Consider the following 57,503-nt stretch of genomic DNA (forward strand, 5'->3'; position numbering starts at 1 on the left):
CTCGATCAGCGGGGTGGGGCTCGATCGGCGGGGTGGGGCTCGATCGGCGGGGTGGGGCTTGATCAGCGCGAGGGCGCGGCGGTGTCTGGCCGTGCGGAAAGTAGGGGAAAGGTCGCTGACGCGAATTTTGCCCCGCATCCGTCTACTTGCGTCCGTGGTTGCTGCGGCGTGACAGCATCGGGCCATGACCTCGCAGGCCCGGCCGACCCGACGCACCCCGCGCGCCGAGTGGCGCAGAATCCTTACCAGGCGTCGAGGAGATCCGCTTCCGCCTCGACGTGCGGCGTCGAGACTGTCGGCGTACGTCTACGGGAACATCATGGTGCTCGCGGCGCTGGTGACGGCGTCGGCTCACGCGGTCGAGAACGGCGAAGCGGTCTGGCTGGTGCTCGGGACCGGTCTGACGACCTACATCGCCCACGTCTTCGCCGACCTGGTCGCGGGCAGCAGCATCCCGGAGGCACACGGTCACGACACACAGGCCGACGAGTCGCAGTCTGATCACCTTGACGCCCCCGACGCCCCGGAACCAGACGCCGCTGAACCCGACGCCCTGGAACCCCGCGACCCCGAACCCAACGCCCACACCCCCAAGCCCGAGCGACCAGGCGACGCCGCGCGGAGGCACGTGCGACACGAGCTGCGCGATGCGACGCCCATCATCTCCTCGGCGATACTTCCCGCAATCGCGCTGGCGCTCGGTTGGGCCGACGTGTTGCCGACGGCGTGGGCGCACGGGATCGCGGGAGCGGTCGTGGTGCTGCGTATCGCGAGCGTGCCGATCGTCGTCGAGCGTGTGCGCGGAAACGAGGTCAGCGTGACGGTGATCGTCGCGGGCATCGTCACGGCTGCACTTGCCGCGATGGTGGTGTTGCTGAAGGTGCTTCTCGCGCACTGATCGTCGGTGCAACCGCACGTATCGGGGTCCTACCAGCGACGATGCGGGGAACAAGACGTCGTCGACTGTCGTTGGGAACCCGTATACGCCACCGCCTGTTCAGCTGCTCGAGAGCTGCAGGTAGGGCTGTGGATCCGTTTTTTGACCTGTGGAAATCAGGTCGGTAGAGTGGATCGTCGGTGCCCGGCTGCCCGGGCAACGTCCGCATGCCCTCGCCGGGTTACCGGTGGCGATCGGATCGAGATCATTCTCTCTCAGAGAAGGCCTCGGCACGCGCCAGGCGCGCCGGACGACACCAAGCCAGTCCGCTGTCGGGTGCTTGACACGCCCGACCTCGGGGTAGAAATAACTGTACTGACCAGCACAGAAGTGCCGGTGGGGCGAGTTGTGGAAGCAACCAGAATCGGATTTATCCGCTCTGAGCGCTTGCCCGGAGCACAAACCACGACACGACGACAACAGAGGAATGAAACTCACAAGTGCCAACGATTAACCAACTGGTCCGCAAGGGCCGTCACGACAAGACCGCCAAGAAGAAGACGGCGGCCCTCAAGGGAAGCCCGCAGCGTCGCGGCGTGTGCACCCGCGTCTACACCACCACCCCGAAGAAGCCGAACTCCGCGCTCCGTAAGGTCGCCCGCGTGCGCCTGACGAGCTCCGTCGAGGTCACCGCTTACATCCCGGGTGAAGGCCACAACCTCCAGGAGCACTCGATGGTGCTCGTGCGCGGCGGTCGTGTGAAGGACCTCCCCGGTGTTCGCTACCGCATCATCCGCGGCTCGCTCGACACCCAGGGTGTCAAGGACCGCAAGCAGGCTCGCAGCCGCTACGGCGCCAAGAAGGGAAGCTGATAAGCGATGCCACGTAAAGGACCCGCACCCAAGCGCCCCCTCGTCAACGACCCGGTCTACGGCTCGACGCTGGTCACCCAGCTCGTGAACAAGATCCTCCTCGACGGCAAGAAGTCGACTGCCGAGCGCATCGTCTACCAGGCCCTCGAGCAGGCTCGTGAGAAGACCGGCACTGATCCGGTCGTCACCCTCAAGCGCGCGCTCGACAACGTCAAGCCGACCCTCGAGGTCAAGAGCCGCCGCGTCGGCGGTGCCACCTACCAGGTGCCCGTCGAGGTCAAGCCGAACCGCGCCAACACCCTCGCACTGCGTTGGCTGGTGACGTTCAGCCGCCAGCGTCGTGAGAAGACCATGGTCGAGCGCCTGGCCAACGAGCTGCTCGATGCCTCCAACGGCCTCGGCGCTTCGGTCAAGCGTCGCGAGGACACCCACAAGATGGCAGAAGCCAACCGGGCGTTCGCGCACTACCGCTGGTGACGTAACCGCCCACGGGCACTGGCCGCTCGGAGCGGAGCGAAGAGCGGCCAGTCCACCCGAGCTTGCGAGGGTGGGCTGCGCAGCCGCGGCTAGAAACAAGACAGCCTTTAGTCCCAAGATTTCCCGAAGGGAACGGAATGGCACAGGAAGTGCTCAGCGACCTGAAAAAGGTTCGCAACATCGGCATCATGGCCCACATCGATGCCGGCAAGACCACCGCGACCGAGCGAATCCTCTTCTACACCGGTGTGAACTACAAGATCGGTGAAACCCACGACGGTGCTTCGACCACCGACTGGATGGAGCAGGAGAAGGAGCGGGGGATCACCATCACCTCCGCCGCCGTGACGTGCTTCTGGAACGGCAACCAGATCAACATCATCGACACCCCCGGCCACGTCGACTTCACGGTCGAGGTCGAGCGCAGCCTGCGCGTGCTCGACGGTGCCGTTGCCGTCTTCGACGGCAAGGAAGGCGTCGAGCCGCAGTCCGAGCAGGTCTGGCGGCAGGCAGAGAAGTACGACGTCCCGCGTATCTGCTTCGTCAACAAGATGGACAAGCTCGGTGCCGACTTCTTCTTCACCGTGCGCACCATCGAGGAGCGCCTCGGCGCGAAGCCGCTGGTTCTGCAGCTTCCGATCGGCGCCGAGGACAACTTCGACGGCGTCGTCGACCTGATCGAGCAGAAGGCGATTACCTGGCGCGGCACCGTCGAGATCGGTGCGGAGCCGACCATCGAGGAGATCCCTGCTGATCTCGTCGATCAGGCTGCCGAGTACCGCGAGAAGCTGCTCGAGATCGTCGCCGAGAGCGACGAGAAGCTGCTGGAGAAGTACTTCGGTGGTGAGGAGCTCTCGGTCGAGGAGATCAAGGGCGCCATCCGCAAGCTGACGATCGCGCGTGAGTACTACCCGGTCATCTGCGGTTCGGCCTTCAAGAACAAGGGCGTCCAGCCGATGCTCGACGCGATCATCGACTACCTGCCGTCCCCGCTGGACGTGCCGAGCGTCGAGGGTCACGCCGTTGGCAACGAAGAGGAGATCCTCTCTCGTAAGCCCAGCGCAGACGAGCCGTTCTCCGCACTGGCGTTCAAGATCGCCGCGCACCCGTTCTTCGGCAAGCTGACCTTCGTCCGCGTGTACTCCGGCCACATCACGGCGGGCACCCAGGTGCTCAACGCGACCAAGGGCAAGAAGGAGCGCATCGGCAAGCTCTTCCAGATGCATGCCAACAAGGAAATGCCGGTCGAGGACGCCACCGCGGGCCACATCTACGCGATGATCGGTCTGAAGGACACCACCACCGGCGACACCCTGTGCGACCCGAGCGCGCCCATCGTCCTCGAGTCGATGAGCTTCCCGGACCCGGTCATCAACGTCTCGATCGAGCCGAAGACCAAGTCCGACCAGGAAAAGCTCGGTACCGCGATCCAGAAGCTCGCCGAAGAGGACCCGACGTTCTCCGTGCAGCTCGACGACGAGACCGGCCAGACCGTCATCGGCGGTATGGGTGAGCTCCACCTTGACATCCTCGTCGACCGTATGAAGCGCGAGTTCAAGGTCGAGGCCAACGTGGGTAAGCCCCAGGTTGCCTACCGCGAGACGATCCGCAAGGCCGTCGACAAGCACGAGTACACGCACAAGAAGCAGACCGGCGGTTCGGGCCAGTTCGCGAAGGTCATCATCAAGCTCGAGCCCCTTGTGGATGCCGAGGATGGTGCGACCTACGAATTCGTGAACGCCGTCACCGGTGGTCGCGTCCCGCGCGAGTACATTCCGTCGGTCGACGCCGGTGCGCAGGATGCCATGCAGTACGGTGTCCTCGCCGGCTACCCGCTGGTCAACTTGAAGGTCACGCTGCTCGACGGTCAGTACCACGACGTCGACTCGTCGGAAATGGCCTTCAAGATCGCCGGTTCGCAGGCCCTCAAGGAAGCTGCGAAGATGGCGAGCCCGGTAATCCTGGAGCCGATCATGGCCGTCGAGGTCACGACTCCTGAGGATTACATGGGCGACGTGATCGGCGACCTGAACTCCCGCCGTGGCCAGATCCAGGCCATGGAGGAGCGCAGTGGTGCACGTGTCGTCAAGGCACAGGTGCCGCTGTCGGAGATGTTCGGCTACATCGGCGACCTCCGGTCGCGGACCCAGGGTCGAGCTAACTACTCCATGGTGTTCGACTCGTACGCCGAGGTTCCGGCGAACGTGTCGAAGGAGATCATCGCCAAGGCCACCGGCGAGTAATTCGCCGGCCGGTCTCCGGCTTTGACCGCGCGCCAACGGCGCACGCGTCGTGCGGGCACGCAGTGTGTTCCGCGCGGGCACGCAATACGGGTGTTCGTACGACGCGGACAACGTAAGAGAAAACCCCTGCTGGGATCCGCCCAGTAGAGCAACACAGTCCAGGAGGACAAACAAGTGGCGAAGGCGAAGTTCGAGCGGACCAAGCCGCACGTGAACATCGGCACCATCGGTCACGTCGACCACGGCAAGACCACCCTGACCGCGGCTATCACCAAGGTCCTGCACGACAAGTATCCGGAGCTCAACAAGGCATCTGCCTTCGACGAGATCGACAAGGCTCCGGAGGAGAAGGCTCGTGGTATCACGATCAACATCTCCCACGTCGAGTACGAGACCGAGAAGCGCCACTACGCGCACGTTGATGCCCCGGGTCACGCCGACTACATCAAGAACATGATCACCGGTGCTGCTCAGATGGACGGCGCGATCCTCGTGGTCGCCGCCACTGACGGCCCGATGCCGCAGACCCGCGAGCACGTGCTGCTGGCCCGCCAGGTCGGTGTGCCTTACATCCTGGTCGCCCTGAACAAGGCCGACATGGTCGACGACGAAGAGATCATCGAGCTCGTCGAGATGGAGGTCCGCGAACTGCTGGCCGCCCAGGACTTCGACGAGGACGCTCCGGTTGTCAAGGTGTCGGCGCTCAAGGCTCTCGAGGGCGACGCCGAGTGGGTCAAGTCCGTCGAGGACCTGATGGACGCTGTCGACGAGTCGATCCCGGATCCGGTTCGCGAGACCGAAAAGCCGTTCCTGATGCCCGTCGAGGACGTCTTCACGATCACCGGCCGCGGCACCGTGGTCACCGGTCGTGTGGAGCGCGGCGAGGTCAAGGTGAACGAGGAAGTCGAGATCGTCGGCATCCGCGAGAAGTCGACCAAGACCACGGTCACCGGTATCGAGATGTTCCACAAGCTGCTCGATTCGGCTCAGGCAGGCGACAACGCCGGTCTGCTGCTCCGCGGCCTCAAGCGTGAGGACGTCGAGCGTGGCCAGGTCATCGTGAAGCCGGGCACCACGACCCCGCACACCGAGTTCGAGGGCCAGGCGTACATCCTGTCCAAGGACGAGGGCGGCCGTCACACCCCGTTCTTCAACAACTACCGTCCGCAGTTCTACTTCCGTACCACGGACGTGACCGGCGTCGTTACCCTCCCCGAGGGCACCGAGATGGTCATGCCGGGCGACAACACCGAGATGAGCGTCAAGCTCATCCAGCCTGTCGCCATGGACGAGGGCCTGCGCTTCGCCATCCGCGAGGGTGGCCGCACCGTCGGTGCGGGTCGAGTCACCAAGATCATCAAGTGATTTCGTTTCACCGATGATCTGACTCACTGAGTCAACGAAGGCGCCCGGTCACGAAAGTGACCGGGCGCCTTTCATTTTCCTCGGCTCCGCCGGAGGATTCGACGCCGCGCTCGGGGTGGCGACCACAGCCCGGTGTCGATCAGGTGCGCGATGAAACCCTGTGCGTCATACGAAGATCCGGCCGGAGCTCGTCCGCGTGCCCAGGCGACGAACGCGTCGTCGAACCGCGTGCCGAGCTGTGCACGAACCTGCGGGAGCCGCCGTGCTGCTTCGCCACATCGCTTGCGCAGCAGGGCATTTTCCGTTGCCTTCAGTCGGTCGACGTCGAATCCCGGGGGAGGTGGCCCGCCCGAGACGAGCGCACTTACGAGAGCGCTCTGGCGTTCGGCCAGCGTCGGCCTTCTGTTGGACCGCGATTCGATCGGGTGACATTCGACGGCGTCGTGCGTGTTCATGATGCGCACTCCCACGGGTGATTCCACATCGGCCGGTCTACGCCCGCGGCGTCGGCGATGGCATGCAGTTCGTCGACGAGTTCGGTTGCCGGCGGATAGTGCCCGTCACGCTCGAGCAGGAACGCGCCGGCCCGACCTGTTGCCGCGAGTTGCGTGACCAACGCGAGCACGTCGTCGGGCACCGGGGCGGTGTGGGTGTCGTGGTAGAGCTCGCCGTCGGATTCGCCGCCCGCCACATGGCAATATGCGATCCGCTCGAGCGGGAGTCGGGCGAGGTCTGAGGAGGGGTCGGAACCCCGATTGGCAGCGCACGCATAGACATTCGCGACGTCGACGAGGAGATACACGCCGGTGCGCTCGGCGAGTTCGGCAAGGAACTCGCCGTCGGTGTACTCGTCGTCGGGCCACTCGACCAGTGATGCAATGTTCTCCACCGCCAACGGCACGGGCAGGCGGTCCTGTGTGCGGCGGATGTTGTCGGTCAGTGCATCGAGGGCCTCGCGGCTACGTGGGACGGGGAGAAGATGTCCCGCCTCCACGCCGCCCGCCCGAACGAATGCGATGTGTTCGCTGACCAATGGTGCGTGGAGCGTTTCCGCGCAGCGAGTGAGTGCTGAGATCCGTTGCGAGGTAACGGGTTCTGCGCCTCCGAGTGAAAGTCCCACTCCATGCGGGATGATCGGGACGTCCAGTGCCATGAGGTCGGGAAGCCAGGAGTGGGGGTCGTCGAGTGCGGGTACCGACTCCGCGATCACCTCACAGAAGCCGAGACCCGAGAGTTGCGCGACGACCCCGGAGATCTCCGGACGCCACCCGATGCCGATCCCGGCGGGCAAGTTGAGTGTCATGGGACTGCTCCTTGTCGTGTCGTGATGGCAGTAGGTAGGTGAGACTCGCTCACCCGCCGCAGCCTCCGCCGCCGCCCCCGCAGCTACTCGACGAACCGCAGCTACTCGACGAACCGCAGCTACTCGACGAACCGAAGCCGCCTCCGAAGTCGCCACCTGCACTCCACGAGCCGCCGAAGTGCCCGGTCGATGCTTTCGCGTTGGCTGCGAAGGGGGGATCGACGAGCTCGACGATGCGGATGCCGAAGAGCGCCACGCCGATCGCTGCGGCCGTCGGACCATATGTGCGTACGGCAGGCCGTAGTTCAGGTCGGAGATGTCGGTTCCTCGATCGTGCGGCGGCCAATGCCGTGTTGCCGCGGATCGTGCGTCGTTCTTGGATGCATGCCACCAGCGGCAGGAACATCAGGTCGGCGAAGAGGAAGGCGAGCAGCAGGCCGGTCGGCTTTCCGTTGCTCAGCCCCGCGATGACCCGGATCACGCCGACGACCATGACGAGCACCAACGCGAGTCGGGCGCCTCGGGCGGAGGGCGTCGTGAGGTAGCCGCGTGCGCGTAGTTCGTTGCGTAGGTCGGTGCGGGCCCACCGGGTTGTTCTGGCCACATTGTTGGGCTTTCCCGACTGGTTGCGGAGTGCCTCGAGGATCGTGCGAGACAGTTGATCGAGTCGGGACTTCGTGCGCGACGGCGTGGGGGTCGGCCGGCCGTCGGAATCAACGTATCCCTGCGTGAGTAGTTGTGTGAGCGCCGCGAGGTGTGCGTTGCGATCGGAGACCAGCATGCCGATCTCCGTGGGTGTCAGTCGTTCGATCGGATCGTCGAGGCGGATGCGTCGTGCGCGGTAGATGTCGCAGATCGCCCAGAGCCAGCATGCAACGGATGTTGTGGCGAAGATGACGAGGAAGACCGGCCCGGAGATTCCCCAGGTGTTCTGACTGTGCATGTGTACCACCACCTTTCGTGAAGGGGTCGACCACAGGTCGCCGGCGGATCAGCAACGCGCCATCGCGTAGATCCTCGGTGCCGGCAGGTCGGCTGGAACGTCGATGTGTGGGTGCCCGACGGACCCCGAGATGGGGTTGGGCGCAGGGGAGTGCGGCGTACCCGGAGGGGGCTATCAGCCTTGTCGGGAGTTGTTGCCGCGCAAGATGACCCGTGGACCAGGAAAGGTCAGAGCTGGGTCACGTCGAGGTGATCGTGTACGTCATCTGTTGTCTCGGTGTCGTTGTTCATGACCACCTCCTTCTTTTTGGTATCGAAGAGCTGTGTGGCGTGGAACGTGCACCGCGCCAGGTCATCTCAGTATCGGGGCGGCGTCGCAAATAGCCACTCCCCGCCGCACTTCGTCACCGATTCGTGACTGACGACCAATGATTCGACGAATCGCTGTCGAGCGCGTGAACGACTTACACGCCCCACCCGTAGACGTAGTCGGCGAGCCCGGTTCCGTGGGCCGGTGACTGTCCCGGCAGATTCGGTGTGCTGTTGAGGACGTAGTACGTGTTGGGCGTGCCGGCGTCGATGACGGCGATCGACTGCGTGTACATCGCCTCGCCCTTGGGGAGTTGCTTGTGGAGAACTCGGAACAGGTTCGGCAGCGAGCCGGTGTACTTCACGACACGGAACTGCGCGCTCGTCTTCGTTTTGTGCGGATCATTCACCGGGAGGTTGACGTTGGTCGTGGTCCACTTATCAAGGTTCCGCTGCGGATTCTTGATCGCCTTGAGCGCCGACACGGTCGCGGGATTGGCCACCGCGAGGTGGATGTGAAGCTGATCCTTCCCTCGTGCCTCGGCTGAATTCACGCCAATGGCAAGGGGTTTCGCGGGAACCTTGGTGACCCACTTCTGGGCCTCCGCCCATGCGGAGTACCAGAGGTTCAACTGCGAGCCGTCCCACAGGTAGGAGCATTCGATGCCCTTGATGCGATTGGTCGGCACCAGCAGGTAATCGTCGCCGTGCCCGGGATGATCGCCGCCGAGGCGTATCGCGTAACGCTTGGGGTGCTTCTTGTCGGGTTGGTACTTCGCCGCGGGCGTCACGACGTCGAGGTTGCCGGGCTTGAACGGCTTGACGCCCGTCTCACCCTTCACGTCGTCCCAGAGTGTGAATCGGGGGTCCGTCTTTCCGGAGTCCGAGTCGAGTCCGCACCCTGCCGGTGGCGGCGCGACCTTGGGTGCGGCTGTGGCGATGCCGCCTCCGAATGCTGTGCTCATGGCGATCGCCGCACCGATGGCGAGTGCGGCCAGTCGTCGACCCCCGCACGCTCGTGGTGTTGTCCGAAACGACGTCGTACGCAGTAGGGGCTTCATCTCTGGCCTCTCGCCGATTCAGGTGGTCTTCGACGTCGATGCTGGTGGCCATCGGCGTCGAGCGCGGCGGCTCGTGCGGGATCATCGTTCCACGTGCGGGCACGGTCACTACGTGAAAGCGGGCAATTCGTGTCCTGCGTTCGGCAGACGTAGACGGCGTGGCGCCCCTCTCGACTCGACCGCGACGGCGGCGTCCGAGCTAAGCAAACGAGTAACTCTAATTAACATGAGTCACATCTGCCACTTTGGTAACTGCCCGGTCTCAATGTCGGAGACCTGTGGTCACGACGTCCGATTGGCCTGGCATGGGTGCGGGCGGCCGCAATACGGTTCACCGGTGCGTAAGAGATCGTGGTGGTCCGTCGTGTCCGTGCGGCGTGTGGTCGTTGTGGTGGTTCTGGTCGCGACGGCGTTGAGCGTCGGGTTGGTCAATGCGGGGTCGGCAAATGCTGCCTACTTCGGCCGCTTCTATGTCGGTGGCTGCGGGATGCCGGCCACCCCTGTCGACATGTGGACGCGCGCGGGCAATTACAAGACGGTCATCGCGCTCGACGGCCTGCGTGCCACCAGCGATATGAGTGGTTGGCGCCACGAGACGCATATCCAGCGGATGGCGGATTCCGGAGTGAACGTCATCCAGCCGGTCGGCGGCCTCGCGAGCTTCTACTCCGACTGGGAGACCAAGAGCCCGGCGAGCAAGATCGCCTACCGGTACCGCTGGACGTGCCGCCTCGACGGGATCATCCGTGCGCTCGACGCACGCGGTCTCGCGGTGGGACCGAAACAGAAGTACGCCATGATGGGCATCTCGATGGGCGGCAACGCCGCGATGATCTACGGCGCCTACCACCGCAACCGCATCTCCGACATCTTCTCGATGTCGGGCTACCTCAACCTCTCCGCGCCGACCATGCGCGAGGCGATTCGCGTCGCCCTCATCGACGCCGGGGTCGAAGCGGGCGTCGGACCGCTGAGCGCGGACGCGATGTGGGGCCCGCCGTGGAATCCGCGCTGGGAGCGCAACGACCCGCTCGTGCAGCTGCCCAGAATGCGAGGGATGAAGATCCGCATCGCCTCGGGTTCGGCAACGTGGGGGCGCTACAACACCGACGCGGTCTCGTCGATCAAGGGAACGCCTCTCGAGGTCGCGGCGCTGGCGCAGACCCGCGCCTTCGAGGTCGCCGCAGCCCTCCAGAAGATCCCCGTCACCACCGACTTCCCGAGTACCGGCACCCACACGTGGGCGTACTGGGAGGACATGGTCTGGCGGGCCAAGAACAGCAGGTGGTTCCACGACAGGTGACCGATGTTTCCGCGCGTTTTCAGGGGATGCGACGCGCGGAACGGTCTGACTGACGTGGACGTCCTCTGCGACGCCGATGTCACGCCCGTGACCGAGGATGGGGAGCGGTTGCCCGTCACACCAACGCGGCCGCGGGCGTGACATCGACGATGTGCGATGTGGACGATATTCAACTTCGACGATCCGCGACATGGACAATTCGCGACACGGACGATTGGCAACCTCGACGATCCGCGTTACCGACGATTGGCAATACCTATGCCCGCGTCACCAATCGGCGAGGTCGACGTAGCCGTCCTGGATGGCTCGGACGAACAGCGCGGCCTTCGACGGCGCGGGCCTGCCGACCGCGCTGTACTTCGCCCGGATTCGGGAGATATGGGTGCTGACGGTCGTCGCACCCAGGAACAGCTGTCGAGCGGCTTCCTCTTTGGACTCCGAGTGCAGCCACGCCACGAGGACCTCGACCTCGCGCGCGGACAGCCGCGCGCGCAACGGCCCCTGGGTGGCGGCATCGATTCGATGGAGGGGAATCGGTCGATTCTGGACTAGCGGTGTCTGGTGCATGGACTCCCTGCGTTCACGCCGAGTGCGGTTGGGGGCCGTGAGGTCGACGGTTGTGATAGTGATCGAACCTGTCGTCCCATCGGTTGAATTATCTTCACCGCAGTGCTTCCGACGCGTCGAATGTGGCGCGTCCGTACAGCAAGTCGATACGACTGTCGATACGCTGACCTGCACAAAAGAGCAGGAGGCTTGATGACGCCGGAGTCGGTGACGACGCGCGAAGAACTCGGTCGCGCACTCACGGAATTGCGTGTCGGTGCAGGGCTGAGTGTGCGGGATGTCGCGGCCGATGCGGACGCATTGCTCGGGACCGTCGCCGGTTGGTTCGCGGGGCAGCACGCACCGACCCGCGCGAGCCGTCAGATGTTCGAGAGGGTTCTCGGAGTCTGCGGTGTCACCGATCCCGAGGATGTTGCCGCCTGGTGGGAGGCCGTCGAACGCAGTGCGCGGAGGACCGGCCGTCGTCGGACTCGGCCCGACTCCCCGTATCGCGGATTCGCGACGTTCGACGCTGCCGACGATCAATACTTCTTCGGACGCGACGAGCTGGTGGCCAGACTCGTCGACCTCATCGTCGCGACACGCAGCGCCGACCGGGAGACCAGCGGTATGGCGCGCGGCGTGATGGTCGTCGGAATGTCGGGTGTCGGAAAGTCGTCGCTCGTCCGTGCGGGCCTCCTTGCGCAGGTCGTCCACGAGGGGCCGCTCGCCGGTTGGCGGTGCGCGGTGATGACGCCGGGCGACGACGCCTTGGCGGCCCTCGACGCGGCGATGGACGAGTTGGCCGCGCACGAAAACACCGATCGGCCCGCGCTGCTCGTGATCGATCAGCTCGAGGAGATGTGGACGCAGAACTCCGACGACGTGCGCAAGCAGGCGATCACGCGGATTCTCGACGCCGCGCAGGCGCCCGGCTCCGACATCGTCCCCGTCGGGGTGTTGCGCGCCGACTTCTACGGACGCGTCGTGCCGTGGGTGCCCAAGACGCTGGAGAACGCCCAGTTGGTGGTTCCGCCGATGCAGCGTGAGCAGTTGCGTGAAGTCATCGTCGGGCCGGCGCGCGTCGCCGACGTCGAGGTCGAGCCCGACCTCGTCGACATGCTCCTCGACGACGCCGTGCCCGCGGCGGGCTCGACGGCAGCCGGTGATCTGCCCCTGCTCTCCTACGCGCTGCTCGCGACCTGGGAACAATCCGACGGTCGGCGGATGACCGTGCGCGACTACCTCGCGACCGGGCGCATCGGCGGTGCGGTCGAGCAGGCAGCGGAGAAGGTGTACGGAGAGCTGTCCGCGGACGAGCAACAGATCGCGCGACGCATGCTGCTCGCGATGGTCAACGTCGACGAGGACGGGGTCACCCGACGTCGGGTTCCGCTCGACGAACTGACCGCCGACGGGGACTCCCGCGCCGCGCACGTGCTGGAGAACTACGCGGCGTCCCGCCTCGTGACGGTGTCGTCGTCGCATGCGCAGGTCACCCACGAGGCATTGCTGACCGCGTGGCCGCGGTTGCGCGGATGGATCGACGACGACCGTGAACAACTCCTGTTGCGTCGGAGATTGCGCGCGTACTCCGAACCGTGGGACGCCGACGGCAGGCCGGACGACATGCTGATCGGTGGGCCGCGATTGGAGGTCTTCGACCAACTGGCGCAGGAGTCGGACGACGACCCGATCGACCCGGTCAGCAGCGAGTTCCTGGCTGCCGCGACCGCTCGACGATCGGCAGAGGCAGACCGCGAGAAGCGTCGATCCGCTCAGTTGCGGCGCGTGGCACTGTTCGCCGCGGTGTTCGGGGTCGTCGCGGTGATCGGTGCTGTCGCCGCCGTCGCCGCGGGTGTGAACGCCGTCCATCAGCGAGAGGCCGCCGAGACTGCGAGAAACGAGGCACTGAGCCGGCAGTTGTCGGTGCAGTCGGCAGAACTCGGTGAGCGTGATCCGTTCATGGCGGCGCAGCTGGCGATGATCGCCTACGAGGCATCACCGACGCTCGAGGCACGTTCGCGTCTGATTGACGCAACGGGCCGCGGCGTGCCGACCCGATATCTCGGCGACCCCGGCTCGGTGCTCATGTCGCGCGTCGGCTCACTGATCGCGGCGGCGGGCGCGGGCGGTCAGGTCCGTCTCTTCAAGGTCGACGATGACGGGGTGCAGTCGAGGGTCGCCGAGTTCCGTGCGCCCGGCGGTGGCGGGCGGTTGGCGGGTGTCGCACTGATGCCCGACGCCCGCACGCTGCTACTCGGCGGACGCGGAACGATCACCGCCTGGGACATCGCCGATCCCGCACATCCGTTGCGGCGCTACGACTTTCCCGATGTCAGTGGCGACATCAACAGACTCACCGTCAGCCCGGACGGCCGGTTTGTCGTGGCGTCTGTTCCGGACAGGGGTGTCGAGGCATGGGTAGCACAGGGGCAGACCTGGCGGTCGGTTCCGTTGCCCGCGAAGGTCGCGGGCGTCGCGGGGGCGGCAGCGTTCAGCTCGGACGGAAAGTCGCTGGCGACCAGCAGCGCGAACCGCCGGGTGGATCTCTGGCGGATCGACGGTGACGCGCTCGTCCCGTCGGGCGAGATACCACTCGACGAATGGCGCGACAACGAACTCGCGCAGGGACTCGTCTACACGCGCGACGGGACGCGACTGCTCGCCGGGCTGCGGAGTCGGGTGATCCAGGAGTTCGACGTCGCGAATCCCGCAGCACCACGCTCGGTGGCGCGTTTCGGTGGTTTCAACAGCTACGTCAATGCGGTGGCGTTGAACGGCGACGACACGAAAGTCGTCGGCGCGGGTGCCGACAACACGATTCGGGTGTTCGACCGCTCGAATCCGGCTGCGGCACCTCGGGTTCTGACCGGGTCGTCGAACTCGGTGTCGGTGGTCTTTGCGGGCGATGACATCGTCTCGTCGAGCGAGGACGGGCGGGTCCAGGACTGGCCTCCGGTTCTCGGCATGACGTCGGTCGGTACCAACAGCGTCTACCAGATACCGGCGAACCGCGACGCGACGACGATCGTCGCCGCGGACACGGGCACCGACGGTCGGATCACGCAGTGGCGCGTCGAGCCGTCAGCGATCGTGCGCGGCGGACCAGACCTGATACCTGCTGCGGGACTTGTGTACTCGGGTGCCGTGGTGATGTCTCCGTCGGGTCGCGTGGTCACCACCGGAACAGTCACCGGGACAGTGCAATTTGCCGACTACTCGAATCCGCAACAGCCACGCGTCGTGGGCAGCGTCGCGGCGCAACCGACACTCAACGAGACTGTCGACTACAGCGAGAAGTCCGGTCTGGCGGTCACCGGCGCCACCGACGGCAACAACCTGACGGTCATCGACGCCACGACGCTGTCGGCCCCTCGTGTCGTCTCCACGTTCGACGCCGGCGGCGGGATCGCGTGGGCGTCTCTGAGTCCCGACGGGCGCACGGCCGCCGTCGCAACGGTGACGGGTCCGGTGCGACTGATCGATCTCTCCAATCCCGCTGCGCCGCAGGCATATCCCGATCCGATCACGTTCAAGGCCTCGGCGCTGTCGGTGCGCTTCGGCGCCAGTGGCACATCGATCGTGTCGACGTCGGAGGAACGCAATGTCGAGGTGGCCGACATCTCCGACAAGCGGCATCCGCGCAGGACGGCCGAACTGTCCGGACCTGCCGGGCAGCTCTACAGCGCTGGATTCTCCGCGGACGGCAAGAGGGTGATCGCGGGTGGGAGCAACTCAGAGGTGTGGGTGTGGAACCTCGCTGATGCTCAGGCAGAGGTGGTGCTGCGGTCGTATCCGGGCCGCGTGTACGACGTCCGCTTCCTCCCCGGCGACCGCATCGTCGCGGCAGGGCAGGGAGGCTTCATGGAGACCTGGACACTGAGCCCGGGACAGATCATCGACGAACAGTGCGCTCACGGCGCCGACCCGATCACGCCGGAGGAGTGGCGCACGTATATCCGCGGTCTCGACTACACCTCGCCGTGTAGGCGGTGACCGGCCCGCCCGCAGGTCTGTGACACGCCGCGTGACTACCCTTGGTAGACGTGCGTACATTCCGTCGGCCCCGCATCGACACCGATACGACGTCCGGAGCTACGACGTCCGGACCCACGACATCCGGAGCGCAATCGCTTGCCGTCGAGGTGTCGGGGTCACTCGACGACGGCGTACCGGTGGTTCTGGTGCACGGCATGGCCTCCGACCACACCACCTGGCGGGCGTTCGCCAAGGCACTACGACGCCGCGGCCGCGCAGTTGTGTCGATGGATCTGCGCGGGCACGGAGTGAGCAGTCGCGAGAAGCGATACGGGCTCAATGATTTTCGGTCCGACGTCGCGTTCGTACTCGACGAACTCGGTCTCGATACCGTCGACCTCGCCGGCCACTCCCTCGGTGCGCACACCGCGCTGCGTGTCGCGATGGATCAACCCGGGCGAGTCCGATGCCTCGTGCTCGAGGAGGTCCCGCCGATGCCCCGCGATGACGCCGATCTCGCCGAGGAGATCGCGGTCGACGCGACACTCGGCGAACGCATACGCGGCCTGGGACAGTTGCTCGCCGATCCGCGGCCGTTCCTGCGTTACGACCGGTCGGTCACCGATCAGGTCAATGCCGAGTTCGCGGTCGCCGCACCGCAGTGGTGGGCCGCACTCGACGACGTGCGTGCGCGCACACTGGTGATCTCCGGCGGTGAACGCAGTTTCCTTCCGCCACGGCATCTTCGGGCGCTGAGCGAGCGACTTCCCGACGGCTCATTCGAGATCATCGACGCCGGCCACTCGGTTCACCGTGATCAGGGCTCTCGGTTCGTGAGTCTGGCGGGCGACTTCCTCTCGGTGGTGACATGAACGACGGGGAAATGAAGGGTGCCGACATGACGGAAACAGATGCCGCCCCGAGCGGGTCATCGCTGCCCCCGGTCGAGGAGATCCTCGAGACCGCGCGGGTCGTCGCGTTGCCGATGCGGACACGGTTCCGCGGTATCACCCGCCGCGAGGCGCTGATCTTTCGTGGTCCGGCGGGATGGGGCGAGTTCGGTCCGTTCGTCGAGTACGACGACGAGGAGTCGGCGGCGTGGTTGGCGGCCGGCATCGAAGCCGCCTACCTCGGACCGCCTGCCGCACAACGTGACTCCGTTCCGCTGAACGCGACGGTGCCTGCCGTCGCCGCCGACCAGGTCGCCGACATCCTGGCTCGTTACCCGGGAGCGACGACAGCCAAGGTGAAGGTGGCCGAGCCCGGGCAGTCGCTGTCCGACGACGTCGACCGTGTTGCGGCAGCTCGCGCCGTGATACCTCGGGTCCGGATCGACGCCAACGGGAAGTGGTCTGTGGCGCAGGCGATCTCGTCGATCCGTGCGATCGGCGACGTCGAGTACGCGGAACAGCCGTGTGCGACCGTCGACGAGTTGGCCCAGGTGCGTCGTGCGGTCGAGGTACCGATTGCCGCCGACGAGTCGATCCGTAAAGTCGCCGACCCGATGCGGGTCGTCGCCGCGGACGCTGCCGACGTCGCGGTGCTCAAGGTGGCACCCCTCGGCGGCATGCGTGCGGTACTGCGGTTGGCCGACGAGATCGGTCTGCCCGTCGTGGTGTCCAGCGCCCTCGACACTGCGGTGGGAATGGCTGCGGGCGTGGCTGCCGCGGCGGCGCTCGACCGTCTCGACCTCGCGTGCGGACTCGGCACCGGCTCGTTGTTCGCCGTCGACGTCGCGGACCCGTTCCTGCCCGAACACGGCGTCGTCGCCCCGAGATGGTTTGGCCCCGACGCCGCACTCGTGTCCGACGACGCCGCCGCCGATCCCGAGCGGACAGCGTGGTGGCACGACCGTGTGCGCCGGTGTCACGACGTGCTGCGTCGACGCGGCGCCGAGCCGGACTTCACGAAACCATAGAGACATTTGCGCCGATCTGTTCCAATGGGGTGAGAGCTGGATCACATCGACAGTGCGCTCACTTCGGGTGCGGGTCGGTTGTGTAGCTGGTCCAGCTGCTCAGATCCACCTGCTCTGATCCACCTGGACGGAAGGCTGCGACATGACGATCATCGCTCCAGCGCCTGCGGGAAGTGGACTGCGCGCGGTCCCGTGTGCCGACCGCAACGGGATGCTCGAGGTGCTGTCGATGCGCCGCGACCCGTTCGGCTACTCGGCTGCGCGCCGCGCTGCGTACGGCCCGATCTACGGAATCAACGCGCTCGGGCTGAGGGTGGTGGTCGCATCCGGAGCCGACGCCGCCGACGAGATCCTGCGCAACCGTGACCGTGCGTTCGCCAACGGGCCCGCCTGGGGTTACTTCATCGGTCCGTTCTTCAATCGCGGTCTGATGCTGCTCGACTTCGACGAGCACCGTCACCACCGGCTGCTCATGCAGCAGGTGTTCTCCAACACGGCACTCAAGGGTTACATGCAGGAGATGTCGCCCATGATTTTCGATCGCATGCAGCGGTTCCCCACGGAAAAGGTGCTGTTGGCCAACGAGTTCAAAGCACTGACGCTCGACGTCGCGCTCGAGGTGTTCCTCGGCGTCGAACTGCCTCGGGACGAGGCAGACCGTCTCAACAAGGCGTTCATCGAGACGGTGCGTGCGGGAGTTGCGTTGGTGCGCAAACCTGTTCCCGGTGGACGTTGGTGGAAGGGTCTGCGATCGCGTCGAGTTCTCGAAGAGTTCTTCTCCTCCGCGATCGCCGACAAACGGGCGCGGGAGACTCCCGATCTGTTCTCGGTGCTCTGCCACGCCGAAACCGAAGAGGGGCAACGCTTCACCGATGACGACGTGGTCAACCACATGATCTTCGTGTTGATGGCCGCACACGACACCTCGACGATCACCATGACTCAGATGGCATACCACCTGGCCCGCCACCCCGAGTGGCAACAGCGTGCGCGCGACGAATCAGATGAGCTGCCAAGCGAACTCGGATACGACGATCTCGGTTCGCTGAGCACTCTCGACCTCGTGATGAAGGAGTCGTTGCGGCTGTGTCCGCCGGTGCCGTCCCAGCCGCGCGCGGCGATCGCCGACACCCGCATCGGCGACTTCTTCATCCCTGAGGGCACGATGGTCTCGATCTCGCAGCTGACCAATCATCGCGACCCTGAGATCTATTCGGAGCCCGACCGATTCGACCCCGAGCGGTTCATGCCCGACCGTGCTGAGGACAAACAGCACCGGATGGCGTGGGCGCCCTTCGGTGGTGGCGTGCACAAGTGCATCGGCCTGTACTTCGGGCAGATGGAGATCAAGACGATCATGCATCAACTGCTGCGCGGCTACGAGTGGTCGGTGCCCGCCGACTATCGAATGCCGATGGATTACAGCGCATTACCGGTTCCCAACGACCGGCTCCCCGTCACGTTGTGGCGGCGATGACCGCTCGACGAGCAGCGGAACGTACTGCTGGCGCCGCACACGCTGGGGAGTCGGGGGAGCCGCCTCGCGACGTCCGACAGCGTAAGCGTCGTAACACCCGCAGTCCCGCGGACCAGGAGACGGCGATCCTCGCCGCTGCGGCCGACGAGTTCACGGTTGCCGGGATAGCGCAGGCGAACGTCGATGCGGTGGCCGCGCGCGCCGGGGTCAGCAGAAGCACGCTGTATCGCCGGTTCCCGAACAAAGACGCTCTGCTGCTCGCGGTCGCGGCCGACCGGTACGAGCGGGGTATGCGCACACTCGGCGCCGCGGTGGCCGGACTCGGGCCGTCGGACGCCGTCGTTGAGGCGTTCTATCGTGGCGCCCAGATGATCTCCGACGATCCGCTGCTCAACCGGTTGATTCTCGCCGATCACGGCGTGAAGCGACTCACCGCCGAACTCGGTGCGCTCTTCGTCGAGGTCGCCACGGCGCGCATCGCCGCAGTGCTGCGTGACGCGGGCGCGCAGATGCCCGCCGACGATCTCACTCAAGCTGTGGAAACTCATGTGCGACTGGTCATCTCGTATCTGGAAATGCCGGCATCGGATGATTCGCGGCGCGAGCCGAGCAGTGTGCGTCACTTCGCGGCGACGTTCCTCGCTCCGATGATCTGGTGAGAGTGCGTTCCCACGCCCTAGGGTGGATGCGAAGTCGCGTCGGTGGGTTCAGTGAACGAGGAAGTGTGCCGGTGGCGTGGCTCCTTACGCGCAGTACAAGACAGGGAGGGCGTGCGTCATGATGCGGCGCGCAGGTTCGGGTTCGTCGACGGGAGGTGTGTCCGTCGACGGGTCCGTGGCGAGCGATCGGACGCTCCTCGAGAACGAGCGCGGTGCGCGGGCGGAATTGCGCAGCGCCCTCGATGACCTGCTCGACGCCGAGGTCGACGCAGGAATACGGCCCGGCGTGCGTCGGATCTGGTGGGTGCTCGTCGGGCTGGTGGTGATCGGTGCCGTCGTCGCGGCGGGCGTCGGAGTGGCCGCGTGGGTGCGGGCGGCGCATGCCTACACCGACGACGACTATCGGCACACCGCCACCGAGGTGGCGTCGCTGCTGCTGTCGGCCGATCCTGCAGACCCCGCCCGTGCACGGCGCATCCTCGACCGGGCCACGGGCGGATTCCACGACGAATTCGCCCAATCGGCGAGCAGCTACACCGAGTACGTGCGACGCACCGGAACCGTCGGAGATGCGACGGTCGACGCGTCGGGGGTCTCGGCGCGCTCCGGCGACGACGCGACGGTCCTCGTCGCGGCTGCAGTCAGCTATCGCGGTCAGCAGCAGACGCCGGTGCGCGAGTTCCGGTTGACGATGCTGGTCGTGCCCGACGACGGGGCGCTCAAAGTGAGCGCCGTCAAGTACCTGCCATGAGTGCTGAGAAAATGAGTGCTGGGGACATGAGCCCAGCAGATTCTCGGGAGCTCACGAGTAAGGCTCGCCGACAACGGATCATCGGAACCCGGATCATCGGAACCCGCCGTGCCGTCGCCCTACTGCTGTGCGCCGCGCTCCTCCTCGCCGCGGTGGCGGCGGGCGTCGTGGTGGCGTCGCGTGCGGTGGCACGCAACGGTGCTGTCGAGCAGGCCCGCACCGAGCTGCGTGAGCAGGCGGGGGCGACGGTCGCCGCGGTCTTCACCGTGCACTCGGCGACGTGGCAGACCGATCGCGCCCGCGCCCGCAGTCTCGTCGCGGGCGACTTCGCGGAAGGCTTTGCCGCGCAACTCGGTCGCGCACCCGACGGCGGTGTTACGGCTGTCGAATGGCGACCCGGCGACGTCGCGGTGTCCAATGCGCAGACAGACAGCGGAACGGTGCTGATGACCGCGACGGTCACCACGACTCGTGCAGACGCCGCTCCGGTCACCGAGAAGCGAACGGTGAGTGCATCATTCACCGAGATCGACGGTCGCTGGCTCGTGACCGGAGTCGAGGTGCTCGCGTGAGTGACATCGGGAAGTCCGAGAAGGCGAGATCGGACGAGTCGGGATCGTCGGAGAACGAGCGTGTTCTGGCGGCTGCCGCTCGGGTCGACGAGGCCACTCGGACGGCGCGACGCGGGCGGATCGACGCGGCAGATGCGCTACGCGCGCGTGCCCGACGCCGGTCTCGCTCGCTGCGTATCGGATTATCCTGTGCCGCAGCCCTTGTCGTCTGCGGGCTGGTGGCGATCACAGTGCTCGCCGTGGTCGATCACAGGCAGGATGAACGCGCAGCCGGGCAACATGCCGCGCTGACCGCAGCACGCGATGCGGTGACGGCGATGCTCACCGCGACGCCGAAGGACGCGACCGGATACGCAGACCGGATCATCGCGAACAGTACTGGCGCAGAGCATGATCGGCTCAGCAAGGCACGTGACGCACTCATCGCCGCGGTCTCCTCCGCGGAGAACGGGATGTCGGGTCGGGTGATCGCGGCCGGACTGATCAGCGACCCGACGTCGACGTCGGACGGGGCGCGTGCCGACGCGCTCGTCACCACGCAGGCCTCCGATCCAGCTCTGCTGGGCGCAGACCCGGACACCGATGTGCTCACGGTGCGCCTGTTGCTTGAACGCGTCGGCAGGACGTGGAAGACCGCCGAGGTGGTGGTGAAATGAGCGCTGGTGCCGGCACGAGACCGCTCGTCGCCCATCACAGGCTGCCGCGTCGTGCGCGCAGAGCGCTACTCGCGGCGTCGCTGATCGTCGTCGTGGCGTTGGTTGTCGCGGCGGTGTCGTGGACCCGTGCGTACACCGACAGACCATCACCGGATGATGCGGCGCGCTCGGCGCTGCTGACGGCCACCGAACGGATCGTCGAACAGACGTTGCGTGTGGCGCCGAATGCGTCGGACAAGCAACGAGACACGGTGGCCGCCGGGCTGACCGATCCGCTCGCAACCCGCTACGCACTCCATGGTCCCGACGCCGTATTGCCCGGCGCGGTTGCGGGCCGACTGACCGTCGGGGCCGACGTCCTCGACGCAGGTGTTGCGTCATACACCACGTCGGCTGCGCGCGTCCTGGTCTTCGTCGACGAGACGCTCGGGAACTCGGCAGGCTCGAGCGACGAGAATTCGCCGACCAGAACCCCTATTGCTCGGTGGGCGCACATGCGTAGTGTCGACGGGAACTGGTTACTGGCCGACCTCACACCCGTCGGGGACATCACGCGCTGATGGAGAGGCATCGCTTGGACGCGAGGCATCATTCGCCGACGGCCGCCTATCGGGGAGTGTGATCGTGCCGAACGAGAGGATCTCATGAGCGCAACATCGGGTGTCGTGATCGTCGGGGCGGGGCTCGGAGCGATCCGCGTGGCCGAAAACCTCCGCGCCGATGGGTACGACAAGCCGATCACGCTGATCGGTGCCGAACCGCATCCGCCGTATGATCGTCCGCCGCTGTCAAAGTCGGTGCTGCTGGGCAAGGACGACCGCGTCGACCTCAAACCGGCTGCCTTCTATACCGATTCGGATATCACGCTGCGTCTCGGTACCACCGTCGGCTCCGTCGAAACCGACGCGAAGACGGTGTCCGTGGTCGACGAGGCGGGCGAGTGCAGCGTCGTCGAATACGACACGTTGGTGCTGGCGACGGGTCTGGCGCCTCGTGCGTTCCCGGGCACCGACGCGATATCGGGTGTGCACACCCTGCGTACGTTCGCGGATGCTCTCGCGGTGCGATCGGCCATCGATGCGGCTCAGAACGCGGTGGTGATCGGCGCCGGATTCATCGGCTGCGAGGTGGCGGCGAGTCTCTCGTCGCAAGGCATCGACGTCACTATCGTCGAGCCGGCACCCACACCGCTCGCGCTCGCGCTGGGGCCACGGATCGGAGCGCTCGTCACGCGGATGCACGAGGCCAACGGGGTCACGGTGCGTACAGGCGTCGGCGTCGCCGAGATCGTGGCGGGCGAGGGCGGCGCAGTCCGCGAGATCACGCTCGACGACGGGTCGGTCCTGCCCGCCGACCTCGTCGTCGCCGGGATCGGATCCACACCGGTGACCGATTACCTCGACGGGTCGAACATCGAGCTCGCGCCCCGCGAGGTCGGCGGCGGAATCGCTTGCGACGCACAGGGACGCACGTCTGTGCCGGGCGTCTACGCCGTCGGCGACGTCGCCAACTGGCTCGACGACGCGGGCGATCCACGCCGCGTCGAGCACTGGAACCACACGGTCGAGCAGGCTGCGGTCGTGGCCGCCGACATCACCGGCGGAGAAGGCGCGACGGCCGCCGTGCCGTACTTCTGGAGCGATCAGTTCGACGTCAAGATCCAGGTGCTCGGCGATCCACGGGCAGACGACGACGTCCACGTCGTCTCCGACGACGGCAAGAAGTTCCTCGCCTACTACAGCAGGGGCGGAATACTCACCGCGGTCGTCGGCGCGGGCAAGGTCGGCGCCGTGATGAAGACACGTCCGAAACTGCTGACACCGACGCCGATCTCGGAGCTGGTGCCCGACGCATGAGGCATGCCGTCGAAGCATTGGGAGGTGCGGATGGCTGATGCGGGAGGGTCCGCCGAGGACGTGATCGCCGCGGTCGACGCACTGGCCGATCCGGAGCGCGCCACGTCGATGGCGTCGTACTTTCAGGCGCATCCGGGTGGCTACGGCGGCGGCGACGAGTTCCTCGGTGTCCGCGTGCCCCAACTGCGCGCGATCGCGAAGCGGTTCCGCGGTATCAGTCGCGGCGAGGTCCGTACTCTGTTCACCTCGCGCTACCACGAGGTGCGACTGGCCGGATTGTTCTGCGCGCGTGACGGATTCGACCGTGCAGATGCCGCGGAGGCCGACCTGTGGGTCGCGGACTACCTTGCGGCGGTGGCAGCGGGGGCGGTGAACAACTGGGACCTCGTCGACTCGTCCGCGGACCCGATACTCGGTGAATGGTCCTGGCAGCGCGGCGATGTCGATGTGCTGGTGGATTTTGCTGCGCGAGATGATCTGTGGGAGAAGCGGATCGGCATCATCGGGACCTTCGCCTGGATCAAACACGCCGACGCACAGGCGTTGGCGGCGGTCGCGCCGCTGGTGATCGACGACCGCCGACCGCTGATCCAGAAGGCATTCGGGTGGATGCTGCGCGAGACGGGCAAGCGCGTCGACGCCACAGCACTCACGTCCTATCTCGACGACCACGCCGCCCACATGGGCCGTACCGCACTGGGATACGCCGTTGAACACCTCGATCCAGAGGCTCGGGCACACTACCGGTCACTGCGCTGAGCGCACTGTTGCTGCTGCGCTGAGCGCACAGGCGGCTCCTGGGCTGAGCTCACTTTTGCTACTGCGCTGAGGGTGGGTGCTCGGCCGCTTTGTCGGCGCGCAGCATGCGTTCACGGAGGTCGTCGTAGATCGCTGGGCTGCGGAGGAGTGAGGCGATCACGACGGCGCCTGCGCCTGCAGCGAGCATCGGGACGGCGGCGCTGGTGACTGTCGTCATCTCGATCACCAGGATGATCCCGGTCAACGGAGCCCTGACGACGGAGGCGAACAGGCTCGACATGCCGACCAGTACCAGGGGTAATGCGAGCTGGGTGGCGAGCGTCGACGAGAAGAGGTTGACGAACCAGGCGAAGAGAAGTCCGGACAGTGCGCCGAGCGCGAGCATCGGCGCGAAGAGTCCTCCTGGTGTGCCTGCCGAGTAGGAGAGCGGTCCCGCGATGAACCGGATGACCAGAAATCCGACAAGTGACATGATCGCGATGCGGTGACCGTCGAGAATGCTTTGGGTCAGTGAATCGCCGCCACCTGCCAGGTCGGGTGAGATCAGCAGCAGGGCGCCGATGAGTGCGCCGATCATCGCGGCCTTCACCATCGCCGGAATGCGGTGCAGCGCTTCAAACCACGACAGGCACGCTCTGATCAGCCAGTTGTAGCCGACACCGAGAAGTCCGACGAGGACGCCGAAGACCATGAAGAGCGGCAACGTACCCAGAGCCGGGGCGGCTACGTTCGAGACCTTGAAGTCGGGCATGTCACCGAGGACGACGCGCGAGCACGTGACCGCTGTCGCGACCGCTGCAAGCGTCCACACGACCTCTCGGATGCGAACCTTCTTGGCGACCTCCTCGAAGACGAACATCGCTCCGCCGATCGGAGCGTTGAACGCCACGGCGAACCCGGCGCCGGACAGAACTGTCTGCAGGCCACGGATCTCGTCCTTGCTCGCCCGACACCATCGCCCTGCTGCAGCACCGATCGCGGCGGCCATGTGCACCGTCGGGCCTTCGCGACCGAGCACGAGACCGCCGACGCCGATCGACAGCAGTCCTCCGACGAAGCGCGCAGGCACAACCATCAACGACGGTGGCTCGGCCTGTCCACGTTCGACGGCCTCCACATGTTGGATTCCGCTGCCCGCTGCGCGTGGCACCTTGATCGCGATCCACGTCGCGGCGGCCGCAGCCGTCGCTGAGATGGCCAGCGGGATAAGCCAACCCACGGGACCGTGGTGATCAGACCAGTCGACGACGTCGACCCGCCAGGCGTCGAGTCGGGTGAGCAGCCAGCGGAACGCCCCGCCGACGAAACCCGCGACCACACCCGCCGCCGCCGCGACGAGAGTCAGCAGAACCAGCGCTCGTGCGTCGAGGCGGTCGTCGTCGATGCGGTGAAAGCTGTGGTCGTCGGTGGTCACTTCGAGTGGCGGAAGACTTTTACGGCCGCTGCGATGAGCGGAATCTGAAGGGGGAGTCGGCCTATCGCGATCGCCTTGTACACCGTTGGCTTGTGCCACCACATGCGGACCATGTTGATGTTGGCCGGATAGACCGCGACGAAGAGTGCGGCAGCCGATCCCGCGGCGAGTCGACGGGTCTGCGGCACAAGCAATCCGGCGCCGATGCCGACCTCGGCGACGCCCGATGCGTAGGTCAGTGTGCGGGCATCGGTGCCGAGCGCTCCGGCGATCTCGGGCGGCACGATCTCGTCGAAGGGTTTCGGTACGGCGAAGTGCAATGCGCCCATTCCGAGCAGCATGCCGCCGAGCACGCGCGCCAGACGGTTGGAGGGGACGTCTGGCGCCATGTCAGAACTCGATTCGCAGTCGGTCGGATGTGGGGTGTGCCTGACAACCCAGGATGTAGCCGTCCTCGATGTCTTCGGGGTCGAGCGCGCCGTCGTTGTCCATCTCGACGCTACCCTCGGTCAATGTGCAGGCGCACGAACCACATTCGCCCTCCTGACAGGAGTACGGGGCGTCGAGCCCGGCGTCGAGCATGATGTCGATGAGCGATCGGCTCCGTGGCCAGGTGAGTTCGTGTGTCTCGCCGTCGAGTTCGACCTCGACGGTGGCCGCTGCGGCCTGTTCGTCGGCGGAGACCTCGGCGAGCTCATGGTCGGCGAAGGGGTCGCCTGCCAGTGAGTTGTACACCTCGGTGTGAACGTCGTGGTGTGCGAATCCGGCGGTGTCGAGGGCGCGGTGCACCGCGTCCATGAACGGGCCGGGGCCACACATGTACGCGGTGTGCCCGACGTAGGGAGAGAAGATCTCGGCGAGCGCGGCGTCGGTGGGCAGACCCCTGTCGGTCTCGAGCCAGTGGACGACGGTCAGCCGATCCGCGTTGGCGCGGAGCAGTTCGTCGAGTTCCGTCGAGAAGATGACGTCGTCGACGCTGCGGTTGGCATAGAAGAAGACCACGGGGACCGTCGACGACGCGAGGGCGGTCTTGAGGATCGACATCACCGGAGTGACGCCGCTGCCCGCGGCGATGAGGAGTAGCGGGTCGTCGAGAGTGCGTGGAGTGAACACCCCCGACGGTGGGAGTACCTCGATCTGCGTGCCTGCGGCGAGGTTGTCGCACACCCAGTTCGAGCCGTAGCCGTCGACGGTGCGCTTCACCGTCACCTTGGGTAGCGCGTCGGTCGCTGGCGAGGAGGCCAGTGAATAGCAACGCGCCACCGAGCCGGTCTGCTCGCTGGGGATGCGAAGTGTGAGGAACTGGCCCGGCTTGTAGTCGGTGAACGCGTCCTTGTGTTCGTCGGGGATCTCGAACACGATCGAACGCGCATCGGCGGTCTCGTCGATCACCTCGGCCACGGTCAGGATCACACTGCGTGATCCGTGCGGGGTCAGTTCTGCCATCTCGCGGAGTCTCCTGCGTACTGTCGTTCTCGCAGCCGGGTTCGGCCAAAACGAGAACATGTTCTAGTTCAGCCTAGCGTAGCCGATCGGCCCAGGGTAACGGCTGGACTGTGGGCTTGTCGGGGCAGGACCGTCGGGGAGCGACAGTCTGGCAAGAACTAGGCGAGTGCCGTCCGCAGGAAGTCGTCCCACGCCGCCCACTGTGCTGCGTTCATCTCGGTGTGGCTCCCGGTCCCGAGGACGGTCCGGTGGTCGACACCGTTGGCGACGAAGTCGGCTTCGAGCTTGGCATGCAGCGGCGAGGGAACCGTGAGGTCGAGTGCGTTGAAAAGCAGCAGCGTCGGCCTGGTGTAGCCCGACGTCGGCACCGACATGTACCGGTCGAGAGATGCACGCAGTTCCGGCGAACCGAGCGGCTTGGCGAGCAGGCTGCCGAACGCGGTTCCCGCCGGAACCGTCGGGGCTGGGCAGCCGTCACCGACCTTGTCGACGAGGCTGCGTCCGTACGGCGACAGATAGCTGTTGACGTCGACGGCCGGGTCGGCGACGCGATTGCCCGCAAGGACGGCGAGCAGGTAGCCGTAGGCCTTCTCCAGCACGGCAGGCGCCGGCGGGACGTACGGCCCGAGGAAGGCCATCACCTTCTCGACGTCGGATTCGGGGTCGACAGCGATGGCACCGCGGAAATCGGTTGGCGCGCCGTAACGGCTCTGCATGTGCGCGGTGGCCAGCGCGGCCTGCCCACCCTGCGACGGACCAGCTACCACCCACTTCTTGGCAAGACTTGGTTCGACACTGCGTGCCGCGTGCAGGAGGTCGATGGTTGCCGCGCCCTCGGAGTCGTTGTTCAGGTAGGGGTGCACGCCGGTGTGAAAGCGGCCGAGGCCGACGTAGTCGGGCGCGACGACCGCGTAGCCGGACGCCAACAACCGAGAGGTGAACCTGTCCGCCTTCGCGTCCGGGCCACTCTGGCCGCCGCAGCCCGGTCCGTAACCGGAGGTGCCGTGGGTATAGGCGACGACGGGCCAGCCTCCGGCCGGCGCCTTGCCTGCGGGGAGTAGGAGGCCGCCGCTCGCAGGCACCGGCTTGCCGTCTGCTCCGCGCGTCCAGTAGTCGATCGCGAGGCCGTGGGCGGCGCCGCGCCAACCGTCGGGCCGCGCTTGCGTGTCGATAACCGTTCCGGCGGTACCGGATTCGGTCGCGGCGCGTGCAGTGGGAGCTTGAGCAGGGGGAGCGGCGTCGGCGAGCGGCGCCGTCAACGCCAGGCTCAGCGTAGCGGCGGCCGCGGCGAGTGCCGCTCTGGTGGATACGGCGACTCTCACGACTGCGACCTCCGGAAGAACTGTGAATTGTTAGGCCAGCGCAGAATACGGGGCCGGCGCCGAAGAAACACGTGTTTCTGACAGATGCACGCGAAGCTTTGCTCGCGTCTGTCAGAAACACGTGTATTTGCGCAGGGGTCGGGCCGGGATCGGGTGCAGGGCCGTTCAGTGCAGGGCGCCCAGGCCGTCGGCGAGAGTCGCGCAGCCCGACACGATCAGCGCGGTCAGGTCGGAGTCGGGGTGTGCGAGCCACTGCTCGTACGCGGCGAGGGTGGTGCCCAGGCACATCCAGCCGATGGTCTGCGGCACGTGCTCGTCGACGTCGAGTCCCAGTCTGCGCGCACAGAATTCGGCAACCACACGACGCCACTCCGCGTACATCAGCATCGAGTATGCCTGCAGCGCAGGTACTCCCAGCAGAAGTGACATTCGACGACGGTGGTGTTCGAGGTAGTCGTCGTCGACGGCGTTGAACGACACCAGAGCGTCGGTCAGGGCCGCGGCGATCGGGAGATCCGCGGGGATAGCGGCGAGCAGCGTGCGCATGTCGTCGAGATGTGCGTCGAAGTCGCCCCAACAGATCGCGTTCTTCGACGGGTAGTAGCGGAACAGTGTGCGCCTCGCGATGCCCGCGGCGTCGGCGATGTCGTCGACGCTGGTGTTCTCGAAGCCCGACTCGGTGAACATGTCGATCGCGATGGTGCTGATCTCGTCGCGCGTCGTGATGGGCCTGCGCCCCGGTGTCGCTGCGGCTCTGCCGCCCGAGGGCGCTGCGGCCGCGCCGTCCGGTGTCGCCGCGGCTCTGCCGTCCGGTGTCACTGCACGGATCGGCGTGGGGTCCGAAGGGTTCATCCTCACCTGTCCATCCGGATAGTTTTCGCTTTCAGGTGTTTTCCTGCACCCGGTGCCATTATAGTGTGGCGTGATCCACTTCACTTCACCAACACAAGGAGGTCTAGATCATGGCAGATCAGTCAGCCAAGTCTGCACAGGATGTTGCGGCAACCACCGGCGTTCCGGCGGATGTCGACGCCGAACTCGTGGGCGAGTCGCTCGTCGAAGAGGTGTCGATCGACGGGATGTGCGGGGTCTACTGATGTCCGCACCGACATCCCTTCCGGTCACCGGGGGTCGCGACGCGGCCACCGGTGATCCGGTACCGCACGCAGAGTCGGCGCCGACGTTGCACGCGTTCGATTCGACGCAGGCGTGGCAGCTCAATCCGAAGGTGGCGCTGCGGCCCGAGCCGTTCGGTGCGCTGCTCTATCACTTCGGAACCCGCAAGCTCTCGTTCCTCAAGAACCTCGCGGTGGTCGGCATAGTCGAGTCCCTGCGCGATCACGACAGCGCCGACGACGCGCTGCACGCCGCGGGCATCGACAGCGCTTCGCGACCGCTCTACCTCCAGGCCCTCGCCGCGCTCGCGTCGTCGGAAATGATTTGTCGTCGGAAATGATCTGTCGCCGCTGACGTTTTGGCGATGAGCTTTCCGGCGCTGATCTTTTCGGGCGTCGCCTGAACTTCAGACCGCAGAAGACCAGCCCTCTTCGTGCCTGCTCGTCCACGCATGCTTCAAGGAGTCACCATGACCACACTCGAGTTGCCGCCCAGCGCAACTGAACTCGCTGCGACCTCCGCGATCGCGACGTCGGCCCGTCCGCCGAAGGTCGGCAGGCTCGTCGACCAGTTCGAGAAAGGCCTCGACGCCCCGATCTGTCTCACCTGGGAACTCACCTACGCGTGCAACCTCGCGTGCGTGCACTGCCTCTCGTCGTCGGGCAAACGCGATCCCCGCGAACTCTCCACCGAGCAGTGCAAAGCGATCATCGACGAGTTGCAGCGCATGCAGGTGTTCTACGTCAACATCGGCGGCGGCGAACCGACTGTGCGACCGGACTTCTGGGAACTCGTCGACTACGCCACCAGTCATCAGGTGGGAGTCAAGTTCTCTACCAACGGTTTACGTATCGACAAGGCGGTCGCACAGCGGCTGGCGGCGTCGGACTACGTCGACGTGCAGATCTCGCTCGACGGTGCCACTGCAGAGGTCAACGACGCAGTCCGCGGACCGGGCTCCTTCGACATGGCGGTACGGGCGCTCGAGAATCTGTCCGATGCGGGCTTCCGCGACGCCAAGATCAGCGTCGTGATGACGCGGCAGAATGTCGCGCAACTCGACGAGTTCAAGGCGCTCGCCGATCGCTATGGCGCCACGCTGCGCATCACGCGGCTGCGTCCGTCGGGTCGCGGCGCCGACGTCTGGGATGACCTGCACCCGCTGCCGTCTCAGCAGCGCGAGCTCTACGAATGGCTTGTGGCACATGGTGAGAACGTGCTCACCGGCGACTCGTTCTTCCATCTGTCGGCATTCGGATCGGGCAGCGGCGGGGGTCTGCCCGGCCTGAATCTGTGCGGCGCCGGACGCGTGGTCTGCCTGATCGATCCTGTCGGCGACGTCTACGCGTGTCCCTTCGCGATTCACGAGAACTTCCTCGCGGGCAACATCGTCTCCGACGGCGGGTTCAAGGAGATCTGGCAGAACTCCGACCTCTTCACCGAACTACGCGAGCCGCAGAACGCCGGCGCCTGCACGAAGTGCGCGCACTTCGACGCCTGTCGCGGCGGCTGCATGGCGGCCAAGTTCTTCACGGGTCTGCCGCTCGCGGGACCCGATCCCGAATGTGTGCAGGGTTTCGGTGAGGAGCTGCTCGCCGGCGAGCGATCCAAACCCACTGCGAACAAAGATCATTCGCGCGGGACACCCCTGACCCTGATGACTCGCAGGCCCGACGGCGACTTGGCGCCGGTCGGTGGCCCGCCGTCGAAGAACTGCGACGAGAACCCGCTCGCGGGCTTCTCGCTGTAACAACCCAGCACGAGCACGCATCCCGCTCGGTCCGACACCGGGCTCATCCGAACGTGCCCGCGGCATGATGAAATAGGTAGGAACACAACCATGGTCAGCAATCCCTGGGCGCGCAACCCCTGGTTCGAGACGGTCCAAGAGGCGCAGCGTCGAGCAAAGAAGCGCTTGCCGAAGTCGGTCTACTCGTCGTTGATAGCGGGAACGCAGGGTGGGCACACCACCCACGACAACGTCGCTGCATTCGACGAGATCGAGTACACGCCACATGTTGTCGGCGCCCAACCCGATCGTGAGTTGGCGACCACCGTCATGGGTCAGGAACTCTCGTTCCCGGTGATGATCTCCCCGACGGGCGTGCAGGCCGTCGATCCCGACGGCGAGGTCGCGGTGGCCCGGGCAGCCGCGGCCCGTGGAACCGCAATGGGGTTGAGTAGCTTCGCATCTCACCCGATCGAAGAGGTCACGGCTGTCAACGACAAGATCTTCTTCCAGATCTACTGGCTCGGCAGCCGCGACGACATCCTCGCCCGCGCCATGCGCGCGAAGGAGGCTGGCGCCAAGGGGCTCATCGTCACCACCGACTGGGTGTTCAACATCGGTCGCGACTGGGGAAGCCCCGAGATCCCGGAGAAAGTCGACTTCAAGGCGCTGCTGCGGCTGGCACCGGAGATCGCGGTCAAGCCACGCTATGCACTCGACTGGATTCAGGACGGCAAGATCATCATCCCCGACCTGACCGCGCCGAACGTCTCAAAGGGCAAGGGACAGCCGGGGCCGACGTTCTTCGGCGCCTACGGCGAGTGGATGAACACCCCGCCGCCCACCTGGGACGACCTGCAGTGGCTGCGCGAGCAGTGGGGCGGACCGTTCATGGTCAAGGGCGTCACGAGGCTCGACGACGCCAAGCGCGCCGTCGACATCGGCGCCACAGCGCTGTCGGTCTCCAACCACGGTGGTAACAACCTCGACGGCACGCCCGCGACGATTCGCCTTCTTCCGGGCATCGCCGACGCCGTCGGAGACCAGATCGAGGTGCTGCTCGACGGCGGTATCCGACGCGGCAGCGACGTCGCCAAGGCCGTTGCCCTCGGCGCTCGCGCGGTGATGGTCGGTCGCGCTTACCTGTGGGGTCTGGCCGCGAACGGCCAGGCGGGCGTCGAGAATGTGCTCGACCTGCTGCGCATGGGACTCGACGGCGTCGTGATGGGCTTGGGCCACAAGAGCGTTCACGAACTCTCGCGCGACGACCTGATCATCCAGCCGGGCTTCGAGCGGTCCTTCGGCGACGCCTGACCTTGCACGCGGACGCACCGTCGAGCGCACTTCTGTGCGCCGACGGTGCGTCGCGTCGACTGTGCGCTTGATGCTGCCGACTGTGCGCTCCGTCGCGTCGAGTGTGCGCTTCTGATCGTCGAGTGTGCGCCGGATGTGGCCCTGCGTGCTGGATCGTCAAGTGGGGGAAGGTCATTCAGCGTTAACGCGTGTGTCTTCGACGCCCTGACCGGCGTGCACACTCGACGGTCTCGGGCGCACAGTCGACGCTCTCGGGCGCCCAGTCAACATTCTCGAGCGCACAGTGGACGCTCTCGGGCGCCCAGTCGACGGTCTGGAGCGCACAGTGGACCGCTCTCGGGCGCCCACTCGACATTCTCGAGCGCACAGTGGACGCTCTCGGGCGCCCAGTCGACGGTCTGGAGCGCACAGTGGACGCTCTCGGGCGCCCACTCGGCATTCTCGAGCGCACAGTGGACGCTCTCGGGCGCCCAGTCGACATTCTCGAGCGCACAGTGGACGCTCTCGGGCGCCCACTCGGCATTCTCGAGCGCACAGTCGTCACGCCCGACGCAGCTCAGACCTTGGAGTTGCCCATGTCGATCTGGAACTGGGCGCCGGTGACGGCGCGGGCCGACGGTGAGGTCAGGTAGAGCACGGCGTCGCTGATGTCGTCGGTGGAGGCGACGGGGAAGTGGTCCATCATCGAGATGAAATAGCGTGTGTACTCGCCCATTTCGAAGATCCGCATGGCGGAGGTGTCGGCGATGCCCATCGGGGTGTCGACCGCGTACGGGTGCACAGAGTTGACGCGAACGTTCTTGGGCGCCAACTCTTTCGCGGTGGTCTGAGCCAGGCCGGTCAGTGCATACTTCGACGCGCTGTACGCGGCTTGCATCGGCATGGCCTTGAGCCCCGCCACCGACGAGACGACCACGATCGATCGGTTGTCGGCATCGTTGTCGAGCAGTGCCGGGATGGTGGCGCGCAACGTCTTCCACGTGCCGGTGACGTTGACGTCGAGAACGTCGGCGAACTGTTGCTCCGGCAGTTCCCACGTGAAGCCCCACGACAGGATGCCCGCGTTGGCGACGACGTGGTCGAGCCGGCCGAACTGCTCGACGCCGTCGGCGACCAGCTGCTCCTGGAAGGCGAGGTCGCGCGTATCACCCTGGCGGGCAAGGATTTTGCCGCCGACTTCCTCGACAAGGCGTACGGTTTCGGCGAGGTCGGCCTCGGTCGACGGCGGATAGGTGATGTAGTCGGCGACGGTGTCGGCGATGTCGAGCCCGATGATCGACGCGCCCTCACGCGCGAAACGGATGGCGTGGTTACGACCCTGACCGCGCGCGATACCCGTGATGTAGACGACTGTGCCGTCGAACTGTCCCATGGGCAGAACTGTAACACGTTGTAGTTATCGCGCGTGGTCGGATCTGTCGAGCTCAGTCCGTCCACACATCAGCGGCGTCGACGGACTCGCGGTCGGGACCACGCGGCGTCGACGGCGCGGTGCGCGAGAACCGCGGAGCGACCTGCGCCTGACGGACACCGTCGATCTCCACGAGGTTGGCGCGCGCGGCCATATGGGGATCGTCGGGCGCCTCGGCGAACGTGAGCACCGGTGACACGCAGGCATCCGTTCCGTCGAAGACCTTTGCCCACTCGTCGCGAGTACGCGACGCGAACGTCTCGGTGAAGATCTGCCGCAGCTTCGGCCAGTTGGCGACGTCGTTCTGCCCGGGCAGGTCGGCGTCGGTCAGTCCGAGGCCGCGGAGCATCTCCGCGTAGAACTGCGGCTCGATGGCGCCGACGGCCATGTACCTGCCGTCCGACGTCTCATAGACCTCGTAGTAAGGCGCACCGGTGTCGAGCATGTTGGTGCCACGTTCATCGCTCCACAAACCCGTACCTCGAAAAGCCCAGATCATCTGTCCGAGAACGGAAGCGCCGTCGACCATCGCGGCGTCGACAACCTGCCCGCGACCCGACGACGCACGCTCAACAAGCGCCGCGAGTACACCCATCACCAAAAACATCGAACCGCCGCCGAAGTCGCCGACGAGGTTCATCGGCGGCACCGGACGCTCACCCTCCCGCCCGATGGCGTGCAACATTCCGGTCAGTGAGATGTAGTTGATGTCGTGGCCGGCCTGCGGCGCGCGCGGACCGTCTTGGCCCCAACCGGTCATGCGTCCGTAGACGAGTCGCTCATTGACCGACTCCAGATCCGACGGACCAAAGCCCAGTCGCTCCATGACGCCGGGACGGAAACCCTCGAGAAGAACGTCAGCTTTACCGATGAGCCGCAGGATCTCCTCCCGATCGGCCGGATCCTTGAGGTTGGCCTCGACGACGCGCCTGCCCCGCAGCAGCGCGTCGGCGTTGCGCGCCGGATCGGGTAGCTGACCGGGGCGCTGGATGCGGATCACGTCGGCTCCGAGGTCGGCCAACATCATCGCCGCGTGGGGGCCGGGACCGATACCCGCGAACTCGACAACCCGTACACCGTTCAGCGGACCACCTGTACCAACGCTTTTCGACGATGCGCCCGCGCTGGGCGCGCCTGCCGCGTCGGGCGTCGACGGTGCGTTCATGGATTTCCTCCCGCTCGAATTGGCGCGCCCACCGGTGTGGTGAGCGTCACGACGTCGCCCCAGAATGCCATACCGAGCGATCGTTCGGCAGAGCCGGGGGCGATCGTTCGGCAGAGCCGGGGGCGATCGTTCGGCAGAGCCGGGGCCGATCGTTCGGCCGTCGCGTGTGCCCACAGAACGCCTCGGCGCCGATTTCGAGGAAATAGGTGCACAAAGTTTTCGGCGGCGGTTACTTCGCGCGCTGCACATCGGTAAAGTCGAGCAAATGACGCGTCCGGCGACTTTGAGTTCGTGCACTTGGCCGGAACTGGAGAACTCTGCGACGACGCTGCTGGTCGCGGTCGGATCGCTCGAACAACACGGGCCGCATCTACCGCTTGACACCGACACCCGCATCGCGAGTGCCGTGGTCGCGCGTGTTCACGCGACCCTCGACGACACGTCGACACTCATCGCACCGCCTCTCGGCTACGGAGCGAGCGGCGAGCACGAAGGATTTCCGGGCACCATCTCCCTGGGCCATGACGCGCTGCGCAGCGTACTCGTCGAGTACGGACGCAGCGCATGCCGATGGGCGCAGCGCATCGTCTTCGTCAACGGCCACGGTGGCAACGCGCAGACGCTGGTCGACGCGATCGGTCTGCTCCGCTACGAGGGCCGCGATGTCGCGTGGTATCCGTGCGCGTTCGATGGGGCCGATGCGCACGCGGGTACGACGGAAACATCAGTGCTGCTTCACCTTTCGCCCGATGCTGTGCGTCGTGACAGCGTCGTCGTCGGTAATCGCGCACCCGTTGCGACGCTGCTACCGGCGATGCGTGACGGGGGTGTGGCCGCGGTCAGCGCCAACGGCGTGCTGGGCGATCCGACGACGGCATCTGCCGACGACGGCGCTGTGCACCTCGACCGATTGGTGAGTCGACTCGGCGCGGCGATCCAGCAATGGGACGTCGCCGAGAACGGGCGTCTGCGATGAACGCACCCACCGACGCACCTCCGGTGCCCGCACCGAGTCGCGACCTGCCGAACGGCTTCCAGGTCCAAATCGACCTGCGATGTGCCCGACACGGTGATCTGCGCTACCTCGTCGGCGGCTCGCCGACTCGGCTGATGAGACTGTCCGACGCCGCGCTGGGGATGACGTCGGTCGACGGTCGGATCGAAGTGTGCGACGGCCCGACGCGAACACTGGCCCGCCGCCTTCTCGACGCGGGAATGGCCAATCCCCGCCCCATGCACGGACCGTCGACCGACGACGTCACGATCGTTGTTCCGGTGCGCGACAACCAATCCGGCGTCGACCGTCTCCTGAATGCCGCCCGCGGTGTCAAGGTGATCGTCGTCGACGACGGTTCGCGCACTCCCATCGTTGCGCAGGGTCCGCAGGTTCGCGTGTTGCGTTTCGACGAGAACCGGGGACCGGCAGCCGCGCGAAATGCGGGCGCCGCAGCTGCCGACACCGAGTTCATCGCCTTCGTCGACTCCGACGTGGTGCCGCACAGCGACTGGCTCATGATGCTGCTCGGTCACTTCTCCGATCCGGCAGTGGCAATCGCGGCGCCGCGCATCGTCGGGCTCGACCGCGACGACGAGCGAGGCGAGCACCACAAGCGGTCGCTCGCCGAGCGCTACGAGAACGGCCATTCATCACTTGACATGGGGCCCAGCGAGGCGGGCGTCGTCCCAGGAACTCCGATCGCGTACGTGCCGAGTGCGGCAATGTTGGTGCGCGCGAGCGCATTCGATGGATTCGACGAATCGTTACGCGTCGCCGAGGACGTCGACCTGTGCTGGCGGACGCACGAGAACGGCTGGCGTATTCGCTACGACCCGATCGCGACTGTCGCGCACGATCACCGCACCAGCATGCGCACCGTGCTCGGACGCCGGCGGTTCTACGGCACCGGCGCGGCGTTCCTCGCCGAGCGGCATGGGGAGTCGGTGGCTCCGGTCGTGATGTCGATGTCGATGGCCGCAGCGGTCGCGGCGTTGTTGACGCACACCAGAATCGGTCTCGCGGTGGCGATGGTGATTCTGCTCCGCGTGGGGCATCGGCTCCGCACACGACTGGGCGAACTGCCGGAGGCCACGCGGGTATCCGCACAGATGACCTCGCGGGCAACCTTCTTCGGACTACTGCAGGCCGCGGGCGCGGTGTGTCGCCACTATTGGCCCGTCGCGTTGCTGCTGGCGCTGATCTCACCGAGATTCCGACGAATCGTGATCGAGATCGCGATCGCCGAAGGCGTCGTGGAATGGATTCGCTCCGTCGCCGCGGAACCCGCGGTGGCGCCGACCATGGGGCCGTTCGGCTACCTGCTGTGCCGACGTCTCGACGATCTCGCGTACGGTACCGGGCTCTGGCAAGGGGTGCTCTCGCACCGCGACTTCGCGGCGTTGCGCCCGGTACTGACACCGTAGCGGCGTCGAATTCGACTGTGCTGTGCCCACATCGACCGCAGGCTCACGCAGCGTCGACGTTGTGATCGTCGGCGCGGGCAGCGCCGGGTGTGTGCTCGCCGAGCGACTGTCGCGTCACGAGAAGCGATCGGTGCTCGTGCTGGAGCAGGGGCCGTCGGAGTGGCCGGATGCCGACGTCCTCGACCTACGCAGGTTGCCGATCTCCGACGGCGAGCGCTATGTCACCCACCATCGTGAGTCGTCGGGGTTGCCGGTGGTCCGTGGACGTGGGCTCGGCGGATCGTCGACGGTGAACGGCGGCTACTTCATGCGCTTTCATCGCGGCGATTTCGGCGCCTGGCAGGGACCGTGGACACCCGACGTCATCGACGGGGCGTACGCCGAGGTCGACGAGAAGATGGGTGCACATCCGTTTCCCGATGCCGATCTCGCCCCCGCGGCGCTGGCGTTCGAGAAGTATTGGGGAGGAACATATCCGACTCGACCGCTCGACGACCCGTGGCCGCTGGTCGGGGTCAATCGGGTGCGCTCGAACAGCGTCGATGGAATTCGACGGACCGCCGCGGACGCCTACCTGCGTCCGCACCTCGACCGGCCGAATCTGCGAGTCCGCACGGGAGTGACGGTCGAGAGAATTCTCCTCGCGGAGGGGAACGCTGTCGGCGTGATGTGCGACGGTCAGGACATCCGCGCACGGGAGGTGATCCTGTGCGCCGGAACCCTCGGCAGCGCCACGGTGTTGCTGAGGTCGGGCGTCACAGCCGAGCGTATGCGTGTGCGCGAGCACCGCGAAGTACTCGTCGGATATCGCCTCCGCGAGCAACTCACGCCGGGCCCGTTGCTGCCGACGGTCGTGCACACCGACGACGGTCTCGAGATCCGCTGTTACCGAGACGATTTCGCGCGATACATAGGAGGTCTCGCGGTGACCGGGCCCGCCGTCGGAGTGGCGGCGATGACGCCGGGTGCCTCGGGAGAGGTGTATCTCGACGGCGGGGGCGTCGGCGTTCGGCTCGACCGGCCAGACGCTCGAGTGCTGCGCCATCTCTCGCGAACCGCGCGGGAGGTGGTCGAGATGTTGAGGTCGTCGTCGTTCGGCGAGCTCGTCGTCGCCGAGTCGATCGCCATCGACCCTGTGTTGCGGACGTCGCAACACGCCTGGGGATCGACGCCCATGGGTGGGCGCACCGACTGGCTCGGGGGTGTGCGCGGCGTGGGGCACCTGCGGGTCGTCGACGGTTCCATCCTCCCGTCCGCGGGTCGTAGCGGACCCCATGCCACGACGATGATGGTAGCGGCGGTGATCGGGGACGCGCTCGCCGCGGACTGAGACACAAACATGGGATGTTAGGATGTGTTCATGTCTGAGGTCATCGAGCGTCCCAAGCGCACCAGCGAACTGGTCGTGGAGCGGATGGAGCGGCTCATCCGCGACGGCGTCTGGCCGGTGGGCACGTGTATCCCGGCAGAGCCGGAGCTGGTACGCGATTTCGGAGTGGGGCGCAACACGATTCGCGAGGCTGTGCGTGCGTTGGAGCATTCGGGCATGCTCGTGCCGCGTCGTGGCGATGGCACCTATGTCCGCAGTGCCAACACATTTGCCGCTGCGATGACCCGCACGGCGACGTCGGAGATGCTCGACCTGCTACAGGTGCGTCGTGCGCTGGAGTCGGAGGCGGCCGCGGGCGCTGCGCGCGACGCCACGGCAGATGCCAAGCGCGCACTGCGCGAGGCGCTCGATACGGCGGAGGGCATCCTCGCGACGGGCGACATCGACGCGTACGCGCGCGCCGACATCGACTTCCACACCGAACTCGTTGCGGCGTCGGGTAATCCGCTGCTCATCGAGATCTATTCGGGTGTCCTGGAAGTGATGCACCGCGCACACGCCGACATCGCAGGGTTGTCGGTGGTAGCGAACGCGCACCCGGCAGGACATCGTGACGTGGTCGCCGCGATCGACGCGGGCGACGAGCGGGCCGCGCGGGCGGCCGTTCTCGACTACCTGGCCGAGGCGGAAGGCGGTGTGCGCCGATGAGTCGGACGTCCATCTCGCCGACCCGGGTGGCGTCCGAGACGCCCTCGGAACACTCGGTCAGACTCAATCCCGGTGAATTGCGTGGCGGCGCAGCGATTCTCGCAGCCGTGGCGATCATGCTTGTTGCGGCCAATCTGCGGCCGCCCGTCGTGTCGGTGGCGCCGCTGATCGATGTGATCCGCGACGACCTCGGATTCTCCAGTGCGACAGCGGGTCTGCTCACCACGCTGCCGGTGCTGTTCTTCGGACTGACCGCGCCCATCGCGCCGCGGATCGCAGCCCGCTTCGGAATCGAACGGACCATCTTCGCGTCGCTCGCATTGCTGATCGTCGGAATCCTGTTGCGCCTCATACCCTCTGTGGCGACGCTATTTCTGGGATCGGCCATCCTCGGCGCGGCGATAGGCGTGTGCAACGTCGTGTTGCCCGCGCTGATCAAGCGTGATTTCGCGCATCGCTCCGGTCTGATGACCGGCTTGTACTCGATGACCCTGTCGGGTGGGGCGGCGGTGACCGCAGCGGTCATGGTGCCGATGGACACCGCGCTCGACGAGAATTGGCGGGCGTCGTTGGCGATGTGGGCTCTGCTGGCCATCGTCGCGATGGTCGTGTGGGCGCCGCAACTGCGTCGGGTTCACACGGTCGCGGTGGGGCCGCGCGCGCCGGGCCTCTGGACCAATCCGATCGCATGGGCCATCACGGGCTACATGGCGGCGCAGTCGTTCATCTTCTACACGTTCAGCGCGTGGTTGCCGCAGTACCTGATCGACCACGGGAGCACACCGTCGAGTGCGGGCAACGTGCTGGCGATCGGGCAGGTGGTCGCGCTGATCATGTCGCTGGTGGCTCCGATCATCGCTGGGCGGTTCGCCGATCAACGTCTGGTGACCCTCGGATTTCTCGCGGTCTGTGCGGCGGGCTTCGTCGGGCTGGTCTTCACCGATCACGCGACGGTGCTCTGGGTCTGCATGGTGATGGCGGGTCCGGGTGCGGCCATCAGCCTCGCGCTGCTGTTCATGGTGCTGCGCAGTTCGTCTGCCACGCAGACCGGCCAGGTGTCGGGGATGTCGCAGTCCGTCGGCTACATCCTCGCCGCGGTGGGTCCGATCGCCATCGGATGGATTCACGACGTGACGGGGTCGTGGTCGATCGCCTTCGGCGTGCTCGCGCTGGCCGTCATCCCGCAGGGGCTCGCGACACTACTGGCCGCCAAGAACGTGCGTATGCCTTCTCATCTCGAGTGACCAACCAGCCCGACAGTGCGAGAGTCCTCGGTTGACCTGCGTGTGACCCGGACCTCCCGTGCTCGCCCGGGCAGCGGGACCCACGATGCGGGGCCGTAGACTGGCGACGACGTCAGATCAGCGAAACGTCGTACTCGCTGGTGCTCGGCGGGCAAGGAGGAAGTGATGACCGCCGCCGACAGTGGAACACAGGCCGAAGGTGCAACGCAGGGCGAAGGTGCAACGCGGGCCGACGCGGCACGCATCCGGCCAACCATGATTCTCGGCGCGGCCTTCGCCGTGGCTCTGCTGGGTGTCGCGATCTATGCGCTCGCCAGTGGAGACGCCCGCCACCTCGAAAGCGGCGACCCGTTCCCCGGTACGTTCACCGCGGCCGCGGACGTCGTCGGCTACTTCCTCGGTTTTCTCGCTGCCGCACTGACGCTCGGTGGCCTCGTCTTCATCATCACCGCGTCGAATCCGGATGATCAGGGCAGCATCGACGTGACGGGATACCGCGCGCATCTGATGCTGGGCAGACTCTCGATCGGCTGGGCAGTGCTGTCGTGGCTGATGGTTGCCGTCGCCGCTGCCGACGCCTCCGGAACGACGCCGTGGCGACTGGTGAGTGAGGGCTTCCTCGGAGAGGGGATCGGGGTCAGCGAGGCCGCCGTCGCCTGGATCGTGATGGCGGTGTGCGCCACCGTGATCGCGGTGCTCATCAGGTTCTCGCTCGCGTGGATGATGCACGTCGTTCTCCTCATACCCGCCGTGATCGCGATGGTCGCGCTGCCACTCGCGAGCAACGCGGGGCAGGGGCCGAACCACGACTACAACACGAGTCTCGGGATCGGGTTCGCGCTTGCCGTCGGAGTGTCACTCGGGTTCCGAGTCGCGTGGGCCGGCGCGCCGCGCATCACCTCCGACGTCGCGCGCACTGTGGTGTCCCGGCGCAGCGCGCTCATCCTCGTCATCAGCGACGCCGTCGCGCTCGTATACGGCTTGGCGCTGACCCTCTTCCTGCTGCCAGTGCGATACGCCTTCGACACCGCCTTCGGTCTCGCCGCGATCGTCATGATCGTGCTGGTCGCCGTGGCGCTCGCGACGAGTGTTTCCGCTTATCGCGCATGTCGACAGGCCGGCACCGATACAGACGACGCCGGTACAGACGACGCTGATACAGATGGTGACGCGGGGCGTCGGATCGTGACCCTAGGTGCTGTGCTCATGCTGGCGGCGGTCGCGTGCTGGACCGTCATGGACACCCGCGTCGCCCCCGGCCTGCTGGCGCACAAGTTCACCGGATGGGACGTCTTTCTCGGGTACGAGCTGCCCGGCCCGCCGACGACATGGACGTTGGCGACGTTCTGGCGCCCCGACCTGTTGATCGGTGTCGCGGCCGTGGTCGCAGCCATTCTCTACCTGTTCGGTGTGCGCCGTCTGCGGCGTCGTGGCGATGAGTGGCCCGTCGGCCGCACCATCTCGTGGGTGCTCGGCTGCCTGGTCGTCGTCGTGGTCACCGGGTCGGGCGTGCGCGCCTACGGCTCGGCGATGTTCAGCGTGCACATGGCAGAACACATGGCGCTCAACATGTTCGCGCCGGTGCTGCTGGTGCTCGGTGCGCCCGCGACCCTTGCGCTGCGTGCGCTACCCGCGGCTCACGGCGACGAACCTCCCGGCCCGCGTGAATGGCTGCTGCGCGTGCTGCATTCGAAGGTGACGGCGGTGCTGTCGAATCCGATCGTGGCGCTGGTGGTTTTCGTGCTGTCGCTCTACGTCGTCTACTTCACCGGCATCTTCGGCACGCTCACCCGGTATCACTGGGGCCACGTGTTGCTGACCGTGCACTTCATCATCGTCGGCTACCTCTTCTACTGGGTCATCATCGGCATCGACCCGGGGCCGCGTCGAATCCCGTTCCTCGCCCGCATCGGATTGTTGTTCGCCGTCATGCCATTTCACGCGTTCTTCGGCATCGCGTTGATGACGATGTCGACGGTGGTCGGCGACAAGTTCTACAGCGAACTGATGTTGCCGTGGGTGACCGACCGCCTCCACGACCAGTGGCTCGGTGGCGCAATCGCCTGGGGCGCAAGCGAGGTGCCCGTCGTTCTGGTCGTCGTGGCCATCGTGGCCCAGTGGGCCAAGGTCGATCGGCGCGAGGCCAACCGTGGTGATCGCCACGCCGACACCTACGAGGACACCGAGCTCGACTCCTACAACGCGATGCTCGAAGAGCTGTCGAAGTCGCGTCGATGAGCAGGCTCTATCCGGTCTGTCGGGCAGAGAGTTTCGACGGCTTGACCGCGCGAGGACAATGGCACCATGCGATGTGAGGTGGCACGGGAGTCGCTGTCGGCGCGCATCGACGGCGAGCGTGAATCGGTGCCCGCTGCGCGCGTGGACGAGCACGTCGCACAGTGCCCCGCATGTCAGCGCTGGTACAGCACCGCGCAGGGCATGAACTTCGCAGCGGCCGACCTTGCGCCAGACCTCAGCGCGACGATCCTAGAGGCATCGCAGACCTCCGAACCCGACGGCATCACGCGTCGTCACAACGCCGACGGTGTTGGTCGCGCGGTGGTGGCTCTGCACGCCGCGTCCGTTGCATGTGCTGTCGCCGCAGTCGTCTTGAGCGTCGGTTATCTCACCGGCTCCGCGCCGCTCTGGTACCCCGTGGTGCAAATCGTGCTTGCCGTCGTGGCAATCGCGCTCGCCGTGGCCGCGCGGGTCAGATCACGACGTCGTGGCCGGGCGGCACATCAGATACCCAGTGCCGCAACAAGTATCGACGACGACGCTCGTGACGACGACGCCGCGTCGGACGTCACCGACCTTGCCGCGCTGCGCGCGAAGCGCAAAGCGGGATAGCGCTCCCCACCCGTAGACCGGCGCTACTTGCGTGCGCCGAAGTGCTGCAGCCGCAGGCTGTTGGAGACGACGAACAACGACGACAGGGCCATCGCGGCGCCCGCGATCAGCGGATTGAGCACGCCGGCCGCAGCGATCGGGATGGCCGCGACGTTGTAGCCGAACGCCCAGATCAGGTTGGTCCGGATCGTGCGCTGGGTGGCACGCGCGAGGCTCAGCGCGGCGGGGGCGGCACGCAGGTCGTCGCGCACCAGCACGACGTCGGCGGCGCCGATCGCGACGTCGGTACCGCGACCGATCGCAACGCCGAGATCCGCGGTGGCCAGTGCGGGACCGTCGTTGATGCCGTCGCCGACCATGGCCACCGAGTGCCCAGCGTCCTGCAGCTCCCGGATCGCGTCGACCTTGGCGTCGGGAAGCACTTCTGCGATGACGTCGGTGATGCCCACCTCATCGGCGACCGCGTGTGCGGCGCCGGAGTTGTCGCCGGTCAGCAGAACGGTGCGCATGCCTGCGGCCTGTAGGGCGGCGATGGCGGGTGCGGCACTGGACTTGACGGTGTCGGCGACGGAGATCAGTCCGCTCAGTCGGCCGTCGACAGCGACGTAGATCACGGTCTCGCCCTTGGCTTCTGCGTCTCGTCGACGGCGAGCAGTCGCCGCCGGAATCACGCCGCCCGCGTCGTCGACCGACTGCGACACCCAGCGAGGCGACCCGACGGTGACCCGATGCCCGTCGACCGTTCCGACGACGCCGCGTCCGGGTTCGGCGCGGAAGTCGGTGACCTCGAGGCGGTCCGCCTCGTCGACCGCCGCGACGATCGCCGAACCGACGGCATGCTCGGACGCGGATTCGACGGCACCCGCCAGCGCAAGCAGGCGCTCATCGGAGAGCTGCGCCTCGTCGTCGCTGTACACCTGCGTCACCGACAGCGCGCCCTCGGTGACGGTTCCGGTCTTGTCGAAGACGACGGTGTCGATGTAGCGGGAGGTATCGAGAGCCTGATAGCCCTTGAGGAAGATGCCCAGCTGGGCACCGCGGCCGGTCGCGACCATGACGGCGATCGGCGTGGCGAGACCCAGCGCGCACGGACATGCGATCACCAGCACCGCAAGACCCGCGGCAACGGCACGTTCGACGGGACCGCCTGCGAGTAGCCACGCGCCGACTGTCACCACGGCGATCGCGACGACGACCGGTACGAAGACACCGGCGACGCGGTCGGCGAGGCGCTGGGCATTGGCCTTGCCGGTTTGAGCCTCTTCGACCAGACGCATCATCCCTGCGAATGCGGTGTCGGGTCCGACGGCCGCGGCCTCGACGATCAGACGCCCGTTGAGCGCGGTGGTGCCGCCGATCACCGGCTCACCCGGCTCGACGTCGACCGGCTTCGATTCGCCCGTCATCGCGCTCATGTCGACGGCGGCCGATCCCTCGATGACCAGGCCGTCGGTGCCGATGGTCTCACCCGGACGGACGACGAAACGCTGACCTTCCGACAGTTCACCCGCCGGGATGCGCATCTCGGTGCCGTCGCGCAGCAGGACCGAGACATCCTTGGCTCCGAGCGCGGCCAATGCCCGCAGTGCGCCGCCCGCACGGGAGCGTGCGCGCGCCTCGAAATAGCGGCCGGCCAGCACGAGGACAGTGACGCCGGTTGCCACCTCGAGGTAGATGGAGTCGGCGCTCCAGATGGCAGCCCACACACCCTGCGAACTCGTCGAAGCGGTGTCCGTGGCGAAGAACATCGAGTAGAGCGACCACCCGGCCGCCGCGAGAACACCAAGTGTGACAAGCGTTTCCATGGTCGCGTTGCCGGTGCGGAGATTCTTCGCGGCGACGCGGTAGAACGGCCACGCGCACCACGTCAGGATCGGCAGCGCCAGCGCGAGCAGCAGCCACTGCCATCCCGTGAACCTCGTCGACGGCACGACGGCGAACACGATCGACAGATCTGCGAGCGGGATGAAGAGGATCAGCGCGACGGCGAGTCGACGGAACAGGCGTTTTGCCTCGTCGCCGTCGGTGTCGGGAATGGGGGTGGGAGTGTCGCTGCGGACGCTCGCGCCGTAACCGCTCGCGTCGACGACCTCGCACAGCGAGTCGGCGTTCACATCGGCAACGGCGTCGATGGTCGCGACGCGCGTCGCATAGTTCACCGACGCCTTGACGCCGTCGACCTTGTTCAGCTTCCGTTCGACCCTCGCCGCGCACGCACCGCAGGTCATGCCGGTCACGTCGAGCTGGATTCGTTGCAGTGTGTTCGCGGCGTCGGCGATCCCGGTTTGGGTCGACTCGGGTTCTCCGGTCGCGCTCGTGCGGGATTCCAGCGTGGTCACATCGTCCTCGATCTCGTCGTCCGTATGCGCGCGCCGCAGGCGTTCGGGAATGCCCCGATCACGAGCAGATCGATCCTCGACAAGAGATCTACGACGATCCGCAGGCATTGGCCGCGCACGTACTCCTACAAGTATGTCGTGCGGGGATGCCGGACAGTTCCCGGGGATTTTCCGGACGGCGCCTACCGCGTCAGATCAGCGTCTGCCAGTAGTCCCAGAACTCGACGAGGATGGCGACGATCACGATCGCGTACCAGACGGGCAGCAGCACCCACAGCCAGCCGCGAATCTCGCGGCCAAGCCTGCTGTCTCCGATCACGCGGTTGATGCTCAGCACCAGGATGATGGGCACGACGACCCAGACGACCAGGCAGTATGGGCACAACGCGTGGATCTTGTACAGCGCTGAGTAGGCGAGGAAGTTGACGAAGACGAAGCCCGCGAAGCTGCCGAGTGCCATGCCGAGCCAGTACCAGCGGGGGAGGGAGATCCCGGCCAGCGCGAGCACACCTGTGACGATGACCACCGCAAACGCCGCTATACCGATCAACGGGTTGGGGAACCCGAACAGCCCCGCCTGCCAACTCTTCATGACCGAGCCGCAGGAGATAACCGGGTTGATCGAGCAACTCGGCACATAGTTGGGGTTCTGGAGGAGGTGGATCTTCTCGATCGCGAGCGTCGACGCCGCGACGAAACCGATCACCCCGAGGATCAGGAACATCAGCGCGGTGGGCCGACTCACGTGCACGAGGCCTGTGAGACCTCGTGAACCCGACTGCTCAGCGGTATCGGCGACGTCAGCGTCGTCGACGGTCCGCGTCGCGTCGGTTGATTCCTTCTCGGTATCGACAGGTACGTGCGCGTTGTCGTCGGCGTGTGTCGTGCTCATCGTTGTTGCCTCGCGTATCGGGTGCGATGGTGTCGGTCGGCTACTACTTGTTCGCTGCCTCGTTGACCGCTGCGATCAATGCGTCGGGCGTGCTGAGCTGGACCGGCTGCCCGTTGATCTTGATCGTCGGGGTCGCATTGACGCCGGAGTTGAGCGCCTTCTGGGTGGTGTCCTTCACAAAGCCGCTGAACTGCCCATCGCCGATGCACTGCTTGAGGTTCGTCGCCCCTACCTGCTTGGCGATCGAGTTGAGCTCATCGTTGGTGAGGCCGGGGCCGCCCTCCTCGGGCTGCTGCGCGTAGAGCGCGTTGTGGAACTTGAGCCAGGTGTCGAAGTTGCCGTCACCGGCGGTCGACTGCGCGACGCACGCCGAGGCGTTGGCCGAGCGGGAGGAGTAATTGGTGGTCGACATGCGGTCGAGGAACGCGATCGGCATGTAATCGACGGCAACCTTCGGGTTGTTGCGGATCTGATCCATGGCACCGGCGAACTGGGTTTCGAACGCGCGGCAGGCGGGGCACTGGAAGTCCTCGACGACCGTCACCGTGACGGGCGGGGTGGTGCCCTTGGGTGCCGTGGTGATCCGATAAGCGTTGTCGGTGGCGACGGTGACGTTGCTCGACGATCCGGTGGCCGACTCGTGGGAGACCAGCACCCAGACGCCGATTCCGACCGCCAGGGCGACCAGCACGACGGCTGCACCGATCTTTATCAGCAGGGAACGGCGCTTCTCCGCCGCTCGCGGGTCAACGATCGGCTTGCGACGCTTGTCGGCCACAGGTCCCTCACATCTCTTTCGCTCGTCATCTGGGGTGAGGACCGACCACATCGTCGTCGACACGAATGCGCCGACACGGCGGGATACCGGTCCATCGCCGTTCTCAAGGGTACGCAAGCCTGCCTGAGAAAAGTCATAAGGCTTAGGTCCCCACCTGCGTCACGGGCAGGTCAGCTGGTGCGTTCACCCCGACGAGGAGCGTTGGCTGCTCCGATCAGCGCTTCGCGGGCACGGGCGACTCGCGAGCGCACCGTGCCGACCGGGCAGCCCGTGACCTCGGCCGCTTCCTGATACGACAGCCCGAGGACCTGCGTCAATACCAGGGCCTCACGTCGTTCCGGAGGCAGATCGTCGAGCAGAAGATTGACGTCGACGACGTCTTCCCAACCGGTCGTGCGCGGCTGCCGGGTGTCGGCGGCGTCGATCCAGTCGACGCCTCCCGCGATACGCGGGCGCGACATCGCACGTCGTACGTCGTCGGCGCAGACGCGTCGTGCGATCGCGAGCAGCCAGGTGCGCGCCGTCGAATTGCCTGCGAAGCGGGGGAGTGAACGGATCGCCCTGAGGTAGGTCTCCTGCGTCAGGTCGTCGGCGACGCGGGGGTCGGCGAGATGTGCGACGAATCGCCAGACGTCGCGCTGCGTCTCCCGCACGAACTGCTCGAGCGCCCGACGGTCGCCACGAGCGGCCGCGAAGGCCAGTTCGGTGACTTCAGCGTCGTGGTCGGACGCCGCGCGGTCGGCGGGGGCGGTCATGGGGATCAACCCTAACCTGCGGGGTCATCGCGGATCGAGCTCGGGCGGTAGGCCGCGGTACTCCTTGGCCGGTGGCGAGGCGAACTCACCCGACGCGGTACCCGTGTGCAGGCCCATCGCTGCCATCGCCGAGAGCATCCCGACGCCGGCGGCGACGCCGTCGATGACGGGGACTCCGAGGTCGGCGGAGAGTTCGGCTGCGAGGTCGGCCATGCCCGCGCAGCCGAGCACGATCGCGTCGGAACCGTCCGTCGCGAGTGCTTCACGACACGCCTTCGCGAGGATCTCGGCGGTGTCGGGGTTGGTCTCGAGTTCGAGTACGGCGATCTCACATGCGTGGATGCCGCGGCACTGCGTGCTGAATCCGTAGTGCGACACCAGATCTGCGGCTCGTCCGATCGTCCGGTGCAATGTGGTGACCACCGAGAACCCTCGGCCGAGCGGCGCGGCGAGATGCATTGCCGCCTCGGCGATTCCGAGAACGGGTGCGACCGCGAGTTCACGAGCGGCGTCGAGGCCGGGGTCGCCGAAACATGCAACCAGGTATCCGTCGGCATCGGGGTTGGCGCTGATCGCGCGGAGTAGTCCCGGAACGGACAGCGCCTCGTCGACGTGGCTCTCGATCGACGCGGGTCCGGCCTCGGAGGTGATCGCGACGATCTCGGCGTCGGGCCGTGCCACCGACCGTGCTGCCGAGGCGATCACCGCGGTCATCTCCGCGGTCGTGTTGGGGTTGATGACGCACAACTTCATCGGTGTGGTTGTCTCCCTTGCCTTCTCGTGTAGGGGTGTTCTCGTGGGTTCGTGCGTTGCGAGGAGTTAGACCACGGCCTCGTGGCGACATCGCGACCCACGCAGTTGCGTCGGAGCGGTATCGCCACGAGACGGGTGTCAGGATGCGGGCTCGGCCTCGGGACTCGACGTCGAATCCGTTGTGCCCTGTGTGCCGGCCTTGGCGTCGGCGGCAGGGCTTGCCGTCGGCGAACCGGGAAGCATGGTGCCGTCGGCGGCGACCTCCATGTCGGTGGTGATGGTTGCCGCAGGGACGTGCATGCCGTGGAGGAAGTACGGCGTGGCCAACTTCATTCCGGCGTAGTAGAAGACGAGACCTGCTGCGGCGCCCATGAACCAGGTGAAGCTGGCCTCGTACGACGTGCCCCAGATGACGAAGCAGATCGGGATGATCGACGCGAGCACCACGGAGATGACCGCGACCGGGTTCCAGCCGCCGCGATAGTGGTAGGCCCCCTCCGGGCTCATGGTGAACAGGTCGTCGACGATGATCTTCTGCTTCTTCACGAGGTAGAAGTCAGCGATGAGAATGCCGAACAGCGGTCCGATCACGGCTCCGAGGGTGTCCATTGTGTAGTGGATCGCGCTCGCGTTGTTGAACAGATTCCACGGCGTGATGATGACCGACCCGATCGCTGCGATCATGCCGCCCATGCGCCAGGAGATCTTGGTGGGCGCGACATTCGAGAAGTCGAATGCTGGGGAGACGAAGTTGGCGACGATGTTGATGCCGATCGTGGCGATCGCGAACGTCAGCACGCCGAGGACAGCAGCGGTGGTGTTGTCGATCTTGTCGACGATGTGCACGGGGTCGGTGACGATCTTGCCGTCAGCATCGCGGCCGATCACGGTGACGCCTGCCGAGACGGTGCACACGACGAGGATCGAGAAGAAGAGGAAGTTGACCGGGAGGCCCCAGAAGTTGCCCTTCTTGACCTCGCCGAAGGTCTTGCCGTAGCGCGAGAAATCGCCGAAGTTGAGCATCGGACCCGAGAAGTAGGAGACCACGAGGGCGAAGGCGCTGATCATCATGGTGATGGTCGGCCACGTGCCGCTGATGCCGGAGCCCTCCGACAGGTCGAAGTGCACATTGCTCCACCCGGCCTTGGCGATCAGGTACGCCGCAAGGGCGATCATGACGACGTAGACGGCGGGTCCGCAGAAGTCGATGAACTTGCGGATGGTGTCCATGCCGTTCCAGAAGACGAGCGCCTGCAGCACCCACATCACGACGAAACCGGCCCAGCCGAGCAGTGACAGGCCGAGGAAGGAGTGAGAACCGTTCTCGCCATACGGCTCGAGTGCCGGCCAGAACTTCAATGCCAGCAAACCGAATGCCGTCGATGCCAGGTATGTCTGAATTCCGTACCAGACAACGGCAATGGAGCCGCGGATGATCGCCGGGATGTTGGCGCCCTTGACGCCGAAGCAGATTCGCGTGGTGACCGGGTAGGGCACACCGGCCTGCTGGGAGGGCTTTGCCACCAGGTTGCACAACAGGTTGACGGCGACGATGCCCACCAACAGTGCCACGAGGACCTGCCACGACGAGATGCCCAGTGCGAAAAGGCTTCCGGCGAACACGTAGCCGCCGACGCTGTGCACGTCCGACATCCAGAACGCGAAGATGTTGTACCAGGTCCAGCTCTGCTCTTTCAGCGGAGCGAGATCCTCGTTCGTCAATTGCTGGTCGTAGCCGACCTTGATGATGCTCTCGCCCGCCGCACTATGGTGCTCGGTGGCGATTTGCGCGTCGGGTGAAGCGCTCATGATTCTCCTCGGGCCTTGGTGACATCGGAGTGGTCTCCGAAGTGCCTGAGTCGAAACTAAGAACGATTTGTTACCCGACAATTAACGCGCAAATATATTCCGCGTCACACCGAATATATTCGCGGATCAGTCCGCGATGGTCCCGGAGTGCGTCGCGGATCGGTACCTGCGACCGGTGCGCGAATCGTGAACGGCGCCGACGACGGCGACCGCCGCGATCACCACACCCGCGACGAGTAGCGCGGTGCCCATGTGGATGCGCATCAACACCACACCGAGTGCCGCGCCCGCGATCAACGAGACGACCGCGGCGGTGCGTCGACCTGTTCCGCCGCCGCGGCCCGACCCGAAGAAGGAGTCGGCGGCGAGGCCTGTGATGGTCGAGGTCACGACGACGGTCGTCACGTCTTTGACGGCCACAGCGCGGGCCGCGGCGGCCTGAATGCCCATCGCGGTGGCCGCGATCGTCGTCACCGTGATCATCACCGCATGTTCCGGGTCGTCGCCCGAGATGAACAGGGTGATGGCCAGGGCGACCATCGTTGCCGAGACCACTGCGAACAGGATCGTGGAGCCCAGCGTCCAGCGCCGGTCGGCGCGCCGTAGTGTGCGACCGCCGATCGCGGCACCCACCATGAAGCCCGCGAGTGCCATTGCGGGTCCGAGGATCGGCAGACCCGAACCGCCCGCGAGCGCCATGCCGAGGATCACGACGTTGCCGGTCATGTTGCCGGTGAAGACCTTGTCGAGACCGAGGTAGCCGACGGCGTCGTTGATGCCGGTGGTGAACGTCAGAGCCAGCATCAGTGCCAGGTGCATACGTTCGGTGGGAATCGCGTAGATGCGGGTCAGCAACGCGGGAATCCTCCTGGTTCTGGGGTGGCAACCGGACGCGCGGTCGCGAAGTCGATCGCCCGGGCGATGAGTGCGGTGTCGCTGCCGCGCGGGCCGACGAGGCTGCGTCCGATCGGGCCATCCGACGTCTCGCGGTGCGGGAACGTCACCGCGGGTCGACCTGTCGCGGCCGCGATCGCCGTCAGTTGCAGTGTGGCCGTTCGGGTCTTCTCGACCTCTGCGTCGGATGCCCACCGGCGAGGTGCGGCCGTTGCGGCCGCGGGAATGTCGAGGAGGTCATCGCCGAGTCGCTTGTCGATCTGCGCCGCGAGGGCAGCCAGGTCGTCACGTGCTCGGGCGTCGTCGTCGGCGTCGATGGCTGCCGCTGCGGCGAACCGCGCAGCTGCCGATCCCTCGAGTGCACCGGGATGCGCGGTGATCCAGTCGCCGTGGACAGACCATGCCTGGAACGCCTGGTGTACGCGGAATGCCTCGGCAAGACGGGCGAGTTCGACGTCGTCGACGTGGATGTCGTCGAGTGTTGCCACACCGGAACCGATGGCGGTCGTCGACGGGTCGTCGAGCAGTGTCGTGGTCGCCAGTGCCAGGATGTCGGGGTCGCGACTCAGGAGTCCGATGGCGTCGAAATCCGGTGCCAGCGGTAACAACCCGCGCGTGGAGACGGACCCGTGCGTCGAACGCAGGCCCCACAGACCCTGATACGACGCGGGGGTGCGGATCGACCCGGCGGTGTCGGTCGCGAGCCCGAGGTCGGCGTCGCCGTGTGCGACGGCGCTTGCGGGGCCGCTCGACGAGCCACCGGGAAGCGCTGCCGGGACCGCGGCGTTGGGGGGTGTGCCGTGGTGCGGGTTGTCGCCCGCCATCGAGTAGGCGAACTGGTCGGTGCGGGCGATGCCGCGAATGTGTGCACCCGAGTTCAGCAGCCGCGCAACGGCTGTGGCGTGCTCAGTGGCGATCGGGGCCGATTGTTCGTAGGCGGGTACCCCGCCGCCGGTGGCGAAACCGGCCACCGCGAAAACGTCTTTGACGGCGACTGTCGTCCCGGTCAGCGGTCCCGGTGCGCTCGACGCGACGAGGGGATCGCCGACGACTCGCCACACCGTCGAATCGAATCCGCGACGCGGCGTGCTCGCGTGGACCGTGGCGAGCCGCCAGGTCGTGTCGTCGCGTCGCCACAGCTGCGACTGCACGGCCCGGCCTCCGTCGGGTACGTCGTAGACGACGAGAGCGTCTCCGAGATCGGTTGCACGAGTGCGGATCTGAACATCACGCAAGCTGCCGATGGCGTGTGTGAGCGCGCCCGAACGCAGTGTGTCGGCGACGCCGTGGAGCACCCCCGGTCCTGCGACGCAGGTGACGTCGGCGCACAGAAACCGGTGCAGTGCTGTGCGGTCGTCTCCTACCGCCGCCGCCCAGAAACGACGTACGACGGCGCCGAGGTCGTCGGGTGCGGTCACTGCGCGAAATCCGATCGTCGAATCCGCGCGTGCACGCCCTTCACGAGGTCGACGACCTGCGAGATGTTGAAATCCGTTGCGGCACTGAGATAGGCGAGAGCCTGTGGGGGTTCCATGCCGTATCGCACTCCCAGCAGCGAGATCGCGGACCGGACGCAATTCTGCACGGCCACATCGAGGTCGGGGTCGAGGCCGGTCGGGATCAAGAACTCCCGGGTCTCGGCGACCGGGGCCACGAGGCCGCCAAAGCGTGCGGCGACGTCGGAGGCGGGGATGACGTCGAATCGGATGGTTGCCCGTAGCGACGCTTCCAGCGCCGTCAGGGCGACCTCGCCGTCGCCCTGCGCGAAGTGGGGGTCACCGACATACGCGAGCGCACCGGGAACCTGCACCGGCAGATAGAGGGTCGCGCCCTCGGTCAGGAGCGTGAGGTCGAGGTTGCCGCCGTGCGGGCCGGGCTGAATCGAGTTGCGCCGCACGGCGCCTGCAGTGGCAACGCCCATGATGCCCAGGAACGGGGCAAGCGGAAAGCGTGCGGCCAGTTGCGGGTTCGAGGACGATAGGGGCAGAACTCCGCGGGCCTCGTCGCCCTCGCCTTCCACCGAGACGAATGCGCTGTACGTCGCACCGCCGATCGGGTACTCGCCCGGCAGCGAACCGCGACCGTGACGATTCGACACGACGCCGTAGGGGACCCGACGCCTGGTCTCCACGACGGTCATCGCGAGAAGGTCGCCGGGCTGCGCACCACGCACCTCGATGGGTCCGGTCACGACATGCGGTCCGTCGACGCCCTGGACATGCGTGCGGTCGGAGGCGCACAGGGCGACTGCCTCGTCGAGCACCATGTCGGGATCGACGCCGTGCCCGCCGAAGAAGCCACGGGGATCGCGCCCCTGGTCGGCGAGAATGCCTTCGTGGCTGAGGGTGTCGATGGTGACGCTGGTTCCCGGGTCGATCGACATGATGGCGGTGTCGGTCGCGCAGGGCAGATCGCCCCAGAAGACGTCGTCGTGCCGGCAGGCCAGGTAGTCATCGCCGATGATCGGGCCGGAACCCGCTGGGAGGATGACGTTGTCACTTGCGGTGCGGGTGGTTCCGGAAGGCTGAGCGGTCCCGAAGTTCTGGATTGTCACTGATTGCTCCGTTCGACGAGTCGGACGACTTCTTCGAGGTGTGCGGTCATGGCGGCGACCGCTTGGTCATGGTCGTTGGCGCGTACGGCCTCGAGGATGTCCCGGTGGCCGTTGTAGGAGTTGCGTCGACCTTCGCGGGTGGCGTGTGAGCGCGCGCGAACCGTCTGGACCCACCCCGCACTGAGTTGGCACAGCGACACCAGCAGTGGGTTGCGTGCGGCACGCGCGAGCTGCATGTGGAAGGCGACATCCTGGGCCAGCGATTCGGTGGGATTGAGGCCGGTGTGGGTCGACGCCAGGATGGATTCGAGCGCAACGAGATCCGATGCCGTTGCCCGGTCGGCTGCGAGGCCGGCGACCTGCGGTTCGATCAGCATGCGTAGTTCGGCGACGTGATCTTCTTCGGCGTCGGCGCTCATCGTCTCCAACAGTGCTGTGGCGTTGGCCGAGCGGGGTGCGACGACGGTGCCGCGTCCGGGTGTGCGGGTGACGAGTCTGCGTTGCTCGAGGTCGCTGAGTGCTTCGCGGATCGTGGTGCGGGAGACCTCGAGGTTCTCGGCGAGTACGCGCTCGGGCGGCAGCTTGTCGCCGGGGGAGAGGTCGTCGACCACCACTTTCTCCAGGTAGGCGGCAGTGCTGGCACTGAGTGTGTGTCCGCGACGCAGCATGCTCTCTCCTCGTACTTGGCGAATCTTGGTCTCTTGGTATGACCAACTTTAACCGATGCGTTACGGCTCGTGCAGTGCGAGGAAACAACTCCGACCGAAGGTGAAGACAGATCTCGACGCCGTGTGACGCGGCGTCGAACCACCGAAGGAGCGACCACATGGACCTGGTTCTGCGCGACGCACGGTTGTCTGACGATGGCCCAGTCGTCGACATCGAGATCGACGACGGGCACATCCGCGACATCTGTTCGCAGAGCACGGCTGTGGCGGTCGAGACGATCGAATGTGCGGGCCGCGTGGTGATTCCGGGCCTGATCGAATCGCACATGCACCTCGACAAGGCGCTCCTCAACAAGGAGGAACCCAACCGCGACGGCACGCTCGCGGGCGCGATCTCGGTGACCGGCGCGCTCAAACGTCGCTTCACCCCGGATGCTGTCGCCGACCGTGCACGGCAGGTGATCGATCAGGCGATCATCAACGGCACCAGCCTGATTCGGGCTCATCCCGATGTGGACCCGATCATCGGGTTGCTCGGCGTCGAGGTACTGCTCGAGCTGCGCGACGAGTATCGCGGGCGCATCGATCTGCAGATCGTCGCCTTTCCACAAGAGGGAATTCTCAAGGCGCCCGGCACCATCGACCTGATGCGTGAGGCGCTGCGTCGCGGCGTCGACGTGGTGGGCGGGTGTACCTACAACGAAGCCGACGTCGCCGACTGCCACCGCCACATCGACATGGTCTTCGACCTCGCCGAGGAGTTCGGGGTAAGAGTCGACATGCACGCCGACTTCGCCGACGACGCGTCCGATCCGCGTTTCGGTCTGGCCGCACGGATCGCCGAGGTCACCGCAGACCGCGGTATGGCTGGGCGGGTCGCGGTGGGGCACATGACGTCGTTGGCGGGCCTGCCCGTCGGTGAGCGTCGCGCCGTGCTCGCCGACCTCGCGGCGTCGGGCGTCGCGGTGGTTCCCCTGCCTGCCACCGACATTCACCTCGGCGGGCGCACCGACACCCACAACATTCGACGAGGTGTGGTTCCGGTGCGCGATCTGTGGGACGCGGGTGTGCAATGCGCCTTCTCGTCGAACAACGTGCGCAACGCCTTCACGCCCTACGGGAATGCCGACCTACTCGACATCGGCCTGTTTCTCGCGCAGATCTCGCATCTGTCGGGTCCCGACGATCTCGCCAAGGTGCTGAACATGGCCACCTACTCCGCCGCCGACATCGTCGGTATCGCCGACCGGTACGGAATCGCGCCGGGCCGACGAGCGGATCTCGTTGTGCTGTCGACACACAATGTCGCCGACGCCCTACTTGATCGGCCTGACCGCTGCTTTGTCATCAAAGACGGGCGCGTCGTCGCCCGTACCACCCGATCCACCGAATTGTTGGAGGTTGTCCATGCGTGACCGCATTCCCCACGAGATCGTCGCGTCCATCCTCGCGGGTCTGACCGCGTTCATCGGCGGGACCGCGCTCAACCTACCGCCCTGGGCGATCTTCATCGGTTGGGCCGGAACGTTTTTGCTCGGCGGTCCGTCCTGGGCGAACGCCAGGCGCTTGTGGCTGACCATGCCGGTTGGGTCGACGTTCGCGCTCGTCATCGTGCTCATCGATACGCACATCGGCACGATCGCCGGGGAGGGGCGGTTTGCGCAGAACCTCGTGCTTGCGGTGATCATCTTCGTGGTCAACTCGGCGTTGATGTTCTCCGGGAGGATCGGGGCGCTCGCGTTGATCCCGGGCATGTTCCTCGGCTTCGCCTCGTACTTCGCGACCTTCTTCGGCGGATTCGGGTTCGACGCGGGAAATCCCTGGGCCGCGTGGGTGTCCGTGGTCGCGATGAACTTCCTGGGACCGGTGTTCGCGTATCTCTCGGTACGCCTTGCCTTTCCGCGCGCAGCCTCTTCCGGCGAAGCCGCGTCGGCAACCTCCGACATCTCCGTCGCGGCATCCGATCATGAGGCGAACCCGGATGCCGAGCCGACGTCCCGGAATGTTCCGTCAGCCGAGATCCGGTCGCACACCGAGTGATTCGCTGGTCTCGATGATCGCTTCCTCGAGCCGGGCGTGATGAACACCCGCGGCGGCGAGGACGGCCGACGTGTCGCGGGCGGTGAAGGCGTCGAGCAGGTCGGCGTGGTCGGAGTTCAGCTTCGCCTGGGTCGGGGAGTCGACGGACCGCATCACCTGGAATGGTTCGGTGAGGTTCCAGGTCGCGTCGAACATGTTGAGTAGACGCGGCATCGCGCACGGGGCGGTCAGCGTGGTGTGGAACCGCCGCGACACATCGTGAAAGGCCTTGCCGTCGTTGAACTTCGTTGCGGTCAGGAGTTCCTGGTGAAACTCGGTGGCCGCAGCGATCTGCGCGTCAGTGATGTTCGAGACGGATCGGGCGAGAGCGGCCTGCTCGAGCACACCGCGAACGAAGTAGATCTCCTTGAGTTCGGCAAGGGACAGTTGGCTGACGTGATAACCGGAATTGCGCTGGTGGTCGACGAGACCTTCGCCGACAAGGGTTTTCAGTGCTTCGCGGACAGGGATCGCGCTGACACCAAACGCGTCGGCGATGTCGGCGAGCATGATCTGAGTTCCGGGAGGCGCGCCGCCGGAGAGAATCAGTCGACGCAGTTCCTCGAGCACGTTGGCGCGATCGTT

Annotated in this window: 52 protein-coding genes and 1 pseudogene (1 of these 53 running past the window's edge); 30 read left to right on the top strand and 23 right to left on the bottom strand. The window is 66.2% G+C overall.

The window, feature by feature from the left end:
- The first annotated feature begins 184 nt into the window (after window positions 1-184).
- From GOSPT_RS05355 to tuf, 5 genes are all read left to right on the top strand, one after another.
- Window positions 185-898, top strand: coding sequence for a hypothetical protein (locus GOSPT_RS05355; RefSeq protein WP_039854860.1), 714 nt, complete (start codon window positions 185-187; stop codon window positions 896-898).
- 479 nt (window positions 899-1,377) lie between these two features.
- On the top strand, window positions 1,378-1,749 hold the full coding sequence (gene rpsL, locus GOSPT_RS05360) for a 30S ribosomal protein S12 (RefSeq protein ID WP_005170078.1): 372 nt from the start codon (window positions 1,378-1,380) through the stop codon (window positions 1,747-1,749).
- Between the two features lie 6 nt (window positions 1,750-1,755).
- Window positions 1,756-2,226 carry a 30S ribosomal protein S7 gene (gene rpsG / locus GOSPT_RS05365; RefSeq protein ID WP_005170081.1) on the top strand — a complete coding sequence of 157 codons (471 nt, stop codon included), beginning with the start codon at window positions 1,756-1,758 and terminating at the stop codon, window positions 2,224-2,226.
- A 137-nt stretch (window positions 2,227-2,363) separates the two neighbouring features.
- Window positions 2,364-4,469 (top strand): elongation factor G, encoded by a 2,106-nt coding sequence (gene fusA, locus GOSPT_RS05370; protein WP_005203837.1) that lies wholly within the window; start codon window positions 2,364-2,366, stop codon window positions 4,467-4,469.
- A gap of 174 nt (window positions 4,470-4,643) precedes the next feature.
- Window positions 4,644-5,834, top strand: a complete 1,191-nt coding sequence (tuf, locus tag GOSPT_RS05375) for an elongation factor Tu (RefSeq protein ID WP_005203838.1) — start codon at window positions 4,644-4,646, stop codon at window positions 5,832-5,834.
- A 71-nt stretch (window positions 5,835-5,905) separates the two neighbouring features.
- Here the strand turns inward: tuf and GOSPT_RS05380 are convergent, their stop codons facing one another.
- The 4 genes from GOSPT_RS05380 to GOSPT_RS05395 all read right to left on the bottom strand — a co-directional run bounded on the left by GOSPT_RS05380 (window position 5,906) and on the right by GOSPT_RS05395 (window position 9,353).
- Window positions 5,906-6,289, bottom strand: coding sequence for an SCO6045 C-terminal-like domain-containing protein (locus GOSPT_RS05380; protein ID WP_051993748.1), 384 nt, complete (start codon window positions 6,287-6,289; stop codon window positions 5,906-5,908).
- Window positions 6,286-7,137 (bottom strand): MbnB/TglH/ChrH family RiPP precursor modification enzyme, encoded by an 852-nt coding sequence (locus tag GOSPT_RS05385; RefSeq protein WP_005203839.1) that lies wholly within the window; start codon window positions 7,135-7,137, stop codon window positions 6,286-6,288. Before GOSPT_RS05385 ends, GOSPT_RS05380 begins: the two co-directional genes overlap by 4 nt.
- A gap of 49 nt (window positions 7,138-7,186) precedes the next feature.
- Entirely contained in the window at window positions 7,187-8,080 is an 894-nt protein-coding gene (locus GOSPT_RS05390) for a TIGR04222 domain-containing membrane protein (RefSeq protein WP_005203840.1), read from the bottom strand.
- 463 nt (window positions 8,081-8,543) lie between these two features.
- Window positions 8,544-9,353 (bottom strand): CDP-diacylglycerol diphosphatase, encoded by an 810-nt coding sequence (locus tag GOSPT_RS05395; protein ID WP_005203842.1) that lies wholly within the window; start codon window positions 9,351-9,353, stop codon window positions 8,544-8,546.
- Between the two features lie 460 nt (window positions 9,354-9,813).
- On the opposite strand from GOSPT_RS05395, the gene GOSPT_RS05400 reads away from it, so the two are divergent.
- On the top strand, window positions 9,814-10,752 hold the full coding sequence (locus GOSPT_RS05400; RefSeq protein ID WP_005203845.1) for an alpha/beta hydrolase: 939 nt from the start codon (window positions 9,814-9,816) through the stop codon (window positions 10,750-10,752).
- 267 nt (window positions 10,753-11,019) lie between these two features.
- Here the strand turns inward: GOSPT_RS05400 and GOSPT_RS05405 are convergent, their stop codons facing one another.
- Window positions 11,020-11,319: a response regulator transcription factor gene (locus GOSPT_RS05405; RefSeq protein ID WP_005203855.1), complete on the bottom strand. Its 300-nt coding sequence runs from the start codon at window positions 11,317-11,319 to the stop codon at window positions 11,020-11,022.
- A gap of 192 nt (window positions 11,320-11,511) precedes the next feature.
- On the opposite strand from GOSPT_RS05405, the gene GOSPT_RS05410 reads away from it, so the two are divergent.
- The 11 genes from GOSPT_RS05410 to GOSPT_RS05460 all read left to right on the top strand — a co-directional run bounded on the left by GOSPT_RS05410 (window position 11,512) and on the right by GOSPT_RS05460 (window position 23,927).
- Window positions 11,512-15,297 carry an nSTAND1 domain-containing NTPase gene (locus GOSPT_RS05410; protein ID WP_005203858.1) on the top strand — a complete coding sequence of 1,262 codons (3,786 nt, stop codon included), beginning with the start codon at window positions 11,512-11,514 and terminating at the stop codon, window positions 15,295-15,297.
- Window positions 15,298-15,347: 50 nt separating this feature from the next.
- Window positions 15,348-16,151, top strand: a complete 804-nt coding sequence (locus GOSPT_RS05415; RefSeq protein WP_373278528.1) for an alpha/beta fold hydrolase — start codon at window positions 15,348-15,350, stop codon at window positions 16,149-16,151.
- 26 nt (window positions 16,152-16,177) lie between these two features.
- Window positions 16,178-17,197 carry an o-succinylbenzoate synthase gene (locus GOSPT_RS05420; protein ID WP_039854921.1) on the top strand — a complete coding sequence of 340 codons (1,020 nt, stop codon included), beginning with the start codon at window positions 16,178-16,180 and terminating at the stop codon, window positions 17,195-17,197.
- Window positions 17,198-17,339: 142 nt separating this feature from the next.
- Entirely contained in the window at window positions 17,340-18,674 is a 1,335-nt protein-coding gene (locus GOSPT_RS05425) for a cytochrome P450 (protein WP_005203871.1), read from the top strand.
- On the top strand, window positions 18,671-19,333 hold the full coding sequence (locus tag GOSPT_RS05430; protein ID WP_005203874.1) for a TetR/AcrR family transcriptional regulator: 663 nt from the start codon (window positions 18,671-18,673) through the stop codon (window positions 19,331-19,333). The genes GOSPT_RS05425 and GOSPT_RS05430 overlap by 4 nt, the downstream gene beginning before the upstream one ends.
- A 118-nt stretch (window positions 19,334-19,451) precedes the next feature.
- Window positions 19,452-20,084, top strand: a complete 633-nt coding sequence (locus GOSPT_RS05435) for an Rv1363c family protein (RefSeq protein ID WP_174273022.1) — start codon at window positions 19,452-19,454, stop codon at window positions 20,082-20,084.
- Window positions 20,085-20,110: 26 nt separating this feature from the next.
- A complete protein-coding gene (locus GOSPT_RS05440; protein ID WP_005203876.1) occupies window positions 20,111-20,656 on the top strand; it encodes a hypothetical protein in 546 nt (181 codons plus the stop codon).
- On the top strand, window positions 20,653-21,312 hold the full coding sequence (locus GOSPT_RS05445) for a hypothetical protein (protein ID WP_005203877.1): 660 nt from the start codon (window positions 20,653-20,655) through the stop codon (window positions 21,310-21,312). Before GOSPT_RS05440 ends, GOSPT_RS05445 begins: the two co-directional genes overlap by 4 nt.
- Window positions 21,309-21,872: a hypothetical protein gene (locus tag GOSPT_RS05450; protein ID WP_005203878.1), complete on the top strand. Its 564-nt coding sequence runs from the start codon at window positions 21,309-21,311 to the stop codon at window positions 21,870-21,872. The genes GOSPT_RS05445 and GOSPT_RS05450 overlap by 4 nt, the downstream gene beginning before the upstream one ends.
- Before the next feature lie 84 nt (window positions 21,873-21,956).
- On the top strand, window positions 21,957-23,168 hold the full coding sequence (locus GOSPT_RS05455) for an NAD(P)/FAD-dependent oxidoreductase (protein WP_005203879.1): 1,212 nt from the start codon (window positions 21,957-21,959) through the stop codon (window positions 23,166-23,168).
- Window positions 23,169-23,198: 30 nt separating this feature from the next.
- Complete coding sequence (locus tag GOSPT_RS05460) at window positions 23,199-23,927, top strand: DNA alkylation repair protein (protein ID WP_005203880.1); 729 nt, start codon at window positions 23,199-23,201, stop codon at window positions 23,925-23,927.
- A 58-nt stretch (window positions 23,928-23,985) separates the two neighbouring features.
- On the opposite strand, the gene GOSPT_RS05465 is transcribed toward GOSPT_RS05460, so the two are convergent.
- The 5 genes from GOSPT_RS05465 to mftR all read right to left on the bottom strand — a co-directional run bounded on the left by GOSPT_RS05465 (window position 23,986) and on the right by mftR (window position 28,961).
- On the bottom strand, window positions 23,986-25,341 hold the full coding sequence (locus GOSPT_RS05465; RefSeq protein WP_005203881.1) for a chloride channel protein: 1,356 nt from the start codon (window positions 25,339-25,341) through the stop codon (window positions 23,986-23,988).
- Complete coding sequence (locus tag GOSPT_RS05470; protein WP_005203882.1) at window positions 25,338-25,730, bottom strand: DoxX family protein; 393 nt, start codon at window positions 25,728-25,730, stop codon at window positions 25,338-25,340. Before GOSPT_RS05470 ends, GOSPT_RS05465 begins: the two co-directional genes overlap by 4 nt.
- Before the next feature lies 1 nt (window position 25,731).
- Entirely contained in the window at window positions 25,732-26,787 is a 1,056-nt protein-coding gene (locus tag GOSPT_RS05475) for a ferredoxin--NADP reductase (protein WP_005203883.1), read from the bottom strand.
- 158 nt (window positions 26,788-26,945) lie between these two features.
- Complete coding sequence (locus tag GOSPT_RS05480; protein WP_005203884.1) at window positions 26,946-28,109, bottom strand: lipase family protein; 1,164 nt, start codon at window positions 28,107-28,109, stop codon at window positions 26,946-26,948.
- A gap of 165 nt (window positions 28,110-28,274) precedes the next feature.
- Entirely contained in the window at window positions 28,275-28,961 is a 687-nt protein-coding gene (mftR, locus tag GOSPT_RS05485; RefSeq protein ID WP_174273023.1) for a mycofactocin system transcriptional regulator MftR, read from the bottom strand.
- A 170-nt stretch (window positions 28,962-29,131) separates the two neighbouring features.
- Here mftR and mftA point away from each other — a divergent pair.
- The 4 genes and pseudogenes from mftA to mftD all read left to right on the top strand — a co-directional run.
- Window positions 29,132-29,206 (top strand): annotated as a pseudogene (gene mftA, locus GOSPT_RS24255) (mycofactocin precursor MftA); the annotation flags it as partial.
- Window positions 29,206-29,565, top strand: coding sequence for a mycofactocin biosynthesis chaperone MftB (gene mftB, locus GOSPT_RS05490; protein WP_005203887.1), 360 nt, complete (start codon window positions 29,206-29,208; stop codon window positions 29,563-29,565). The pseudogene mftA and the gene mftB, both read left to right, overlap by 1 nt.
- Window positions 29,566-29,694: 129 nt before the next feature.
- Window positions 29,695-30,975 (top strand): mycofactocin radical SAM maturase, encoded by a 1,281-nt coding sequence (gene mftC, locus GOSPT_RS05495; protein ID WP_005203888.1) that lies wholly within the window; start codon window positions 29,695-29,697, stop codon window positions 30,973-30,975.
- Between the two features lie 90 nt (window positions 30,976-31,065).
- Window positions 31,066-32,268 carry a pre-mycofactocin synthase MftD gene (gene mftD / locus GOSPT_RS05500; protein ID WP_005203889.1) on the top strand — a complete coding sequence of 401 codons (1,203 nt, stop codon included), beginning with the start codon at window positions 31,066-31,068 and terminating at the stop codon, window positions 32,266-32,268.
- A 556-nt stretch (window positions 32,269-32,824) separates the two neighbouring features.
- Here the strand turns inward: mftD and GOSPT_RS05510 are convergent.
- Together GOSPT_RS05510 and GOSPT_RS05515 are read right to left on the bottom strand one after the other, a co-directional pair.
- Entirely contained in the window at window positions 32,825-33,640 is an 816-nt protein-coding gene (locus GOSPT_RS05510; RefSeq protein ID WP_005203891.1) for a mycofactocin-coupled SDR family oxidoreductase, read from the bottom strand.
- A gap of 52 nt (window positions 33,641-33,692) precedes the next feature.
- Window positions 33,693-34,844, bottom strand: coding sequence for a CaiB/BaiF CoA transferase family protein (locus tag GOSPT_RS05515; RefSeq protein ID WP_005203892.1), 1,152 nt, complete (start codon window positions 34,842-34,844; stop codon window positions 33,693-33,695).
- Between the two features lie 265 nt (window positions 34,845-35,109).
- Between GOSPT_RS05515 and mftE the strand changes: the two genes are divergently transcribed.
- The 7 genes from mftE to GOSPT_RS05550 all read left to right on the top strand — a co-directional run bounded on the left by mftE (window position 35,110) and on the right by GOSPT_RS05550 (window position 43,397).
- Window positions 35,110-35,820: a mycofactocin biosynthesis peptidyl-dipeptidase MftE gene (mftE, locus tag GOSPT_RS05520; protein ID WP_039854866.1), complete on the top strand. Its 711-nt coding sequence runs from the start codon at window positions 35,110-35,112 to the stop codon at window positions 35,818-35,820.
- Complete coding sequence (gene mftF / locus GOSPT_RS05525) at window positions 35,817-37,265, top strand: mycofactocin biosynthesis glycosyltransferase MftF (RefSeq protein ID WP_005203895.1); 1,449 nt, start codon at window positions 35,817-35,819, stop codon at window positions 37,263-37,265. The genes mftE and mftF overlap by 4 nt, the downstream gene beginning before the upstream one ends.
- Before the next feature lie 22 nt (window positions 37,266-37,287).
- Window positions 37,288-38,595, top strand: coding sequence for a mycofactocin system GMC family oxidoreductase MftG (gene mftG, locus GOSPT_RS05530; RefSeq protein WP_039854869.1), 1,308 nt, complete (start codon window positions 37,288-37,290; stop codon window positions 38,593-38,595).
- A gap of 30 nt (window positions 38,596-38,625) precedes the next feature.
- A complete protein-coding gene (locus GOSPT_RS05535) occupies window positions 38,626-39,303 on the top strand; it encodes a FadR/GntR family transcriptional regulator (protein WP_039854933.1) in 678 nt (225 codons plus the stop codon).
- Window positions 39,300-40,547 (top strand): CynX/NimT family MFS transporter, encoded by a 1,248-nt coding sequence (locus GOSPT_RS05540; RefSeq protein WP_005203898.1) that lies wholly within the window; start codon window positions 39,300-39,302, stop codon window positions 40,545-40,547. Before GOSPT_RS05535 ends, GOSPT_RS05540 begins: the two co-directional genes overlap by 4 nt.
- 165 nt (window positions 40,548-40,712) lie before the next feature.
- Window positions 40,713-42,785 carry a cytochrome c oxidase assembly protein gene (locus tag GOSPT_RS05545; protein WP_005203899.1) on the top strand — a complete coding sequence of 691 codons (2,073 nt, stop codon included), beginning with the start codon at window positions 40,713-40,715 and terminating at the stop codon, window positions 42,783-42,785.
- 66 nt (window positions 42,786-42,851) lie between these two features.
- Complete coding sequence (locus GOSPT_RS05550) at window positions 42,852-43,397, top strand: zf-HC2 domain-containing protein (protein WP_005203900.1); 546 nt, start codon at window positions 42,852-42,854, stop codon at window positions 43,395-43,397.
- Between the two features lie 23 nt (window positions 43,398-43,420).
- On the opposite strand, the gene GOSPT_RS05555 is transcribed toward GOSPT_RS05550, so the two are convergent.
- From GOSPT_RS05555 to GOSPT_RS05600, 10 genes are all read right to left on the bottom strand, one after another.
- A complete protein-coding gene (locus tag GOSPT_RS05555; protein WP_005203901.1) occupies window positions 43,421-45,736 on the bottom strand; it encodes a heavy metal translocating P-type ATPase in 2,316 nt (771 codons plus the stop codon).
- A gap of 190 nt (window positions 45,737-45,926) precedes the next feature.
- The gene (locus tag GOSPT_RS05560) at window positions 45,927-46,628 is read right to left on the bottom strand and encodes a vitamin K epoxide reductase family protein (protein ID WP_005203902.1); all 702 of its coding nucleotides are present in this window, start codon (window positions 46,626-46,628) and stop codon (window positions 45,927-45,929) included.
- 43 nt (window positions 46,629-46,671) lie between these two features.
- The gene (locus GOSPT_RS05565; RefSeq protein ID WP_005203903.1) at window positions 46,672-47,406 is read right to left on the bottom strand and encodes a DsbA family protein; all 735 of its coding nucleotides are present in this window, start codon (window positions 47,404-47,406) and stop codon (window positions 46,672-46,674) included.
- A 170-nt stretch (window positions 47,407-47,576) separates the two neighbouring features.
- Entirely contained in the window at window positions 47,577-48,161 is a 585-nt protein-coding gene (locus tag GOSPT_RS05570; RefSeq protein ID WP_039854871.1) for a sigma-70 family RNA polymerase sigma factor, read from the bottom strand.
- 24 nt (window positions 48,162-48,185) lie between these two features.
- Complete coding sequence (locus tag GOSPT_RS05575) at window positions 48,186-48,914, bottom strand: aspartate/glutamate racemase family protein (RefSeq protein ID WP_005203908.1); 729 nt, start codon at window positions 48,912-48,914, stop codon at window positions 48,186-48,188.
- A gap of 138 nt (window positions 48,915-49,052) precedes the next feature.
- Complete coding sequence (locus GOSPT_RS05580; RefSeq protein WP_005203910.1) at window positions 49,053-50,723, bottom strand: NCS1 family nucleobase:cation symporter-1; 1,671 nt, start codon at window positions 50,721-50,723, stop codon at window positions 49,053-49,055.
- A 126-nt stretch (window positions 50,724-50,849) separates the two neighbouring features.
- Window positions 50,850-51,578 (bottom strand): DUF1275 family protein, encoded by a 729-nt coding sequence (locus tag GOSPT_RS05585; protein ID WP_005203911.1) that lies wholly within the window; start codon window positions 51,576-51,578, stop codon window positions 50,850-50,852.
- Window positions 51,572-53,035 carry an amidase family protein gene (locus tag GOSPT_RS05590; RefSeq protein ID WP_005203912.1) on the bottom strand — a complete coding sequence of 488 codons (1,464 nt, stop codon included), beginning with the start codon at window positions 53,033-53,035 and terminating at the stop codon, window positions 51,572-51,574. Before GOSPT_RS05590 ends, GOSPT_RS05585 begins: the two co-directional genes overlap by 7 nt.
- Window positions 53,032-54,171, bottom strand: coding sequence for an acetamidase/formamidase family protein (locus GOSPT_RS05595; protein ID WP_005203913.1), 1,140 nt, complete (start codon window positions 54,169-54,171; stop codon window positions 53,032-53,034). The genes GOSPT_RS05590 and GOSPT_RS05595 overlap by 4 nt, the downstream gene beginning before the upstream one ends.
- Entirely contained in the window at window positions 54,168-54,839 is a 672-nt protein-coding gene (locus tag GOSPT_RS05600; RefSeq protein ID WP_005203914.1) for a FadR/GntR family transcriptional regulator, read from the bottom strand. Before GOSPT_RS05600 ends, GOSPT_RS05595 begins: the two co-directional genes overlap by 4 nt.
- Before the next feature lie 158 nt (window positions 54,840-54,997).
- On the opposite strand from GOSPT_RS05600, the gene GOSPT_RS05605 reads away from it, so the two are divergent.
- Both GOSPT_RS05605 and GOSPT_RS05610 read left to right on the top strand, forming a co-directional pair.
- Complete coding sequence (locus GOSPT_RS05605; protein ID WP_005203915.1) at window positions 54,998-56,254, top strand: amidohydrolase family protein; 1,257 nt, start codon at window positions 54,998-55,000, stop codon at window positions 56,252-56,254.
- Window positions 56,247-56,879: a DUF1097 domain-containing protein gene (locus tag GOSPT_RS05610; RefSeq protein WP_005203917.1), complete on the top strand. Its 633-nt coding sequence runs from the start codon at window positions 56,247-56,249 to the stop codon at window positions 56,877-56,879. Before GOSPT_RS05605 ends, GOSPT_RS05610 begins: the two co-directional genes overlap by 8 nt.
- On the opposite strand, the gene GOSPT_RS05615 is transcribed toward GOSPT_RS05610, so the two are convergent.
- Window positions 56,850-57,503 carry the 3' portion of a GntR family transcriptional regulator gene (locus tag GOSPT_RS05615; RefSeq protein ID WP_005203918.1) on the bottom strand. 57 nt of this gene lie beyond the right edge of the window, so only the last 654 of its 711 coding nucleotides appear in the window; the start codon falls outside the window, past its right edge; it ends in the stop codon at window positions 56,850-56,852. The genes GOSPT_RS05610 and GOSPT_RS05615 overlap by 30 nt on opposite strands.

The organism is Gordonia sputi NBRC 100414 (assembly GCF_000248055.1).
In the GTDB taxonomy this organism is placed as follows: Bacteria; Actinomycetota; Actinomycetes; order Mycobacteriales; family Mycobacteriaceae; genus Gordonia; species Gordonia sputi.

Coding starts and splice junctions, on each gene's coding strand:
- GOSPT_RS05435 (WP_174273022.1), top strand. CDS start 19,452: ATGATGCGGCGCGCAGGTTCGGGTTCGTCGACGGGAGGTGTGTCCGTC.
- rpsG (WP_005170081.1), top strand. CDS start 1,756: ATGCCACGTAAAGGACCCGCACCCAAGCGCCCCCTCGTCAACGACCCG.
- mftC (WP_005203888.1), top strand. CDS start 29,695: ATGACCACACTCGAGTTGCCGCCCAGCGCAACTGAACTCGCTGCGACC.
- GOSPT_RS05440 (WP_005203876.1), top strand. CDS start 20,111: ATGAGCCCAGCAGATTCTCGGGAGCTCACGAGTAAGGCTCGCCGACAA.
- GOSPT_RS05405 (WP_005203855.1), bottom strand. CDS start 11,319: ATGCACCAGACACCGCTAGTCCAGAATCGACCGATTCCCCTCCATCGA.
- GOSPT_RS05430 (WP_005203874.1), top strand. CDS start 18,671: ATGACCGCTCGACGAGCAGCGGAACGTACTGCTGGCGCCGCACACGCT.
- GOSPT_RS05515 (WP_005203892.1), bottom strand. CDS start 34,844: ATGAACGCACCGTCGACGCCCGACGCGGCAGGCGCGCCCAGCGCGGGC.
- mftF (WP_005203895.1), top strand. CDS start 35,817: ATGAACGCACCCACCGACGCACCTCCGGTGCCCGCACCGAGTCGCGAC.
- GOSPT_RS05600 (WP_005203914.1), bottom strand. CDS start 54,839: ATGCTGCGTCGCGGACACACACTCAGTGCCAGCACTGCCGCCTACCTG.
- GOSPT_RS05410 (WP_005203858.1), top strand. CDS start 11,512: ATGACGCCGGAGTCGGTGACGACGCGCGAAGAACTCGGTCGCGCACTC.
- GOSPT_RS05610 (WP_005203917.1), top strand. CDS start 56,247: ATGCGTGACCGCATTCCCCACGAGATCGTCGCGTCCATCCTCGCGGGT.
- GOSPT_RS05605 (WP_005203915.1), top strand. CDS start 54,998: ATGGACCTGGTTCTGCGCGACGCACGGTTGTCTGACGATGGCCCAGTC.
- GOSPT_RS05420 (WP_039854921.1), top strand. CDS start 16,178: ATGACGGAAACAGATGCCGCCCCGAGCGGGTCATCGCTGCCCCCGGTC.
- mftB (WP_005203887.1), top strand. CDS start 29,206: ATGTCCGCACCGACATCCCTTCCGGTCACCGGGGGTCGCGACGCGGCC.
- GOSPT_RS05460 (WP_005203880.1), top strand. CDS start 23,199: ATGGCTGATGCGGGAGGGTCCGCCGAGGACGTGATCGCCGCGGTCGAC.
- GOSPT_RS05385 (WP_005203839.1), bottom strand. CDS start 7,137: ATGACACTCAACTTGCCCGCCGGGATCGGCATCGGGTGGCGTCCGGAG.
- GOSPT_RS05545 (WP_005203899.1), top strand. CDS start 40,713: ATGACCGCCGCCGACAGTGGAACACAGGCCGAAGGTGCAACGCAGGGC.
- GOSPT_RS05510 (WP_005203891.1), bottom strand. CDS start 33,640: ATGGGACAGTTCGACGGCACAGTCGTCTACATCACGGGTATCGCGCGC.
- mftD (WP_005203889.1), top strand. CDS start 31,066: ATGGTCAGCAATCCCTGGGCGCGCAACCCCTGGTTCGAGACGGTCCAA.
- GOSPT_RS05425 (WP_005203871.1), top strand. CDS start 17,340: ATGACGATCATCGCTCCAGCGCCTGCGGGAAGTGGACTGCGCGCGGTC.
- GOSPT_RS05470 (WP_005203882.1), bottom strand. CDS start 25,730: ATGGCGCCAGACGTCCCCTCCAACCGTCTGGCGCGCGTGCTCGGCGGC.
- GOSPT_RS05540 (WP_005203898.1), top strand. CDS start 39,300: ATGAGTCGGACGTCCATCTCGCCGACCCGGGTGGCGTCCGAGACGCCC.
- mftE (WP_039854866.1), top strand. CDS start 35,110: ATGACGCGTCCGGCGACTTTGAGTTCGTGCACTTGGCCGGAACTGGAG.
- GOSPT_RS05380 (WP_051993748.1), bottom strand. CDS start 6,289: ATGAACACGCACGACGCCGTCGAATGTCACCCGATCGAATCGCGGTCC.
- mftR (WP_174273023.1), bottom strand. CDS start 28,961: ATGAACCCTTCGGACCCCACGCCGATCCGTGCAGTGACACCGGACGGC.
- GOSPT_RS05560 (WP_005203902.1), bottom strand. CDS start 46,628: ATGAGCACGACACACGCCGACGACAACGCGCACGTACCTGTCGATACC.
- GOSPT_RS05550 (WP_005203900.1), top strand. CDS start 42,852: ATGCGATGTGAGGTGGCACGGGAGTCGCTGTCGGCGCGCATCGACGGC.
- fusA (WP_005203837.1), top strand. CDS start 2,364: ATGGCACAGGAAGTGCTCAGCGACCTGAAAAAGGTTCGCAACATCGGC.
- GOSPT_RS05390 (WP_005203840.1), bottom strand. CDS start 8,080: ATGCACAGTCAGAACACCTGGGGAATCTCCGGGCCGGTCTTCCTCGTC.
- GOSPT_RS05535 (WP_039854933.1), top strand. CDS start 38,626: ATGTCTGAGGTCATCGAGCGTCCCAAGCGCACCAGCGAACTGGTCGTG.
- GOSPT_RS05570 (WP_039854871.1), bottom strand. CDS start 48,161: ATGACCGCCCCCGCCGACCGCGCGGCGTCCGACCACGACGCTGAAGTC.
- GOSPT_RS05455 (WP_005203879.1), top strand. CDS start 21,957: ATGAGCGCAACATCGGGTGTCGTGATCGTCGGGGCGGGGCTCGGAGCG.
- GOSPT_RS05475 (WP_005203883.1), bottom strand. CDS start 26,787: ATGGCAGAACTGACCCCGCACGGATCACGCAGTGTGATCCTGACCGTG.
- GOSPT_RS05395 (WP_005203842.1), bottom strand. CDS start 9,353: ATGAGCACAGCATTCGGAGGCGGCATCGCCACAGCCGCACCCAAGGTC.
- GOSPT_RS05575 (WP_005203908.1), bottom strand. CDS start 48,914: ATGAAGTTGTGCGTCATCAACCCCAACACGACCGCGGAGATGACCGCG.
- GOSPT_RS05580 (WP_005203910.1), bottom strand. CDS start 50,723: ATGAGCGCTTCACCCGACGCGCAAATCGCCACCGAGCACCATAGTGCG.
- GOSPT_RS05355 (WP_039854860.1), top strand. CDS start 185: ATGACCTCGCAGGCCCGGCCGACCCGACGCACCCCGCGCGCCGAGTGG.
- GOSPT_RS05450 (WP_005203878.1), top strand. CDS start 21,309: ATGAGCGCTGGTGCCGGCACGAGACCGCTCGTCGCCCATCACAGGCTG.